The sequence below is a fragment of the Pseudomonas sp. GL-R-26 genome, assembly GCF_019947365.1.
Classification (GTDB): Bacteria; Pseudomonadota; Gammaproteobacteria; order Pseudomonadales; family Pseudomonadaceae; genus Aquipseudomonas.
The window spans coordinates 1-57671 of the sequence record NZ_JAGYGI010000031.1; the positions used below are offsets into that span (position 1 = coordinate 1).

Below are 57671 nucleotides of genomic sequence, written 5' to 3' on the forward strand. Positions count from 1 at the left end.
GTGGTTATCGGCACTATCTACCGGAGCAGGTCAAGCGGTTGCGCTTCATCAAGAGGGCGCAGGCGCTGGGGTTCACGCTGGATGAGGTGGGCATACTGCTGAAACTGGATGCGGCTTGCACTTGCCGCGAGACCCGGGCACTGGCCGTGCACAAGCTGGCCCTGATCGAGCTAAAGATGGCTGACCTTGCCGCACTGCGGCAGGTACTGGGCGGACTGGTTCAGGAGTGCGATGCAGGCGCCGGCGGGGCCGCTTGCCCTATCATCGATGTGCTGAACAGGGAGTAATGCCTGGTTGCAGGGCATCATGCACAAGTGTCAGGCCAGCAACCCGTGCAGTGCAATCGTAAGGCCGCTTGCCAGCGGTCAGGAATGACCGTTTCCGGCCTCTTTTTGCCTGTCGCGAGGGGCTGCTTGCGACCCTGAGCGGCCTGTCATGTCAGGCATCAATCGGTAAAAAAACAGTCACTCCCTTATAGTTACACACCTATTATGACCGGTGATTGAGCTACTCGGCCTTTTTACCGGAGGTCACGAGTTCAATCGGATCCGTTATGTAGAACAAACAGGTAGATATGCAGGGTGAGGTTCAATCTGCCTGGACCGATCAACTAAGATTTTTCGCTGGCGGATCACGTTGAGGGTAAACATGCGGAGCCTCGATTCTCTCCTTGAGCTTGGCAGCAAAGTCGTGAGCACTTTTTTCATGCCGAAACTGAACTCGTCTGATGCCAAAACATACAGACCAAAGAGCTTCGCTTTGACTGGATAGGTACTCGATTTTCACTGACATGATCATGTCTCCAGGGCGTGATCCAAGGGTTAAAAGTGGATTTCAGCGGTCTTGAGGCCCAAGTCTCGAAGCTCGGCGATCAGGTCATCCAGATGACCGAAAGACTCGACTTCCTCGTTGTCATCAACCAGGAAATAACTTCTCCCGGCGTCCTTCTTGAAGAACACGATCCACTCCTTGGGGTTGGTCGGGTTTGCGATCACATGGGTGTCAAAGGTCACGCCTTCGGCGTGTTTGCTTTTCACAGTTTTACGATTCATGTCAGTCACCACGCTACACGCGCTCTCAAGATTCTCTATTTGCAGTGCATGCCCGCCCAGCTCCATCTGAACTTTCTCTATAAACATTTCCAGCCGCCGGAAGCGGTGGATCAAGGGCATTTCAATTATCACTGTATGTTAATATTATGCACATGCATCCACTGAGGAGCTAGCCATGATTGCGATAGGTGAGGCATGGAAGGCAGGGTTGTTGGGGCGAGAGCATTGGCTCCGCAATTTGGTGTCTGGCGTGATCGTCGGGGTCGTGGCGCTCCCCCTTGCAATGGCGTTTGCCATTGCATCTGGCGTCAAGCCTGAGCAAGGCATCTACACCGCAATCATCGGTGGTCTGCTGGTTTCACTCTTTGGCGGAAGCCGCTTGCAGATTGCCGGGCCGACAGGTGCGTTCATCGTGATTCTGGCGGGGGTCACGGCCAAGCATGGTGTTGACGGTCTGCAAATCGCCACGATGATGGCGGGGGCCATGTTGTTATTGCTGGGGATGGCCCGGCTCGGTGCAATCATCAAGTTTATCCCCGATCCGGTGATCGTCGGATTCACCGCAGGCATCGGCGTGATCATCTGGGTCGGACAGTGGAAAGACTTTTTCGGTTTACCGAAGATCAGTGGAGAGCATTTCCATGAAAAGTTCTGGCATTTGCTCCAGGCGCTCCCGGATCTTCATATGGCCACGACCCTGCTGGCTGTACTTAGTCTTTTCCTGGTAATCACTGCTTCCAAAATTCCCGGACTCAAACGGGTACCTGGCCCATTAGTCGCAATGGCGGTAGCTACGGCGATTCAGTCAACCTTTCATTTCGAGGGGGTAGCCACGATTGGCAGCGCATTTGGTGGCATACCTCAAGGCCTTCCAGCGTTGAGCCTGCCTGAAATCACGCTGTCTCGCGTCATCGACTTGATCGGTCCGGCGTTCACTATCGCCATGCTTGGAGCGATCGAATCGCTGCTGTCCGCAATGGTGGCCGATGGCATGGCAGGCACTAAGCACGATTCCAATCAGGAGCTGATCGGTCAGGGAGTGGCTAATCTGGTCACGCCATTGTTTGGCGGTTTCGCAGCTACCGGAGCCATTGCCCGTACTGCAACCAATATCCGTAACGGCGGCACGAGCCCGTTGGCCGGCATTACGCACGCGGTCACGTTGGTGCTTATTATTCTGTTTCTGGCACCTCTGGCCTCAAACATCCCACTGTGCGCCCTGGCCGCCATTCTTTTCGTGGTCGCGTACAACATGAGCGAGTTGAAGCACTTCAAACGCATGGTCCAGCGGGCCCCTCGCGCAGACGTAGCTATTCTGCTCATCACTTTCAGTCTCACAGTGTTCAGTGACTTGGTGATCGCTGTGAATATCGGCGTCATCCTTGCGATGCTGCACTTCATGCGCCGCATGGCCTCATCTGTTGAGGTACAACAGGTAGTCGAGCACGAGCTTGAAGTAGAGTTGAGGGCCAATGGGCACACTCGCCTGCCGCCAGGGACATTGATTTATACGATTGAAGGGCCATTGTTCTTTGGCGCGGCTGAGACCTTCGAGCGAGTCTTGGCACAGACCCATACCGATCCACGTCTGCTGATTATTCGCTTGAAGCGTGTACCGTTTATGGATATCACTGGCTTGCAGGTGCTGGAGGAGGTCATTCAGCAACTGCACAAGCGCAATATCGTGGTGAAACTCTGCGAAGCGAACACGAAGGTGCTCAACAAGCTCGAAAGGGTGGGTATCTTGCAAGAAATCGGCACGGAGCATTACCACGCCGACTTCAACACCGCGCTGGCTAAAGCGGTCAGCCTCGCAGAGGGTCCGTCGACCCTTTAGAGGCTTGCTGCCCGTGTCAGGTTATGACTTGGTACTGGCGGCATGCTTGCTTTTGGTCGAATAGGTGGCACCGTGGGTGTCCAGGTAGTCACGAATCAGTTGACGGACCACCTGAGAAGGCGTCAGGTCTTGTGCTGCACAGAGTTCCTCGAAGGCTTTTTTCTTGACGGGATCAATGAGCACAGTGAGGCGCGCAGTCTTGCTTTCCATGGGGTATTCAATCGCTCAAGTCGCTAGATGTTAATCAAATTGTAATTGCCTTGTCCGGTGCTGTCACTGTACTGCGCGTTACTTCGACTTTACTCACAAGAAAATATTTGGCTCTCACGGTGGGTGATGAGTCGGATCTGCTTCGACTCCGCGTGGATAATCCCCATCCGCGAGGAAGGGAGCAAATTTATTCTAAGCTAGCCGACTGCCTGCAACGGGTAGACTGTGGGCAGTCACGAGCGACCGGATATGGCCGTTATCAGCCTGATGTAGATGCAGTAAGCCATAGAGAAAAGATGGGTTGAGAGAGCCTGGTGGTACAAAATTGGTACGAGCGGAATTGAAAACTGGCGTAACCCGTTGTCCTGATGCCCAAAGCCCCCCAGTTAATTATGTGGGGCGCACAACATCAAAGGTGAATCGCCGCCGCGGTCCGAAAAAGAAACCGCGGCGACCGATCGATCAGGCTGTGGGGAGCAGGCCTTTCTGTTTGGCGACATGAGTCGCCAGTGCGTCCATCAAGTCCGGGGACAGGCAGTCATAGGGCTCCAGGCCGATCGAGCGCAGGCGCTCGCGGATAGCCTTCATCTGCGTTGGCGGTGTGCCGGTTTCGATGATGGAGGACACGAACGCCGCGAATCCCGACGCAGCCCATCCGCTCTGGGGCGAAAGCTCGGTGCGACCGCTCGGGTACCCAGATCAAGAATGGTCTGCGATGACGCCTCGAGCGCGGCTAGGTCCGCGCACGGGCGAGTGTGCCGAATTCAAATGGAATCCACACACGCCCAAGGTTTTTCAGGAATGTGGAGATCGAGTAACGCCCAATACTGTGTTGCAAAGCCAGGTATCGGTGCTGACGCTTTCAGCGACTTCGAGACGATGGTCAGGGCAGAGGTTGGAGGCTGGTTTTGAAGGTAGTGACCACACGGTTACGGCCTTCGTGTTTAGCGTGATACAGGCGTTGATCGGCTGTACGCAGAATTGCCTCGATGGTGTCGCCATCGCGACCGGATTGCGATACGCCGATGCTCACTGTGACCACGGTTGACCGCTGCAGGCCATGAAAAGAACTGTTTGCAACGGTGCTTCGCAGACGCTCAGCGATTTCGTGCGCGCCTTCAAGTGAAGTCTGAGGTAGCAGTATCATGAATTCTTCTCCGCCCACTCGGGCTACACCGTCATACGGCCGGATCGAATCGAGGCATTTCTCCACGAAACTCTTCAGGATGTCATCGCCAACCTGATGCCCGAAGCGATCGTTGATGGACTTGAAATTATCCAGATCGAGTGCCAACACGGAGAACGGCGCACCGCCGCGTTTGGTCCGGCCAATTTCGGCTTCGACCCGCTCCATGAACCGACGCCGATTATCAGCGCCTGTCAGTGGATCGGTCGCCGCAAGGTGCCCGAGTTCTTGATTGGTGCGCTGGAGTTCCTGCAGGGCGCTCTCGGTATACGCCATCGCTTCGGCAAGACGCACCATCAACTCCTCCTGGCTGTAAATCTTCGAAAACGACCGCGTGGTGAGGAACGCTTGCACTACCCCATAGCTCAACATGAAAAATCCACCGGCGAAGATCGCGTGAGCGAGCCACCACATATGGTTCCACGGACGTGCAAGGATGAAGGCAAGAGAGGACAGCGCGAACGCGGTGACCGAGATGATGAAAATTGTCATCAGCGGCGATCGGATACGACGCAGCAGGAGTATTGTCACGGTCAATGTGGAAAGAACGAGGGCACCACCCTCCATCGAGAGGCGCACCGCGAGATCGCCGGCGATCGGCGAATTCGCGACGTACGCCACTGCCACGTCAACCACCAGGAACACTCCTATCCAGGTCAACCACGGGCGGGCCTTCATTCGTTGGTCCGCGGCATCAGGTGGGCGGTGGTACGACAGCAATCCGACTAACAGCAAAATCGACATGACCAGTCGAGAGGCTGGTCCATAAAGCAGGAAGAGCCAGATATTGTGGTGTGCTTGCCCGGTGAACGCACCATGCAACGCGTAGATCAGTACAAAACCGAGAAATCCAAGCGTCATCCATCGCAGCAGCGGATCTCCCGATGACTGATAGCAGCGCCACGTTACGTAAGTAACAAACGAGCCTGCCAAGGTGGCTGTCGTGATCGCAATTACATGGAACAGGTGATTCTCGAATAAAAGCGTGGGGTCCTGGAAAAAGTATAAGTAGCCAATCAGATAGGCCGGAACACACGCAAACCCTGCGAGCAGCAAGTAGGCGTAAACCTTGACCATGAGGCGAACGGCTTCAGGTGGCTCGTCGGTGGCGATGAGATTACTCATGGTTCCCTCCAGTCTTGAATCCATATAGCCAACACCGGTCCGGTGTTGGCGCCGCCTGCATGCCAGCGGTCCCTCGTATCACTACGCCAATATGGGATGAACCGTTCTATGGCATTTCAATTATGGATAAAAATTTAACTTTCTGATCAGAGTTTTTTCAGGAAGTCCAGTAGCAGCTCATTGACCTCTGTCGCGCGCTCTTGCTGTATCCAGTGGCCGGCACCTTCAAGGATATGACAGCCGCGCAGGCCCGGCAGTGTCTGCGCGAAGGCTTCGATCTGCCGCGGGGAGCCCGCAAACCTCAGCACGGCGTCGCGGCTCCCGGCAATGAACATCGACGGCTGCCGGATAATGCAATCGCGCCAAGGTGTCAGCAGTGCCCATGAGCGCGTCATGTTGCGGTACCAGTTCAAGCCACCGTGAAATCCGCTGCGGGTGAATTCACGGGTGTAGTAGGCAATATCCTCGAGGCTTAGCCAGGCTGGCAGGGTTTCGGGCTCGATCATCCCTCCCAGGAAGCCCTGGCCCGGCTGCAGTCGGCCGAACACCGGCCCATCGGGCCCGTCACCCGAGCCACTGAAGTAGATGCGTCGGATCGATGACTCGACGTCCCTTTCCAGCTCGGCCTCGGCCACACCCGGCGCCTGGAAATACTGGATGTAGAAGTCGCTGATACCCCGCGAGGCAAGCGCGCTCAGGAGCTCCACGCGCGCCGGTGGCGAGAAGGGAACACTCATGCCGACCACTGCGCGGAACAGATCGGGTCGCATCAATGCTGCGCTCCAGGCCACCTGCGCGCCCCAGTCATGGCCGACGATCACGGCTTGCTGTTCGCCAAGAGCGTTGACCAACTCGACCATGTCACCTACCAGGTGGAGCGTGGTGTAGGCGTCGGGTTCGGCCGGCGCATCTGTGCCGCCATAGCCGCGCATGTCGGGCGCTACCGCTCTGTAGCCGGCGGCCGCCAGCGCAGCAAGCTGGTTGCGCCACGAGTACCACAGCTCCGGAAAACCGTGGCATAGCAGGACCAGCGGGCCGCAACCTTGCGTTGCAATCTGCATGCGGATGCCATTGATGTCGAGCAGTTCGAGGTGTGGCTCGTTCATATGCGCTTCCTGCGATTCAAGGGATGGCCCCCAGCAACCGCGGCAGATTCGCCGCTGCCTGCTGCCTGCTGACAGAGAGGCGATGCAGCTGTACCAGTTTCTCTGTGTCGGTTTCTTGCAAGCCGCTGACCACCGCCGTCATAAAGTACAAACGCGACTGCCTGATCCAGCGGGCCAGGCCTTCATGTTCTCCCCAGCGTAGTTGGTTACCCAGGTAGACCGCCCACATTCTGATCCAGTCCGTGGGAACGTGAGGCGGGGGGACCATCGTGCAAAGCGCGTTCATTTGCGTTTGATCGGCCAGATGGCTTTCCACATAAGCGATCAAGGCCGCGCTGAACAAGGGTTGGCAGCTGCTTACCATCAACAGGTTGATCTTGCTTCCGTCGAACACCTTCATTTCAGGCAGTGACGGGATGGCACTGGCGCTGCAGTCAATGTGCAGGGCATCTGGGCTCGTGGCGATGCTGCCTTGCTCGAGCACGATGCGCGTTGACTCGAGCACTCGCACCCGCCCCAGGCGCACAATGTTGTCGATGCGTCGAAGCTCACGTAACTCCGCCTGTGTGACGGTGGCGCAGCGGTAAGCAGTGGGTTCGACGGACTTGTCCAGGCGCAGGAGCTGGCCCGCCGCCTCAAGCCTGGAGAACAGGTCCGGGATCGAGTCTGCGGCTGCGATGGCCTCAAATTGTGCCGTGAGGCCGCCGATTGTTCGTTCGAAGCCATCGAGACCGGGTTGCAAGTTGGCCCGGTCGATCAACCACGGATCGTTCGGCATGATCCAGCAGATAGCTGCGGGCGCAACACCGTTTTGCAGCAACCACAGGCAAGCGTCGATCCCGGTCTTGCCCGATCCCACCACTACGTAGCCAGAGTGTGGGTGCTGGATCTTCGGCAGGTCGTTCAGTGGCACGCACTGCACGCCGGGCTCCACCCTGTACCTGGGCAGGTGGGTCGAGGGAACTGCTGTCTGGGCATGGGTGGCGTCCACCACCTTTTTGTACACCCGAACCTGATGGTTTACGCCGCTGACGAGCGAGGTAAACCGGTGGTCGTCAATGCGGTCGCCGGTGTAGTTGCACATGGGGAAGTAACGGATCCGACCTGACGGCAGAAACTGCTGATTCATCACCTGGTCGAAGTAGCTCACCACCTCGGCGCCGGAGGCTAGTTCATACAAGCCCTCGTTCAGTGCCGTCGTGTCTTTCGTTCCGCTGCCCAGTTCCCGCGAATTGACGCCATAGAAGGCCGAGGGCTGGTGCAAACGGACAAAGGGGTAGGCATCATTCCAGTGCCCGCCAGGTCGACCGTGTCGATCCACCATCACGATGCGTGCATTCGTTTCCTTGAGTAGCGTATCGACGAAGGCCATGGCCATCGCGCCAGCACCGATGATCAGGTAGTCGGTTTCGATCGGATTTGCGTCCATATGGTTGCACCTTCCTGGAGGTTGCCCCTCCTTAACCTCCGAAGATTAGCCACCAATGCCGCGCGCAATAGAACGAATGCTCCTCACCCACATAACCAATGGAGTTAATGGCTGCAGCCTGAATGTCCATACTCAAGTCGGTATGCGCGAAGAAACATCCAACTACACGGCCTCCAATTGGATCAAAGCCAATACAGGAGAGCAATGGTATACAACCAGCCGATGCAGAGGGTGATAGTCAGGTAGACAATCACGAGCATCAGGGAGCGACTCCACATGATACTTACCTCCCATAACCACGGTTTGAGGCGCTTCAGGGGCGTCTGACAAACCGAATAAACACAGGTCAATCCGTACTACAGCATCCGCGCTGCTCCTGAATCGGCGGGCACTTCACCGTGCCGAATGAACAGAACACACAGCAGTCACCGGGGTTCGGGCGTAGCAGGGTTTTGCAACTGCCACATTCGTAGAAAAACTGACAGGCATCCGTGGGCATGGCTTCCTGCTTGGCGAAACCGCAATGCGGGCAGGTCAACACGGATTCGAGGATGACGGCGCTCATGGTTGCCTCATTTATGCACGGTGGAGGGATAACCCGCCTTCGTCGTCGCCTTGGTCAACGCCTCAGGCCCCGCCGATCTGTTGAGCCATCGTTTTCTCCATTGAATCGATCTAACCCAGGGTCACTTTACACTCCGTACCTGGGTACAGAATCAAGAGGCGTGTGATGGCGACCGGGCTGAGTATCGGCAAGTTGGCGGCAGCTGCCGGGGTGAACATCGAGACTATTCGCTATTACCAGCGACGCGGCTTGCTGGATGAACCGCCAAAGCCGCTCAGTGGTTATCGGCACTATCTACCGGAGCAGGTCAAGCGGTTGCGCTTCATCAAGAGGGCGCAGGCGCTGGGGTTCACGCTGGATGAGGTGGGCATACTGCTGAAACTGGATGCGGCTTGCACTTGCCGCGAGACTCGGGCACTGGCCGTGCACAAGCTGGCCCTGATCGAGCAAAAGATGGCTGACCTTGCCGCACTGCGGCAGGTACTGGGCGGACTGGTGCAGGAGTGCGATGCAGGCGACGGCGGGGCCGCTTGCCCTATCATCGATGTGCTGAACAGGGAGTAATGCCTGGTTGCAGGGCATCATGCACAGGTGTCAGGCCAGCAACCCGTGCAGTGCAATCGTAAGGCCGCTTGCTAGCGGTCAGGAATGACCGTTTCCGGCCTCTTTTTGCCTGTCGCGAGGGGCTGCTTGCGACCCATATCTGCCGGTCAACACGGGCAGAAATCGGCCATAAGCAACCATCGATGCTTTTAGAGAAGCAGGGCCAATTCAGCCTCTCCGAAAATCATCTTTTCTAAGGGCATGCGACCTGATGACTATCTGAACCACTAGGGCGAGTGTCATCTGCCTCCTCATCACTTGAAAATTTTTCATCAGCGTACTTCCAAAATTCTCGCCTGACATCCACAAAGGCAATGACGATCTTGACTCCGATGTGCAGGAAATACAACGCGTAAACGCTTCTGAACACTGTCAAACCCAACTGCTGGAGTGCCTTTGCCATGGTCCCTCCTTTATTTGAACTTACTTACACTGGGCGTTATTGTTCGGCATTCTGCGGAATGATCGGCTGGGTTCCGCTTGCGCGAACAAGAAGGAACCCGCGCGTTTGGCGAGAGTCAGGATCAACTGTATTCATTGCGTTCCAAAGCTCCTGCACAGGAATCCAGGTATAGGGATACTTGGTCGCAGCAACATCCATGACCAGCAAGCGATCTGTTTCAGCGCTATATGCACCTACAGGAGAAATATGCCCCATGCCTTCTTCCTCAAGGGTGGTACGATCGAAGTTCACAATGAGAAACTCTGAAGGTTCGCTAAGCGTGGCACGCGCCATGTTGCGAAACGACTCAACGTTGGACTGCACTGCGTGTATGGTTCGGACTTGTAATCCATGAACTTTAATAATTTCGGCGAGTTGCTCCAGAGTGAGACCAGCAAAGGAAACCGCGATTTCACTTCGAACGGCGGAGGCCGCAGGTGTGAATAGAGTTGACTGTGTAACGGGAGGTTGAGGATGGAGGATCGCGTTGATCACGATGGTGGCGCTCGCAACGCCGCAAAACGCCCTCCGAGACTGTTGTACAAAGTAAGGCGCCAGTTGGTCGAAATCAGCTCTTGCCGAAGCAGTGGCAAGCAAATGCTTGCCTTCAATTGATGTTGCATCGATCAGTGTGTGGGACAGAGATAAGCGATCAAGGGTAGGAGTAGAAAATCCGTACCACGCTATGCCTGATAGGCCCATTGTAAGTAGGCTTGCGACTGCAATCGCGACGCGTCTCAACCACTGTTTCAATTGATCCTCCTTTTCCAAATGTTCATCAAATGGGATGAAACGCGCAGAAGATTGAAACGCTCCAATTTAACACGGATGCTTGCCTCACGCGGAGCCTGATCGCCGTTGGTCTAATGTCGGCTATGGAGAAAATTTTTAACTGACTGCTTATGGCCGTTTTCTGCCTGTCATACCTGACGGGATTGGATCGTTCTTTACCTGTCAAAGTTAATGTCCGAGCCTTGGAAAGGCGCGTCGGTGGGCAAGTGAAGGAGGGGGGGCGTTCAATACTTCGCCATTCCTGGTTGGGGTTGGTGCTGATAAATGCATAACTCAGGTAGTCCGCAGCTTCTCCAAGGAATGTCATTGGCTGCGCGTCGATCCGAGTGCGGGTAATCGGCCAAGCTCTGTTGAAGGCTTTTAGGGTATGGAATGCAGCGTTTGGCTATCCATGGATATTCGGACTGCGTCATGACGCCAGAACTCGCGATCGCAATCAAGAATCTGTCCATGCTGATCATAGTTGACGCGAATTATCATTAACAGCGGACTGCCTTCTGGCAGATTGAGATAGTTCGCCACGCTGGCCTGCGCCGCGGTCGGGTAAATATCAAAAGTGGCGCGGCCGCAATGGATGTCATAGTGTTTTCGGTAAATCAATGTCAGCGACTGAGTCAGGTCCAGTTTCAATATGTCCGGGAAAAATTCTGGTTTCAGATAATGTTCTACAAACATCACGGGGCGCCCATCGACTGAGCGTAGACGGCGTATACAGTGCAGCATGCTTAACGGCAGCACCGCCAACTTCAGGCATAACTCCGGGCTCGCCAATTCCGTACTGGTGGAAATGACCTGTGTGAGTGCCTTGCGCCCCTGACTTTCGACCATCTGGTGGAACAGCGAATTTGTGAAGGGGTTGTACACCAGTCGGGGTGGGGTAACAAACCAGCCGCGCCTGCTTTCCCGATAGATCGATCCTTCCGCTTCCATTCTTTGCAGGGCTTCTCTGAGCGTGATGCGGGTTGTGGAAAACAGGTCGCTGAGCTCTCGTTCGGGAGGGAGCTTGCTACCGGACGCCAGAGTGCCATTGATGATTTGCGTTGCCAGGGCGTGATAGATGGTGGCAGCTTGGGTGGTTATTTTTTCTGTCACGGTGATGGTCTGGATGATTTTTGAGCGCTGATATTATCCCAGTTCATCATTTCATTACCTTTACGAGACTCAACTGTCTCTCTTCGGGCACACCTCGCCCACTGTCCCTTTGACGATTGATCACCCGGAGCGGGTGCTCAGACCTTCGTTGTTTCTGGTCGTGCCGGGCGCGTGAATGAGCGTGGCATCGACAGACATTCCTTGGCGCAACGACAGCCCTGTTCTATCCCGGCCAGGTGTTTAACGCCTATTCAATTGCATTAGGGGGCTGAGTCGGAGCGTCTCAAGTGTCACATTTCGGTCATTTCTTATGGGTAGCATCCAGTTTCCGCCCAAATCTGGTCTATACCACACGGCTATCCCATGAAAAAAATACTGATTACGAGTTTGCTTGCAGGTGCCTTGTCGATTGCAGTTTCCAGTGCGTACGCGCAGTCGGAGCTGGATGCTTTAGTCGCCGCAGCCAAAAAAGAAGGCGCGGTCAATAGTTTGGGCATGCCGGATAACTGGGCAAACTGGAAAGATACCTGGGCTCAGATCACGCAAACATATGGCCTGGTACATCAGGACACCGACATGAGTTCGGGGCAGGAAATCGCAAAATTCGAAGCTGAAAAATCGAACGCATCAGGCGATATCGGTGACGTTGGCCAATCTTTTGGCCCGATTGCCGTCAGGAAGGGCGTTACCCAGGCCTACAAGCCGACCACCTGGGACGAAATTCCGGCTTGGGCCAAGGACGCAGACGGTCATTGGATGGTGGCTTACAGCGGGACCATTTCCTTCATCAGCAACAACAAGCTGGTCAAAAATCCGCCTAAGAACTGGGGCGATTTGCTCAAAGGCAACTACAAGGTGACGGTTGGCGAAGTGGGCGTCTCGGCGCAAGCCAATAGCGCTCTGCTGGCAGCGGCGATTGCCAATGGCGGCAACGAAAAGAACTTGCAACCTGCGTATCAGTTATTTGCAGAGTTGGCTAAACAAGGGCGGCTCTCCATGACCGATGCGAATATCGCCAACATGGAAAAAGGTGAAGTGGAAGTTGCCCTGTTATGGGACTTCACGTCATTGAGCTATCGCGACAAGATCGATCCATCCCAGTTCACGGTATCCATTCCCACTGACGGTAGTGTGAGTGCCGGTTATTCAACCCTCATCAACAAATACGCACAGCATCCGAACGCCGCCAAGCTGTCGCGTGAATACATCTTCAGCGATGCAGGCCAGATTAACCTGGCGCGTGGTTATGCGCGTCCGATTCGCAACAACGTCGTCCTGCCACAGGATGTAAAGGACAAGATGCTGTCGGCTGAACAGTATCGCAACGCCAAACCGATCCAGGATTTCGCGGCTTGGGAGACGACCACCAAGGCCATACCGCGGCAGTGGCAAGAGCAAGTCATGATTTATAACAAGTAACTCCACCCGCGTTAGTTCGCTTCTAAAAACCTGCTGCACGACTTGGGTCGTTCGCTACGGTTTTTAGAAGTGTTCATTAGAGCAGAGAGCAGGGTAATGGTCGCACTAAGGTTTGCGCCGGCCATATTTCGCGCTCGCTTATCAAAAACCATGTAACACGGAATGGCTAGCTGTATGACTTCTGCATCGAATCCGCTGGCAATACCAGTGACTCTCGACACCCGGCATTACCCACGCTTTCGCCACTGGCGGGCGGCGCTGGTTCTATTGCCTTTGTTATGTGTGTTGGCGCTGTTTTCACTGGCACCGACAGCCTGGCTGCTGATCAACAGTGTGCAGGTTGATGGCGCATGGTCGCTGGCGAATTTCAGTGAAATCCTGCATTCCCCGTTTTACCGGCAGGCCTTTGGTAACAGCCTTTGGGTTTCCGTCTGCTCCAGCTTGATCGGATTAGCCATCGCGCTGGTGGTCGCCGCTTCATTGAAGCGGGTGGATTGCGCGCTGCGCGACATGACGGTGGCATTCACCAATATGGCCAGCAATCTAAGTGGGGTGTCCTTGGCATTCGCCTTCATTATCGTGATGGGAACTAATGGCGCTGTGACCTTGCTCTTGCGGCGATGGGGTTTGCTGGCTGATTTCAATCTATACACGCAGATCGGGCTGACCCTGATTTACAGCTATTTCCAAATACCGCTAGCGGTGTTGTTGCTCTATCCAGCCTTTGATGCGCTGCAAGATGATTGGCAAGAGGCAGCCTCTTTGCTGGGTGCCAGCCGTGCCAGTTACTGGCGCCTGGTTGCGTTGCCAGTGTTGCTGCCGGCGGTACTCGGCACTTTCATATTGTTGTTGGCTAATGCCATGGGGGCGTATGCCAGTGCGTATGCACTGATGACCTCCAACTACAACCTGGTCACCATCCGCATTTCCAGCCTGGTCGCCGGGGACATTTCTCTGGAACCGAATCTGGCGGCAGCACTGTCCGTGCTTCTGGTGGCGATGTTGGTGCTCGTGGCGATGGTCAACCAGCTCTTGATGAAGAGAAGCTACCATGCACACTAACCGTTATCACCAGTTCGTGCTGTATGGCGTGATGGCCCTGCTCAGTGTCCCTGTTCTGGCGACCCTGGTGTTTTCATTTTCCCAGCACTGGGGGGCAACCATATTGCCCGACGGGCTGACGTTCGACTGGTACCTCAAGTTGTGGCAAGAGCCGCGGTTCTTGAGTGCATTTAGCCACTCCCTGTTGATTGCACTGGGCACATTGGTCTTCAGCACAGTGGTCATCGTGCCTGCCGCATTTGTGGTGTTCCATTATTTCCCGAACCTGGATCGTTGGATGAACATCCTGATCCTGATCCAGTTCGCGGTGCCGCCTGTGGTCTCGTCAGTGGGCTTGTTACAGATTTATGCCGATGGACCGCTTCCACTGATCGGTACGCCGTGGGTATTGATCGGGTGCTATTTCACGATTGTCCTGCCGTTCATGTACCGGGCACTCGCCAACGGTCTGCAAGGGCTGAACGTGCGTGACCTGATGGATGCGGCGCACCTGTTAGGGGCAAGCACTCCCGCCGCTTTTTTGCGGGTGATCTTGCCGAATATCCGCAAGGGCCTGATGGCCGCTTTGTTTCTCTCGTTCTCCTTCCTGCTGGGCGAGTTCGTGTTCGCCAACATATTGGTGGGCAGCCGTTACGAAACCTTGAACGTCTATCTCTATTCCGTGCGCTCCACCAGCGGCCATTTCATGAGTGCCGTGGTGATGAGCTATTTCATATTTACGCTGGGCGTGACCTGGATTGCCACCCGCTTGAGTCGATAGGACTGTGCGATGAATTATCTTGAAGTATCCAACTTGTCAAAATACTACGGCAAGGGCTCGGGCAAGACCCGCGTGTTTGACGACATCCATTTCAATATCAAGGAAGGCGAACTGGTGACCCTGCTCGGCCCTAGTGGCTGCGGCAAGTCGACCTTATTGCGCTGCATCGCCGGTTTGACTGATGTCGATAGCGGTCAGATCCAGGTGGCGGGAAATAACATTACCCATGTTGCTCCGCAAAAACGTGGTATCGGCATGGTCTTCCAGAGCTATGCGTTGTTTCCGAATCTGACGGTGATGGGCAACATTGCCTTCGGCCTGAAAATGCAGGGCGTCTGTGTCGATGAAACCTTCCAGCGCGTGACCGAAGCGGTGCGCCTGGTTGAATTGCAGGGCCACGAGAACAAATTCGTGAGTCAACTCTCCGGCGGCCAGCGTCAGCGTGTCGCCCTGGCGAGGGCATTGGTGGTGCGGCCACGCATCCTGTTGCTGGATGAACCACTGTCGGCACTGGATGCGCGCATCCGCAAGAACCTGCAGGAGGAGATCAGGCGGATTCAGTCGCAGCTGAAACTGACGACTATTTTCGTGACCCACGATCAGGAAGAAGCGCTGATGTTGTCCGACCGCATCATTGTCATGGATGGCGGTCGCATCGTGCAGGAAGGGAGCGCCGAGACAATCTACACCCGTCCCGCCAATGGGTTTGTCGCGCGCTTCATGGGCAGCTACAACCTGCTGGATGCCCATCAGGCGGAACAACTGCTTGGGCTGCGCATACAAGGACAACTGGCAATCCGGCCAGAAGCGATCCATGTGGCGCAAGCCGGCCGCAGCTATGGCTCACATCTGGGTGCACCGTGCCGCGCCACGGTCCGTCACCATCAGCTGCTCGGCAACGTCATTCGTTACCACGTCGATGCGCAAGGCTGCTCGTTGATGGTCGATATGCTCAATCGCAGTTCAGGGTCTTTGCTGCCGGCAGGCGCGCCGCTCGATCTGCTGTTCAATCGTGAAGAACTGCAGGAGGTCGCATGACGGTTTTGGCTATTTTTGATATGGACGAGACCCTTATCGATTGCGATAGCTCCAGTCTCTGGCTGCGCTATCTGGTGCAGCGTGGTGTGGCCGCAGCCGACATGCTGGTCACCGAGCAGGCGATGATGCAAGCCTATCATCTGGGCGAACTCTCCATGGCGCAGTACATGGACTTTACGCTCCAACCGTTGTCTGGAGTGGCCGTCAGCGAAGTGGAGCGATGGGCAGATGACTTTGTTTTCAGCATCGTTGCTCCCCGCATATATCCAGCCGGACGTCGGCAAATCGAGTGGCATCGCCAACAGGGAAACCAGCTATTGATCATCTCCGCGACGGCTGACTTTATCGTGCGCCGTGTCGCGGCCATGCTGGACGTGGGCGAGGTGATCGCCATCGAACTTGAACAGGAAGGTGGCAGCTTTACCGGCGCGACTAAAGGGGTACTCAGTTTTCGGGAAGGCAAGGTGGAGCGCTTGCAGGCGTGGCTGAAGCACCATGGCAGCAGCCTGCAAGGCAGCTATGGCTACAGTGACTCGGTGAATGATTTGCCGCTTTTGCATGTGGTCCAGCATGCGTGTGTCGTCAACCCCGCGCCAGCGTTGAAACAGGTCTCGGACCAGCATCAATGGCGACAGTATGACTGGCAGTTGGCGCAAGATGAGCACAGCGTCGCGGGGCAGACCCAGGGGGCGGCATGCCGTTGATCCAGTCGCGTTTCGATGCATTACTGCGCCACAAGGCCGCGGGCCTGCCGGTACCTCGGCTAACCCCAGCGCTAGCAAGCAAGCTGCTTGAACGACTCGATAGCCTGCGCTTGTTCGCCCACGCCTACCCCCAGCTTATGAAGCTGACCTATGGAACATACCGGCCGATTGACCTGCTGGATTTCGCCTATCGTCATGCGCTCGATGGCATCAGTATTCATCTATTGGATGGCGAAGAGCGCAGTCTTCAGCGGATGAGCGACGATCAACTGCGTATTGTCAGCCAAAGGGCCGAGGCACTGGGGTTGGACATCCACCTGGAAATCAGTAGCACCCAAAAGGTGGACGTGGATCGGGTGGTTGAGGTGGCGCAGGTGATGGGGGTGCAGAACATACGCGTCTATTCACGTTATGGAGGACGACTTTCCGAGGTTTTAGACATCATCGAATCGGACTTGCGCTACATCGCCAGACAAGCCGATCGATATGACCTTTACATTGACTTCGAACAGCATGAAGAACTGAAAAGTCGCGAAATTGTCGCGCTGCTCGAGCGCATCAATCATCCGCGCCTGCACGCGCTGTTCGATTTCGGCAATATGATCAATGCCGCCGAACAGCCGTTAACGGCTCTGAAAACCTTGGCTGCGCATATCCGGCAAGTGCACATGAAAGGTGTGCGTGTCGTTCCCGAGGAAAATGGAGTCGGTCACTATGGCGTGCTGCAGGGCATTGCCGAGGATGACTTGCCCAGTGCCCGTATGCTGTTCGAGTTGTTGATGCTCGGAGAGCATGAATCCCAGGTCATCGCCTTTATCCTGGAGCAGGAAAACCACTATATCGCCCCCGCATTCCGTCAAGTGGACGAGGACGAAGACCCTTTTATTCCTTACCGAGAGATGAGTCAAACCTCACTGCCTGAAGGCTTTACGCTGGAGCAGATGATGGCCGAGGAGGAGCGTTGGGCCATCAACCAGATCGTTTATGTTCGAGGTCTGCTGCAAGAGTTCAGATTGCTGGCAGAACTTGTGCTTCAGCGGGAGGGAGAGTCAGCATCGCCCTGCCGGGATTTGCCATGAGCCGCCATGGGGATACACTTCCAGGCACAGGCCTTGTCTGGTGGCATAGCGTTAAGGTGGTTGGGGTCTTTCAAGGGCATTAGTGGCACATCCTTTCCAAACGGATTGATGTGCCACCAGTTTTGATAACTGTGCGAAGTTAAACCACACATACTAATATCGAAAAGTCCTAAAAAATAACTTCCTTTTGTCGGTCTGTAGCGGGCCATCCAGGCCTCACGCCGTTCGCCGAAGCTAGCCAATCTGACCCCGCTGTTCAGGCATGGCTGTCTGATGTTATCCGCACAGCATTGAGTAACCAGGTCGCGATTGCATAAAACGGTTTGTCGCCAGTTGAGCTTCGGAGCTCCCCAGACCGACCACCCACCGTTATTGTGATTGTCACAGCTGTGCTCGCCTGCCAAGGGCTCATGCTCTGCGTTTACGCCATCATAGGTATCCAGCTTTACCAAGGCTATCCAAGTGCTTCGGTTATTACGCACTATGTGTATCCGTCCGGCCATGATCGTCTAGGTTGTTTCCTTGGTTATCGTGATCGTCTGGGCGCGTTAGTAGTATGTGCAGCGCCTCCATTTTCACGATTGATCGGGGGAAGGTCCGCTTTTGGCCGTTTTCTGCCTCATGCGACGGGCTGCTTTTGGCCGTTTTCTGCCTGTCGCGAAGGACTGAAAACGACCGACTCTGGTGAAAAAGTGGCTCCCCTGTCGCGCCTGCGGTATTGGCGATCGGGTGAATTTCGAGTTCCGGTCTGAGGGTGCAAAAGCCACGGTTGTGTCCATTGAGAAGGTGAAATAATCACGAGACGCTTATCCCCTTCCCACAAGATGTAGGTTGGAAGGGGGGGTAGCTATCGAGCGAGCCCGTTTGCAGGCTGTTGATGGTTACGTTGCAACTGGCGATGTTGTCTTGCCGGGCGAGTCCCGCGATGAACCCCGTCAGTCCGCTGTGCGCACCGTCCGTCAGACCAGACCCTAGATGGGTGATTTGACGGCGCTCAATGTGATGTTGATGATTCGAATTCAGCGAAGTTTTCGGCAATAGCAGTAAACAAATTTCTGGAGGGTTCCGAACGGAGTGTGATGTTTTTCCTTTTCATGCCCGAGCAATTCGAAAGGTGCACCAAACTCAGAGTGCAATTCGTCCGCGCTATAACGCCTCACAGGTAAACCGCTGCATTGGGTAGGCCCATCTTCTGCAAACGTGGCAACAATTACGTATCCACCAGGCTTTACAGATGTTAGTACTTTTTCGATATACGCCTGTCGCTCATCTGCAGTTGCAAGAAAGTGGAACACGGCTCGGTCGTGCCAGACATCATAGGTCTGAGGCGCAAGCGATACCCGAGTGACATCCCCCTCAATCCAGATGACTTTTTCTGCCTACTGCCCAAGCGGTGTTTTGCTGTGGCAAGCGCTGAAGCAGAGAGGTCAAGAACACTCAGCTGGGTAAACCCGTTCTTTATCAGGTCATCAACTTGGCCTTTAAAGCCCCAATTCCAAGGCCAGCAAGTCCGACATCGGCTGCGGGCGTCTAATCAATCTGGCTTGCCTTTGCTCGATCAATACTTCCGGTAACAGGGGGCGGCTGTTGTAATTGGATGACATAGAGGCGCCGTACGCTCCCGCATCGTGGATGATCAGCAAGTCGCCAACCAGCGCCTCGGGCAGCAAACGCGGCGTCACCCCTGCTTCATCCTGCGTAAAAATATCGCCAGATTCACATAGGGGGCCGCCCACCACGTAGTCGTGCTCAGGGCGATTGATGGGAGCCCCCTCGGCATCCAGCAAGGTCATGTGGTGATAGGCGCCATAAAGGGCCGGGCGCATCAGGTCATTGAAGCCTGCGTTCACCAGGATGAAGTTTCGGCTGCCGACTTTTTTGACCGCGCGGACTTCGGTCACCAGACAACCGGATTCGGCAACCAGAAACCGGCCGGGTTCGATTTCCATCCGTACCGGATGACCAAGAAACGCTTCGATGTCCTGTCGGGCCTGACGCCATGCGTTGGCATAACGCTGGATGTCTACCGGCTCCTCGCCTTCGCGGTAGGGCGTGGAAAGCCCCCCGCCAATAGAAAACGCTTCGATATCGTGGTCGAGCATTTTCACGGCCGAGACCATTGCACAGCCCACCTGCTCCAGATGCGCGTAATCCACGCCCGAGCCGATGTGCATGTGCAATCCCACCAGCTTCAGCCCGAACTGCCGAATGACGTCGAGCGCTTCGTGAACCTGCTCATGCCAGATGCCATGCTTGCTGTTTTTACCACCGGTATTGGTCTTGCGGCTGTGACCATGGCCGAACCCTGGGTTGATCCGTAACCAGACGCAATGACCCCTAGAGCGTTCACCCAGTTGGCGGAGCATGTCGATCGACCCGGTATTTACCTCGATATTCAACTCGACCACGCGGCGCAGAGTCGCATCGTCGAACAGATCACAGGTAAAGACGATGCCTGCTGGTGTGCCGGCCGGGCTGAAACCTGCCAATAGTGCCCGCTCGATTTCACCCAGCGAGACGGCATCGACCCGAACGCCTTGCTCTCGTATCAAGCGCAGGATGTGCAGGTTGGAACAGGCTTTTTGTGCGAATCGAACGGTCTCGAAGCACGCCAGTTGATCGACGCGCGCCTTGATGGTCTGTGCGTCATAACACCAGAACGGGGTGCCATGTTCTGTGGCAATAGCGGCTAACTGCTGGAAGTCGGGCTGGTTGGGCATAGAGATAGTCGATCTGATCTAGGGAGTGGAGACCATCATGCCGATTGCAGAGCATTCAATAAAATATCTTCTTTTTAGTTATCAATTCAGTTCTGATATGGCCTTCAAGCGATCAATGAAGGTTGGGTATGAACGTCTCGTTGCGGCATATCGAAGTTTTCCGAGCAATCATGCAAGCAGGCAGCGTCACGGGAGCGGCGCGCTTATTGTTGACCTCCCAACCGACGCTCAGCCGGGAACTGGCCCGGTTTGAAAGCCTTTCGGGTTTGCGCCTGTTTGATCGGGAGGGCGGTAAGTTGGTACCGACGGCTCAGGCAGTAATGCTGCTCGAAGAGGTCGAACGCTCCTATATCGGGTTGGAACGAATCAATAGCGTTGCGCAATCGATCCGTCGTTTCGAACATGGGCAACTCAGCATCACCTGCCTGCCGCTGTTTTCTCAGACGCTATTGCCCAACGTTTGCAAGCAGTTTCATCAGCAGCATTCGGGCATAGGCTTGAGTATCACCGCGCAGGAATCGCCCTTGCTCGAGGAGTCTCTCAGCGCACAGCGTCACGACCTCGGCTTGACCGAAAGTGAACATGTGCCAAGAGGCACCCGAGGGGAATTGCTCTTTTGTGCCGACATGGTCTGCATACTGCCAGAGGGGCATCCTTTGCTGTCCAGGTCGCTTCTGGCAATGGAGGACTTTCGCGGTGTCAATTTCATCAACCTGTCGGGCCTGGACATTTATCGTCAAAAGCTCGATGAGCACTTTCGTCTCGCTGGTGTCGATCGGCACACCGTGATCGAAACCACCAATGCCGCGTCGGTCTGTGCCATGGTCAGGCAACAATTGGGCGTGGCGATCATCAACCCATTGAGCGCCGTGCAAGAGTCAGGCAGGGGATTGGCTATTCGGCCAATCAACGTGTCCATTCCCTACCGAGTCATGCTGATAAGGCCTGATTTTCGACCTTCCTCAGTTTTCGTTGACGCCTTTTGCAAGGCACTGAGAGTTGAGGCGTTGAGTCTTGCCAGTGCCCTGGACAAGAGAATGGCGGGGGCCAGTCAGGTCGATACTCAGTAGGTTTTCTACATCCAGGTTTTGAACATAAGGAAGCCGGCAACCACAATGCATACAGCAGAAAAGCCCAGCTGTATCGATTTGGCGGGAATCCTGAGGGAGAGGACTCTTCCCAGCAGCATCCCGCTGACACTCGCAGCGATAAAAACGCCGCCCGTGACCGTTATGTGGGCTCCTGCATGAATGGCGCCTGTCACCGCAACAGCCGAGATCAAGGCGATAGTCATAAGTGAGGTCGCGACGATACCATGCATGCGGATGTCTGAAAGCTGTTGAAACGCAGGCACGATCAAGAACCCGCCTCCCACACCCAGCATCCCGGTGAGCAGCCCTGAAAGTGAGCCGACTACGGCAAGGCTTGCTGAGCATTTCGGTGTCCAGCGCAGTCGGCCGGTCTGAGGGTTGATCATGCAATTCTTTTCTTGCCAGCACTGCTGATTGTCGGCGGCCTTAGCCGAGTTGCCGTTCGCCTGTCGAATCATGCGTATCGCCACAATGACCATGACCATGCTGAACAGGGACGTCAGTACGGTGTTGGGCAGCAGATGGGCAAAGTACACGCCCAAACGCGAGAACACCGCCCCCAATAATGCCATCAGCAGGGCAGCCCGATAACGTACCAGACCTTTCCTCAGACCATCCACAGCCCCTACAGCTGCCGCTGCGCTGACGGCAAACAGCGCAACGGGCGCAGACTCAGTCATTGACCATCCCAAGCCGATCACTAGCGCCGGTACGGCCAGAATTCCACCCCCCGCACCCGTCAGGCCGAGAATGATGCCTATAGCGATCCCGAATATTCCACTCAGCAGCATGCTGGCTCCTCATCCGACCTTGGAGAGTTTGGTCAACCACTCACGGCCTTTGAGCATGCCGTTCCAGTAGAACCAGGGCAGGAACCGGGCCTTGAGGAACCATGCACTTTTTCGGGCAACCGTAGCGTCCAGGGGAAATGTGGGCAGCAGTTTCCCGCCGTAGCCGAACTCTGCCAGCACGACTTTGCCTTTTTCGACGGTCAGCGGGCATGACCCATAGCCGTCGTAGCGCAGCGGCATGGGCTGGTTGTCGCGTGCTGCCATGAGGTTCTCGGCGACGACGACGATTTGCTTGCGTGCAGCGGCAGCGGTCTTGGCGTTACTGGTGGAGCACACATCACCGAGCGCAAATACGTCCGGATAACGGCTGTGTTGCAGCGTCCCCGGATCCACTTCACACCACCCGGCGGCGTCGGCCAAAAGGCTTGTGCGGATGAAATCGGGGGCGACCTGTGCGGGGACGACATGGAGCATGTCGAAGGTCTTGGCCTGGCGAATGACTGCGCCGTGTTCGTCCTTGCTTTCAAACCAGGCTGTCCGGCTGGGGCCGTCAACTTTGACCAGGTTCGAGCCGAATACCAGCTGTGCTTGATACTTCTCGATGTATTTCATCAGGGGAGGGACGAAGGCCGGTACGCCGAACAGCGCTGCGCCAGCGAGATTGAACTCGACCTGCATATTCTGCAGAACACCTGATTTTTGCCAATGATCGCAGGAAAGGTACAGGGCCTTTTGCGGAGCGCCGGCACATTTGATCGGCATGCCGGGTTGGGAGAAGAGGGCCTTGCCTTTGCGTAATCCCTGCACCAGTTGCCAGGTGTAAGCGCAAAGGTCATAGCGGTAGTTGGATGTCACCCCGTTCTTGCCCAGGGTTTGCTCCAACCCTTCGATTTTCTCCCAGGCAAGCCTAAGCCCGGGACAGACGATAAGGTTTCGATAAGCGACGCTTTTGCCGTTACTCAGCTTTAGACGTTTTCCGTTCGGCAGGACTTCAACCACCGCAGCCTTGATCCAGGTGGCCCCGCGCGGGATGACGTGCGACATGGGCCTGACGGTCTTGCGAGCGTCATAAGCCCCTCCACCGACCAGCGTCCAGGCCGGCTGATAATAGTGCTGGTCATTGGGTTCGATGAGCGTGATCTGCAGATCGGGAGCACGCTTGAGCAGGCTTGCCACGACACCAATGCCTGCCGACCCGCCACCAATGACGACGACGTCGGCAGTGATATCGGGGCGTCCACGGGCATCTTCTGTCCCAGAGGCTGTTGCGTTTTGATTGAGCGTAGTCATCTGCATTCCATTTGATTGATTAAATGGGATATTTCAGTCGTTCTGCCTAAGTTCCGATATTCATTCAGAACATGTTGAGCGGTATCTTCAAATAGCTGATGCCATTGGCGCTGGCCGCAGGTGTCTCACCGGCTCGCATGTTGATCTGCACCGACGGCAGCAGCAGCCTGGGTTGGTTCAGGGTCTTGTCGCGCGCCGTGCGCAGAGCGACGAAATCAGCCTCGGCGATGCCCTTGCCGATATGGATGTTGTGCGCGCGCTCTTCGTCCACTGTGGTCTGGTGGCAGTAGGCGTCGCGGCCAGGCGCTTTGTAGTCGTGGCACATGAACAGTCGCGTGCTGCCCGGTAGCTGGAACAGACGGCCAATCGAGCGGTACAACTGGTGTACGTCGCCGCCAGGAAAATCGCAGCGGGCGGTGCCACAATCGGGCATGAATAACGTGTCACCGACGAAAGCGGCATCTTCGATCAGGTACGTCACGCAGGCCGGGGTATGGCCAGGCGTGTGCAGCACACTGACAGCCAGGGCGCCGACATGGAACGTTTCGTTGTCGGCGAACAAACGGTCGAACTGGCTGCCGTCCGGGCTCCAGTCATCGTCGGCGTCGAACAGCGTGGCAAAGGCCTTCTGCACCTGAGGAATACGGTCGCCAATGCCGATCTGTCCACCCAGTTGACGCTTGAGGTAGCGGGCAGCCGAGAGGTGGTCGGCATGCACATGGGTTTCCAGAATCCACTCCAGTGTTAGCGCGTTGGCGCGCACATGCTCGATAAGGAGTTCGGCACTTGAATACGAGATACGCGCGGCGGCGGCATCGTAGTCGAGCACCGGATCGATGATCGCGCAGTGCCGAGTCACCGGGTCGATGACCAGGTAACTGTAGGTACAGCTCTCGGCGTCGAAGAATTTCTCAACATGAAATTGCATGGTCATTGCCTCCATTCTCAAGGGGGCGGCCATCGAGCCTGCCCCCTGTACTCCATTCAGCAGGCTTGCGGCATACCACTCTCGACCCAGGGCGAGCGGATATCGGACAGGAATCGCTGCGCGCGAGGGTGTTCAGGGCGCAGGAAGAAAGACTCGGGCGTTGCTCGTTCGAGCACCTTGCCTTGATCCATGAAGATCACTCGATCGGCCACTTCACGCGCGAAACCCATCTCATGGGTGACGCACACCATGGTCATGCCTTCCTTGGCCAGGCTTTTCATTGCTTGAAGCACTTCGCCGACCATCTCAGGGTCCAACGCGGAAGTGGGTTCATCGAACAGCATCACCGGCGGGTTCATTGCCAATGCCCTGGCGATGGCCACGCGCTGTTGCTGGCCACCCGATAACTCGGATGGGTAAGCGCATGCCTTGTGGGCCAGCCCTACACGGTCCAGCAAGCTCATGGCCAGATCGTCCGCTTCCTTGGCACCCAGCTTGCGCAGGCGACGCGGAGCCAGCGTGCAGTTCTCGAGAACGGTGAGGTGGGGAAACAGATTGAACTGCTGGAACACGAAGCCAATACCGCTGCGCAAGGCGTTCACGCTGACGGAGCGATCATAGATATCCACGCCATCGATAAAGATATTCCCGCTCTGGATGGCTTCCAGCCGATTGAGCGTGCGAATCATCGTCGACTTGCCGGAGCCGGACGGACCGCAGACCACGACCACCTCACCCTTGGCGACGGTTTCGTTGATATCAGCCAGAGCATGGTAGCTGCCGTACCACTTGTTAACGTTTTTCAGTTTGATCATGGGATTAAACCTTTGCAGTTCGGACAGCGAGACGTCTTTCCAGCCAGAAGGCGAAGCGCGACAAGCTGAAACACATAGCGAAGTAAGTGAGGCCAAGTACGGCATAGACCTGGACCGGCTTGGTGAGCAACTGAGCACTGATCTGGGAGGCGACGAACGACACTTCCGAGAGGCTGATGATGTAACCCAGCGAGGTCTCCTTGATGGTGGAGACAAACTGATTCACCAGCGAGGGCAGCATGTTGCGAAAGGCCTGGGGCATGATGACCAGGCGCATTGTCGCCAGGTACGAAAAGCCGAGTGAACGGGAGCTTTCCATTTGCCCTCGAGGCAATCCAAGAATGCCTGCGCGAATGATTTCTGCGAGGTATACCCCATCAAAAATCACCAAGGCAGCCAGCATGGTGCCAAATTGCTCGGTGCGTTGACCGGTCAGGGTTGGCAGAAGGAAATAGGCCCAGAAAATCACCATCAGCAAGGGTGTGCCACGCAGTATGTACACCACGCTTGTGACCGGCACACGCAACAGCCGGTACGGGCTGATGCGGCAGAGCGCGAGCAGTACCCCGACAGGAAAGGCCAGCACCAGGGCCAGCGCTGCCAGGATCAGCGTCATTGCCAAGCCGCCCAAGGGGCCGTTTGGGTACTGGCCAATCAGGTAGAAAAGCCCGTAGTTGTGGATGATATCGAGCATCGTCAGGCACTCCGGACGGGATAGCGTTGCTGGTACCAGCTGGACAGCAGTGTGATGATGATCGAGACGCCGACATAACCTACCGTGGTAACGGCGTACGATTCGAAACCCCTGAATGTGGAGCTTTCCACCTGCTGGGCCTGATACATCATTTCAGCGACGCCGATCACCATGGCGATGCTGGTGTTCTTCCACAGGTTAAGTGTCTGGCTAATTAGCGGTGGCACTGTTACCCGCAGTGACTGCGGGAGGATGACTAGGCGCATGGTGCCGAGGAAGCCAAAGCCCAGGGTCCGGCCAGCCTCCATTTGTTCCTTGGGAATGGAACGCAAGCCGCTGCGGATGTCCTCGGACATGTAGGCTGCGGTGTAGAGCACCAGAGCGATAACCGCACTGACCGCTTCGATATTGTGTTCGTAGATCCATGTCTTGATCGGGGTTGGCAGCAGCTCCGGTGCCCCGAAATACCAGAACAGCATGTGTGCCAGCAGCGGGACGTTGCGTATCGCTTCCACATAAGTGATCGCGATTGCCCGGAGTGCAGCGTAAGGGGCCATTCGCAATACAGCGATGACGATTGCCAGCGGTAGGGCAATGGCCAGCGAGATCAATGCGAGTTGGATGGACAGCAGGAAGCCATTGATGAGCCACTCGTGATACTGCCCGGATAGCACAACCGATAAATCAAACGTATTCATAACTAGGCCCGTGGCCCGACCCCAAGGTCGGGCCCTCAATGAAGTTAGTTGATTTGGTCGGTTTCGATCTTGAATGAGCGGCTGGCGAATTTCATGTTGGTCTCAGGGCCAAACCACTTGGTGAAGAGCATCTCAGCCTTGCCAGACGACTCCAGATCGCGCAGCGTCTTGTTCACCTGCTCCTGGAAGGCGGGTTCTTCTTTTCTCAGGCCCAGCGCAATGTGCTCGGTGGACAGGGGCGTTGGGAGAATCCGAAAATCTTTTGCCGCATCACCCAGCTTGGCGAAGTTGCCGGCCAATGAGGTCTCATCGTTGGCGTAACCCAGTCCTTTGCCCTGTTGCAAGGCGAGCAGGGCTTGAGGGTTGCTGTCGAACGATACGATCTGGGCGTCAGCGATCTTCGCGCGGATGCTCTGCTCCATGGTGGAGCCTTTGATCGTCAAGATTTTCTTGCCGTCCAGTTGGTCGAGTTGATTGACGCCACTGTCAGTCTTGACCATGACTTTCTGACCCGTGATGAATGTCGAAAGGGAGAAGTTGATCAATGCTTCCCGTTCTTTGTTATGGGTCAGGGAGGCAGCCAGAAGATCGACACGGCCTTGTTGTAATTCAGGAATCCGTGCGGCGACGGTCAACTGCTTGAGTACCGGTTTGACCCCGATGGTCGCGGCAATGGCGTTGCACATGTCGACGTCGTAACCGACGATCGCGCGAGACGCTGGGTCCTTGATGTAACTGAATGGCTCGTCGGTGCCGAGCACACCACAGACTAACTCACCCTTGGCCTTGATATCGCTGAGTTGATCAGCTGCAGCAGAGAAGCTGGTTGCCAGCGTCAGTGCCAGTACTGCGGTTTTCCAGTGTTTTTTGAGCATGCGGTTCGTTTGCATTTTATAGACCTTATTGTTTGATAAACGGAACGCCGGTTTTCATGAAACGTCAGTGCAGTGGACCTCAATAGCCTCTTGTGGGTGGAGTGGGAATTTCTGTTATTCGACGTTGGTCGTGGGTAGCCGCACAAAGCCCGCATTCAAATCGGCGATCAGATCGTCGACATGTTCCAGGCCGATGGAGAGTCGGATCAGGTTCTCGCTGATGCCCAGGCTGATTTTCTGTTCATGGCTCAACGAGTTGTGCGACATGCTGTAGGAGTGGTTGATCATGCTCTCCACCCCGCCCAGGGAATCGGCCAATACAAAGATCGACAGCTGTTCGATGAAGAGTGCTATGGCCTTGCGATTGGCCTTCAATTTCAACGAGACCACTGCGCCGCCAGAACGCATCTGGCGTTTGCACAGCTCGTGCTGCGGATGGCTTTCCAGTCCGGGGTAGTACACCGCCTCTACCTGCGGGTGCTGGTTGAGGTAGCGAGCGATCTGTAGCGCATTGCTGCACTGGCGCTCCATGCGCACGTCGAGGGTCTTGAGCCCACGCAGGGCGAGGTAGCAGTCGAACGGTCCCTGGACTGCTCCAATGGCCATGCTGATGCCGCGCAGGCGGGTGAACAGTTGCTCATTGGCTGCCACCACGACTCCACCGATCAGGTCGGAGTGCCCACCAATGTATTTACTCGCTGAGTGCATCACCAGGTCGACGCCGTGCTCGATCGGACGCTGGTTCCAGGGTGAGCAGAAGGTGTTGTCGACGCAAGTCAGGATGCCGTGGGCACGGGCAAACTCTGTCACGCACTGGATGTCCACCAGCTGCAGCAGAGGGTTGGTCGGTGTCTCGATCCAGATCAGCCGGGTGTTGTCGCGGCGACTGGCGGCCAGTGCCTCAAGGTCATTGAGGTCGACGTAAGTGGTGGTGAGCCCGGACGTCTTGCTGCGGTAATCTTCCATCAGGCGGAAGGTGCCCCCGTAGACGCCCGCCATCACGATTACATGGGAGTCTTTGGGCAATAGCTCAAGCACGGTGGCGGTCGCAGCCAGACCAGAAGCGCAGGCCACGGCTCCAAAGCCATGCTCCAACTGCGCAATGCAGCTCTCATAGGCATGTCGGGTTGGGTTACCCACTCGTCCATAGGCGTAGTCTGGGTTGTCGTCAAGGCTGCGCTTGATGAACGAACTGGAGGTGACGATTGCCGGGAAAATGGTGTTGTCGGCATAGGTCGACTGTTCGCCAGCGTGGATCACTTGGGTCGAAAAGTTGCTCTTGTTCTGGCTCATAGTCAGTCGTGACTCACGTGTATTAAAGGTAGCAATCGAGTTGTTTCGCATAGGGTGTGATGTCGCCGATGTGGCGAGCGACCCAGTCGCGGTCGTAATAGGTGTCCAGATAGCGTTCACCGCTATCGCACATCAGGGTCACGATAGAACCCTGCAGGCCTTGCTCCTGCATCCTCGATGCGACTTTGAGCGCGCCCCACATGTTGGTACCGGTGGACCCCCCTGGCTTCCTCCCGAGTATTTTCTCCAGCCAATAAAGGGTGGCGATGCTGGCCGCGTCGGGGATCTTGAGCATGTCGTCGATCACATCTGGCAGGAACGACGGCTCGACCTGGGGACGACCGATGCCTTCTATGCGACTGCCTTTGCTGCCGGTAAGACTTGAGTCGCCTGTTCGATAGCTGTCATAGAAAACCGAGTACTCGGGGTCCACCACGATCAGTTGAGTGTCATGACCCTTGTAGCGGATGTAGCGGCCGATGGTGGCGGTAGTGCCGCCAGTCCCTGCACTCATGACCACCGCGTGGGGAATGGGGTGCGCCTCGCCGGTCATTTGCTGGAAGATACTGTCGGCAATATTGTTGTTGCCACGCCAATCCGTTGCCCGCTCGGCATAGGTAAACTGATCCATGTAGTGCCCTTCGCTTTCGCGTGCCAGGCGCTGCGCCTGGGCATAGACCTCTGACGAATGATCAACGAAGTAACAGTGCCCGCCGAGCAGCTCGAGCTGCTCTATCTTTTTGCTCGCGGTGTTGCGCGGCATGACGGCGGTGAAGCGCAGGCCAAGCATTTTGGCGAAGTAGGCTTCGGACACAGCAGTGCTGCCCGAGGATGCCTCGACCACATGGGTACCCTCTCGGATCTTGCCACTGCAAATGGCATGTAGAAAAAGCGAGCGCGCCAGCCGATGTTTGAGACTGCCAGTTGGATGTGTGCTCTCGTCCTTGAGGTAAATGTCGATGCCCTTCAACCCTGGAATTTCCAGCTTGTGGATGTGGGTGTCGGCGGAGCGCAGCAGATCGCAGGAGATACGGCTGACTGCTGTACGGATCCAATCGTTCACAGAGTTTCCCTCGCCCCGACAGGCGTCAACGGCATAAGGACCATCGCCTGAGGCGTGGCGAGTGTGGCGATGATCTTCTTCATTTTTGAGTGGCTCCAAGCACGGTTTTTATGGTGTAAATCCTACTGCCACCCACTCGAAATTTAATTTCCATTTCTTCAGTTCTTAGGCTATTTTTTAGAAAAAATTTCTACGAACTCACAAATAAGAAGAAAAAATGGATAGCTTTGATCGCCACATCCTCTCCCTCCTGCAACGCGATGCCGACATGCCTATCAAAGATCTGGCTGAAGCCGTCAACCTTTCAACGACCCCCTGCTGGAAGCGGATCAAGAAACTCGAGAAAGAGGGCTATATCAGGGCCAAAGTAGCCCTGCTGGACCCAGTGCTACTGGGTCTTGGGTTATCGGTGCTGGTGCAGGTCAAGACGCAGCGTCATGACAAGGTCTGGCTGGATACATTCGCCAAGACCGTGTCGCAGTTCGAGGAAGTGATGGCGTTCTATCGGATGTCGGGAGACTGGGACTATATGTTGCGCGTTGTGGTCAGCGACATTGCAGCCTATGACACTTTCTACAAGAAGCTGATCACGAGCGTCGACGGACTTTCCAACATCACATCAAGCTTTGCCATGGAGCAGATCAAGTACACGACGGCGCTGCCTTTGCCTCGATAATCTGCTGTTTTTGGCAGGTGCATCTGCCACAAAGCAATTTCTGACAGGACAGCGGTGTACCTGTTACAAGCCCGCGTCCTGCCCACCCATTCTGCTGCTACCGCTCTGGGAGTGGGACGATTACCGAAAGCGATACACGTTCCGACAACTTTCTATTGTTGGACGTCCATCGCCCCGAGGAATTTTGAGTACCTTCAGAGCGCCATTCCATCCAAATACGCTTTCTCATTATCGGGTTTTAACGAAATCGACCGTTTTGGAGAATGATATTTCTCATTCCACGAAAAACCTGACAAAAATTGAAAAAATCATACTCCCCCTTCTGATTACACTCTTTCCATCACAAACAGGCTCAAAAACGATGCCTACGAGGGCGGTGCGTTTATGAGCGATGAGTCTTGATCGCAAACTCAGAAAGGTGCGGCTTATGTCTTATTCCAGCTATCACAAAAAAACTATCGGAAGCCATGCGTTGCACCCTGAGACATTGATGATGTCTTATGGTTACGACCCGTTCCTCTCGGAAGGCGCAGTCAAACCACCGGTTTTCCTGACCTCCACCTTTGCGTTTCGCACGGCTGAGGAAGGTGCAGAATTCTTCGATGTCGTGTCGGGTCGTAAACCGATTCCGCAGGACTCATCAGCTGGCCTGGTCTACAGCCGCTTCAATCATCCCAACCTAGAAATCGTCGAGGACCGCCTGGCGCTGCTGGATGGCTCAGAAGCCGCCGCAATTACATCCAGTGGAATGTCCGCCATCAGTGCTGTTTTGTTTGCGTTTCTGCGCCCAGGCGATCAACTGGTGCAATCGGCACCGCTGTACGGTGGTACTGAGACCCTGATTAGCAAAATTCTCTCGGATTGGGGCATCGGCTCGCATGGTTTTGACGACGGCCTGTCCATGCAATCCATTGCAGATGCACTCGAAACTGCTGCCTGCAAGGGGCGAGTTAGAATTTGCTATATCGAGACTCCGGCTAACCCGACCAATGCACTGATCGATCTGGAAGGGTTGCGCAAGGAAATAGACGCTTTCGAAACGCGCCATAGCTACCGGCCATTCATTGTCTGCGATAACACCCTGCTCGGGCCTATCTTCCAGAAGCCGGTGAAACACGGTGTTGACCTGTGCGTGTATTCGCTAACCAAGTATGTGGGTGGACACAGTGACCTTGTTGCCGGAGGCATCACGGGCACCAAAGAGCTGATCAGTAAAATACGTAGCGTTCGCAGCTCGTTCGGCTCGCAACTCGATCCACATTCCTCATGGATGATCTCCCGCTCGATGGAAACGCTCGTCCTGCGCATGAAAGAGGCCGCAAGAACCGGCACTGTGATCGCTCGCTGGCTGGCCAGCAACCCCCACCAGAAAGTCGTCGTTCTGCATCCAGAGCTTATTGAGGATGGCAGCTATCAGGAGGTCTACCGCCGGCAATGCACGGGCCCTGGCTCAACCTTCTCGTTCGTACTGGACGGCGGTCGCGAACGGGCCTTCCGCTTTATCAACGCCCTGCATCTTTTCAAGTCGGCTGTCAGTCTCGGAGGCACTGAGTCCCTGGTTTGTCATCCAGCTTCGACCACACAATCGGGTGTGCCGCAGGCTCTGCGCAGTAAAGCAGGGGTGTCCGAGGGGTTGATCCGGATCTCGATTGGCCTCGAGCACGAGGAAGATCTGATCGCTGATCTGGATAATGCTCTGCGTCATTGCTGAGCACCTGAGGAAAACAATGAGAAACTGAAAAAATAGGCTGACGGGGGACTGAGTCTGAACAGCAAATGGTAGATATCAATCCCCCGAAATACTGGGTTCGCTGGAGGTGTTTGATACGTCGACCTGTCCACCAGCACGAGACATTGTACTGCTGACTGTGGTCGGCTTGCTGGTGACAGTGGTCATACCTTCGGAATATGCCGCTGATCATCCTTGCCCAAGAGGCCTTGGCGGATGCAGCTCCGCCGCAAGCAATAGCTCCAGCTCCAGCTCCAGCTCCGCAGATTGCGCAAATCCAACCCGCTGTACAACCTGCAACTCAGCCAGTCCGAAAGTCGACTCAGCACTAAAAACAGATCAAATACCCGCTCCAACAGAACCTCAACTATCTACGCGGCTGTGCCGGACTACTTCCATAGTTCTTTCCTGCGAACCTGAATGTAGAACACTAGTCAATTCATCCCCCCCCGCAGCACGCTGCATTTCCATCGCGCGTAGTAAGTTGATGGAGTGAACGACTGCTACTGGCCGATTGCTGCCTGTCGTTAAGGGCTGATTTCGACTGTGGATTCAACCGAAAGCAATCGGTTGCGGTCAGCTGATTTCGGCCTGGGCTGACTCATCGTAAAGATCGTCAGATCAACAGTAAGGTGGGGTCGCCCACCTCTTGATACTGCAGTTTCCAGTACGATTTAGTGATGTTTTACGGCTCTAATCCGCATCAGTATGTGTAAAAGTATGAGTGCTGCGACGGGCGCAATTACAATCACGGCGGACCTTGGTGACAAGTCGACTCCCAGCAGATGGACGCCCGAATACAGCAATTTCAACAAGCTCAGCACGTAGTACGTGATGGCAATAATGGAAAGGCCTTCAACCGCCCGCTGAATCTTGATCTGAGCATCGGCCCGGGCGTTCAGGCTTTTCAGGATTTCGGCGTTCTGTTCTTCCATCTCTACCTGTACGCGCGCCTGCAAAAGGTCACCTAGATTGGCCACGCTCTTGGCCAGCACATCGAGCCGTTGTTCCGTCACGGCGCAGTACCTTACCGTCGGTTTGAAGCGTCGCTCAATGAGGATTCCCAGGCGCTGGTAGTCACCTGCGCGATTCTCCCGCAATTCTGCCAGTCGTTCGAATACGAGCTGCGCGTAAGCTTGTGTGGCACTGAAGCGATGCCGGTGCCTGGCTGAGAGACTGACGACTTTGGCCGACAACGCTGCAATTTCTGAAAGCAGTTTTTTTGCATTGCTGGAGTCGGGCGCAGCGTTTCGCTCCGACAGGTCGACCAGGGTTCTATCGAAGGCATCGAGTTGCGAGCTCAATTGCTTCGCTGTTGGAAGCGCAAGCGAGGCCATCATGCGATAGGTTTCAATCTCGAGTAGCCGGCGAATCATTCGACCTTGGCGGTAGGCGTTGAGGTGAGTGTTGATGAACAAAAATCTGTTTTCACCGCATTCGCTCAGCCGGAAGTCGCTCCACACCGCCGCATCGCCACCCCCGATGGACGAGCCGCACGGGTCCTTGAATCCGTACGCCGCATGATCCCCCTCCCATGAGTCATGGTTGCGCACCACAATTTGCACGCTGTTGATCAGCAGCTGGGTGTAAGGGCTGATCTTTGCTGCCAGGGCCTCAGGCAAGGAAGTCCAGTGCGGGCGAACCGTGTTCGCGGTGACGACGTAAGTAAGGGTAAAGAACTCCGCATGTCGCTCCCATTTCAGCCAATGCTCGTCAAGCCTGGTGATGCCTTGGGGGATTTCACCACTGACCGGTTCGTCGTAGAGGCTGTTGAGCAGTGCCTGTCGCTCATTGTCGCTGCCCATGACGGCCAGGTGAAAAACATAAGCCGGCTCGCTGAAGTACAGGGAAGGGCGGGCGTGCAGTTCGTCATGAAGCGTATGTCGTAACGGGTGCATAGTGCTTATGCCTTGAGCGCTGAGTCTCTGCTGCAGGCAATGATGCCCAGGGCAAAGTGAGTCAGGGCATCCGTGAGTTTTTGTTCCGGGACGTCAATGCTTTGCCAGAGGGACTGTCCGTAAAGCATGCCGATGACGGCCTCTGTGATCAGGCCTGTGCGGTCACTGATGCAGCCAGTTTCGCCACACTCGGCGGAAACGATGGCCTTCAGCAGGGTGGCGTAGCTGCTCTTCAGCTGATTGATCTCCTGTTGTTGCTCATCGCTGAGGTTGACGAACTCTCGTGTCACCAGCATTAGCCGATGTTTCTCGGTCAGGTTGAACACCACAAATGCGTGCACAAAGCGCTGGAGACGGTCGCGGTGCGTCCGGGCTCCCCGCATGCGGCGCTTGGTACCGGCCAACAGGTCGGAGACCGCGCCTTCGATCAGTTCGAACAACAGGCTTTGTTTGTTCTCGATATGGTTGTACAGCGAGCCGGCATGCAGCCCCAACTGGCCAGCCAGGTCACGCAGGCCGATGGCCTGGTAGCCGCGCGTTGCAAAGAGTTCCAGTGCTACATCGAGCAGGCGGTCGCGGGCACTCGGGACGGGGTGCTTTGGTGTGTTTGCGGCAAGCATAGGAGGTCAGGCGCTCTGCGTTGAGAGAGGTGCAGTGGCGGTCCTGCTGGACCGCCCTGCCGTGAGTGTGTAATCAGGCTGGATTGGCTTCTTCCGGAAGAATCAGCTGCGCGGGAATCCGTTGCGTCGAGTTACGCGCCACCCAGTAGTAAATGAGGGCTGGTACGGTTAGGCCGATCAACCACGAAATGTCCGTCCCACCCAAGGTTTCAACCAAGGGGCCGGTGTAGAAACTGGTGGCAATGAAGGGCATCTGAATCACTACGCCGAGGGCGTAGACTGCTATGCCGGTGACATTCCAGCGTCCGTATCGACCATCCGGATTGGAGAGGGCGGGGATGTCATAGCGCTCCTTGGTCACCAGATAAAAGTCAACCAGGTTGATGGCGCTCCAGGGCGTGAAAAAGGCCAGCAGGAACAGGATGAACGCTGAGAAGTCATGAAGGAACGAATGCCTCCCTAACAGCGCCAGCGCCGTGGCGAATCCGACCATGACCAGGATGTAGATCAACCGCACGGGTTTGGAAATTTCCTGGTTGCCTCTGAAACCGCTGATGATGGTAGCCAGAGACATGAAACTACCGTAGGCGTTGAGCGTGGTAATGGTCACCTTCCCGAACACGATACTGAAAAACAGCAGTGACGCGACGACGCCGCTGGCCCCCATGCCGACGATGTAGGACACCTCGTGGCCGGCAAACTGATCACCCGCCAAGGCGGCGACGAATACACCGAAGACCATGGAAATTTGAGTGCCGATCACTGAGCCCAGGCCCACAGCCAAAAAGGTTTTCCAGGCTGAAGTCTTTCTCGGCAGGTAGCGCGAATAGTCAGCGACATAGGGGCCGAATGCGATCTGCCAGGAAGCAGAGAGTGATATTGCCAAGAGAAAACTGGCCAGTGAAAAGTGTCGATTTCCAAGCAGCTCGCTGATGTCATGAGCTGACAGCAAGCGGTAGAACAAGTAGAAGAAAGACACCACGCCAATTAGGCTCGACAGGCGTCCGATCAAGTGGATAGTCCGATAGCCCAGCACTGTGAGCACAACGATCATCACCGCGAAAATCAGGATGCCAGCGGCGTCACTGACATTGACCAGTTGACTGATGGCCTGGCCCGCAAGCACCGAGCCGCTGGCAGAAAAGCCCACGTACATCAGGCAGACCAGGACGATAGGGATAACGGCGCCGTAGACGCCGAATTGCACGCGACTGGAGATCATCTGCGGCAGGCCCAACTGGGGGCCCTGAGCGGCATGCAGCGCCATGATTGCGCCGCCCAACAGTTGCCCGATCAACAAGCCAATCAGCGACCAGAACACATCGCCGCCCAATACGACAGCCAGTGCACCAGTGACGATCGCAGTGACTTGAAGGTTGGCGCCGAACCACAGGGTGAACTGACTGAGCAGCCGGCCATGGCGCTCGGACTCAGGTATGTAATCGATGGATCGCCGTTCTATATACGTCTTGCGCTGCGCACTTTCTTTGGTGGCGGACATGGCAGTTCCTCTCGGGCGTCGTACCGTACGACAGCCTTCTCGTGGGGGGAGTGACTCAGGGGAGGGCCTGTTAAACAGGCCCTGTTTTTCGCTCGATCAGCGCTGGGCGTCGAGCAAGCTTCGCGAAATGATGATTTTCTGCACTTCGGACGTGCCTTCGAAAATGCGCAGGATCCGTGCGTCGCGTACGTAGCGTTCCAGTGGAAGGTCGCGGATGTAGCCATAACCGCCATGGAGCTGGAGCGCTGCATCGGTGATGAAACCGGCGCATTCGGCGGCGACCAGTTTGGCGGTGGCCGAGTCCAGGCTGAAGCGTTCACCGCTGTCGCGGCGGGCGGCGGCTTTCCAGGTCAGCATGCGGGCACCTTCCAGCTGTGCGTACATATCGGCGAGACGCCACTGTGTGCCTTGATAGGCAGCAAGCGGCTTGGGGCCGATCTGCCGTTCGCGGGCCCAGTTCAAGCTCGCTTGCAAGGCGGCATTGGCGATCCCCAAGGACATGGCCGCCACTTCAACGCGACCCCGGTCCAGCACCGCCATTGCCGTGTTGAAGCCGGCACCTTCGATGCCCAGCAATGCCGATTCGGGCAACCAGCAGTCCAGGGCCAGCTCATAGATCGTGCTGCCACGCAGTCCCATGGTTTTTTCCGGACTGGAGAAGCTGATCCCTACCGTTCCCTGGGGAATCATGAAGGCGCTGATGCCCTTGTGGCCGGCTTCAGCGGCGGTCTTGGCATAGAGCACAATGAAGCCTGCTTCGCGGGCATTGGTGATGTAGTGCTTACTGCCGCGCACCCGCCAACCACCATCTTCACGCTGCGCACGGCAGCGCATGTCGGCCGGGTTGGAGCCTGCTGCCGGTTCCGTCAGTGCGAAGGCGCCGAGTAATTCTCCGCTCGCCGCGCGAGGTAGCCACTCCTGTTTCTGTTCTTCGGTGCCGCCGATCAGGATCGAATCGGTTGCCAGGAAATGCGCAGTCAACGCCGATGCAGTGGAGGCGCAGGCGCCAGCCACGGCTTCAACGACGCGGCTCATGGCCAGGCTGCCAATGCCCAGTCCGCCGTACTCTTCGGGCAAATTGATACCCATGCCACCCAGCTCGGCCAACGCCTGCAGGCTTTCGGCACAGAATGTCTCGGTTTCGTCGTAATGCTGGGCGCGCGGCTGGATCACCTCGCGAGCCAGTTTTTCAGCGGTTTCGACAACGGCCAATTCGACCTGATCTAATTCAAAGTTCATGGGAAAGCTCCTGTTTGTTCAGTCCGAAAGCATGGTTGTCGGCGCCGAGGCGTGGGGCGTGAGTGACTGCGTGGGGTTTGCGGCCATTGAAGAAAACAGGTTGCGGTACCAGCGGTTGCGCGGAGCCTTCGGGGTGAATCAGCAACTGTCGTACTTGGGCCTGTTCGCTGCTGGCGGCCTGGGCGAGGTTCCACACCGGGGAGGACGGCACGCCCGCCTCGAGCAGGATGTCGCAGACCTGCTCAACGCTCATTTGCTGCGTCCAGACTTCGATTTCGGCGCGTAGCGCCGGCTCGTTGAGTGTGCGTTGCGGGTCATCGGCAAAGCGTGGGTCTTTGCCAAGTGCTGGCTTGCCCAGGCATTCGCATAACCGTTGGAAGAGCTTGTTGCTCGCCACGGCGATGACTACCTGGCCGTCCGCGGCGCGGTAAGTGTCAAAGGGGGTCGAAACCGGGTGGCGGTTGCCCACCAACCCAGGCGCAACGCCATTGGCGAAGAGATTGGACAGGCCGGTCATTTGCAGGCTGAACAACACATCGAACATGGCGACGTCGATGTACTGGGCGCCGGGTGCATGCCGTTCGCGAGCGAATAGCGCGGAGCTGATGGCCCACGCCGCATAAACGCCGGCGCAAAGATCACCGATGGCTTCGCCACTGCGTGTAGGGCCTGTCTCTGCAAAACCTGTGACGCTCATTAGCCCCGACATTGCCTGGGCGACGATGTCATAGGCCGGGTTAGCCGACAGCGGACCATGCTGGCCGAAACCGGAAATGCTCGCGTAGATCAGCTTGGGGTTGTATTGCTTGAGGGTGTCGAAGTCGATACCCAGGCGACGCGTCACGCCGGGACGAAAGTTTTCCACGACGACGTCTGCGTCACGGACCAGCTCATATAGCCGGGCACGATCAGCAGTGGACTTGAAGTCCATTTCGACACTGCGCTTGCCGCGATTGATCAGGCCGAAATAGACACTCTCGCCATCCTTGAAGGGGCCCAGGTGACGGCTGTCATCGCCGTGGTCAGGGACTTCGAATTTAATGACGTCGGCGCCCAGGTCGGCGAGCATGGCCGTGCAATGCGGACCGGCCAAAACGCGGCTCAGATCAAGCACGCGAATGCCTTGGAGTTGTTGGGTAAACGGACTGCTGCTCATGGTGCAGGCTCCTCGATTCCGGGGCTTAGACGTTGCCGATCATCGGTAGGTTGAGGCCTTGTTCCTTGGCGCAGTCGATGGCGATCTGATAACCGGCATCGGCGTGACGCATAACGCCAGTGGCCGGGTCGTTGTGCAGCACACGAGCGATACGCTCGGCCGCTTCGTCAGTACCGTCGCAGACAATCACCATGCCCGAGTGCTGGGAGAAGCCCATGCCGACGCCGCCGCCGTGGTGCAGGGACACCCAGGTCGCGCCGCTCGCGGTGTTCAGCAGAGCGTTGAGCAGTGGCCAGTCGGACACGGCGTCGGAGCCGTCCTGCATCGATTCGGTTTCACGGTTCGGGCTCGATACCGAACCGGAGTCCAGGTGGTCGCGGCCGATCACGATTGGTGCGGACAACTCGCCGCTGCGGACCATTTCGTTGAACGCCAGACCCAGCTTGGCGCGCAGGCCCAGGCCAACCCAGCAGATACGTGCCGGCAGACCCTGGAAGCTGATGCGCTCGCGGGCCATGTCCAGCCAGTTGTGCAGGTGGGCGTCGTCCGGGATCAGCTCTTTGACCTTGGCGTCGGTCTTGTAGATGTCTTCGGCGTTGCCCGACAGTGCAGCCCAACGGAACGGGCCGATACCGCGGCAGAACAGCGGACGGATGTAAGCCGGTACGAAGCCTGGGAAGTCGAATGCGTTTTCCACGCCTTCTTCCTGGGCCATCTGACGGATGTTGTTGCCGTAGTCGAAAGTCGGCACGCCCATTTTCTGGAAGTCCAACATCGCTTTGACGTGCACGGCCATCGATTGCTTGGCGGCTTTGACCACCATTGCCGGATCGGTGACGGCGCGGTCGCGGTACTGCTCCCAGGTCCAGCCGGCTGGCAGGTAGCCGTTGAGCGGGTCGTGGGCGCTGGTCTGGTCGGTGACCATGTCCGGGCGCACGCCGCGACGGACCAGCTCCGGGAGGATTTCAGCGGCGTTACCCAGCAGGGCAATGGAAATCGCCTTGCCTTCTTTGGTGTATTTGTCGATGCGGGCCAGCGCGTCGTCGAGGTCGGTGGCTTGTTCATCGACGTAGCGGCTGTTCAGACGGAAGTCGATGCGGCTCTGCTGGCATTCGATGTTCAGCGAGCACGCGCCGGCCAGGGTTGCAGCCAGTGGCTGAGCGCCGCCCATGCCGCCCAGGCCTGCGGTCAGTACCCACTTGCCTTTCAGGTCATCGTTGTAGTGCTGGCGACCGGCTTCGACGAAGGTTTCGTAGGTACCCTGAACGATGCCCTGGCTGCCGATGTAGATCCAGCTGCCGGCGGTCATCTGGCCGTACATGGCCAGGCCTTTGGCGTCGAGTTCGTTGAAGTGCTCCCAGCTCGCCCAGTGCGGTACCAGGTTGGAGTTGGCGATCAGTACGCGCGGGGCGTTGCTGTGGGTCTTGAACACGCCGACCGGCTTGCCGGATTGCACCAGCAGGGTCTCGTCGTCGTTCAGGTTGGTCAGGCTTTCGACGATCTTGTCGTAGCACTCCCAGTTACGTGCCGCACGACCGATGCCACCGTAAACCACCAGTTCCTTAGGGTTCTCGGCGACTTCCGGGTCGAGGTTGTTCATCAGCATGCGCAGCGGCGCTTCGGTCAGCCAGCTCTTGGCGGTCAGCTTGTTACCGCGGGCAGAGCGGATTTCGACATCACGCAGGCGAGTGGTCTTGGTGGTCATGGTTATCTCCTCATTCAGTGGTGAACGGGGTGGTAGTCACGCTTACGATGTCTGTATGCGCTTATACCAGCCTGTATGTACAAGTGAATGCAAGTGAAGGGCCAAATGCGCCTGATGAAAGCCGAATGAAAATTAGAAAGTAAATAAAATAGTTTTAAATCAAATAGTTAATATTTATACGAAATTTCTGAGCGGGGCGGGATGGACGAAAATGTTGTTGCAGCTTTTCGATAGGTAGTCACGGCAGCTGCGCGTTATGTAACACTTTTACGCGCTCGGCTTGAGGAGTGTCACCATTCTGCCAATTGGGTCGGCACGGGTAACAGCTTCAGAGGGATGGCTAGGGGGAGATGTCTATCGAGCGGCAGGCGGGGGCCGCTCGACCTGTGAGTCAGTTGCCGAACTTGCCTTCGAGGCGATAGCGCGAACCTGGGTAAACCAGGCGTGCGCAACCCACTTGACCCATTGCCGCCCATGTACGACGGCGAATCAGCAGGCACGGTTCATAGCGATTGATTTGCAGAAGCTTGCACTCGGCAGATTTGGCGTGAATCGACTCGACCACGTGCTCGCCTTCGGTCAGCGGGGCCAGTTGAATCAGATAGGCGTAAGGCGTGACCTTGGTAAAGTCCTGCTGCAGATAGGCGGGTGCGACCTCGGCATTGACGAAGCGCTCTTCGATCTGCACCGGCACATCATTTTCGTGATGCACGACAACCGAATGGAACAAGCGCTTGACCCCCTCGAGGGGAAAGGGCATCGAAGCTCGCGCCCGTTCAGGCATCTCTTCAAGCACGACCACTTCACAGCGATGCTCATGACCTCGGGCCGCAATCTCTTCCGCAATGTTGTGGATCTCGAAGAGCGCCGCATGGCCTTTTGGTTCGGCTACAAAAGTGCCTACACCCTGCATGCGCACCAGCGAACCCTCAATGGTCAGTTCTCGCAGCGCCCGGTTGATGGTCATGCGACTCACACCGAGCAAATTCAGCAGTTCACTTTCAGAGGGCAGTTTGGAATTGGGCAGCCACGCACCGGAGCGAATCTTCTGCATGATGATTTGCTTGACCCGTGCATAAAGCGGGGAGGGGCTTTCGAGCGAAAAGGGCTCGAGGGATGCATTATCCTCAATAGGTTTGGACACAATAATTCCCAATATAAAAATGAATTGCTCCGATAGGCCTGGAGCGAAGTTTACTCTGCAGCCAAGGATACGCCTATGCATGCAATGCATCGACGGGGTAAGGGGGCGCTGTTCTGAACAACCACTTGAGAGCGGCCTGCCGCCAATACTGGAAACCCGGAAGTCCAACCAGATTGAGGCGGGGTGATGGGCAATTAACTCAAGATGTACGCGGCTCCTGAGCAAGCGCTGTTAGCCCGGTCGTAACATGGGTTCAGTTGAACGTGAGGGGCCGCTTCTGGCCGAGAGCTGCCTGTCGCGAAGGGCAGCTACCCAAAGCAGTCATTCGTCGTCGACTGCCATCCCCAAGCTGACAATGGAAATCGAGGTCTCATAGGGTTATCGCCCGGACCAGCAGGGCCGAACTATGCGGGATACCAGCGGTCAGTCCGTGGCGCGCTCGCGTAGCCGTCCCCCCGCCCGGCAGGCGATTTTTTTCAAGACATAACGTCCAGCTTCTGGACATATTGATAATTTGACAGTCGCTCTATCAGTCCTCCCGCGGGGCACTATGCTCACCTCTGCATCGTCGGCGGGTTTGTGATGAATTCGGGACAGTTGCCTGTCAATGCCCAAGGGCAGGCGTTGGCAGACAAGAGTTTCGAGGAACAGAACCGCCAGGTCCTGGCCAATCTTGAGCATTGTCTGACTCGGGCGGGTGTGGGCAAAGACAGCCTGGTGCAAATACGCGTCTATGTCACCGACATTGATCAATGGCCAGCTTTCAATCGTCTCTACGAGCAATGGTTAGGTGATCACCGGCCCGCCCGAGCCGTTGCAGGAGTGTCTCAATTGCATTTTGGCTCAGCCGTCGAGGTGGAAGCCATGGCACTTGCGGCGACTGCCTGAGCGTATTAATTGCGCACACTTCTGAAAATTTTCATATCAAAAGCGAGGGCCCTATGACCACGACGCAACTGACGCTCCCTACCTATCAAGACGTCCTTGACGCCGCCGAACGTATCCAGGGCCACGCTCATCGCACCCCGGTGCTGACCTCACGTACGTTGAACGGACAACTGGGTGCCGAGGTGTTCTTCAAGTGCGAGAACTATCAGCGCATGGGCGCTTTCAAGTTCCGCGGTGCTTTTAATGCATTGGCCCGTTTCGACGAGCGCCAGCGTAAAGCCGGCGTGGTGGCGTTTTCTTCCGGCAATCACGCCCAGGGCATCGCCTTGTCTGCACGTATCCTGGGTATTCCCGCGACCATCGTGATGCCCCATGACGCTCCGGCCTCGAAAATGGCAGCGACACGCGAATACGGAGCCAGTGTGGTGCTCTATGATCGTTACAGCGAGGACCGCGAAGCCATTGGTCGAAAACTGGCTGAGGAGCATGGTTACACCTTGATTCCATCCTATGACCACCCGGATGTCATCGCGGGACAAGGGACGGCGACCATGGAGTTATTGCAAGAGACCGGCCCGCTGGACGCACTGTTCGTTTGCCTCGGTGGCGGCGGACTGTTGGCGGGCGGTGCCTTGGCAACCCGTGCACTGTCGCCCGGCTGCAAACTTTACGGTGTAGAGCCGCAGGCGGGGAATGACGGTCAACAGTCGTTTCGCAGGGGAGAAATTGTACATATCGACACACCAGATACCTTGGCCGACGGCGCCCAGACCCAGCATCTGGGGCACTATACATTTCCAATCATTTGCCGCGACGTTGATGACATCCTGACTGTCACAGACGTACAGCTGGTCGAGGGTATGCGTTTTTTTGCCGAGCGTATGAAGATGGTCGTGGAGCCTACCGGATGCCTGGGGTTGGCCGCAGTACGTGAGATGGGCAAGGTGCTGGAGGGTAAACGCGTCGGTGTGATCGTGAGCGGAGGTAATATTGACTTGGATCGGTATGCCCGGTTGCTGGCGTAATTTTTAGCGCTGACGCTAGTCGATCTCTTCGGGGCGGAGCCGAAGAGATCCTGTGCGATCTGTGGCTTCTTTTAGCGACCGCTGCGATTGCTGCCTTTCACGAAGGGCTGAAACCGACCCGTATCTGCCGGTGGTTTCCCACCGGCATTTTCTATTTCGCCTTATGACAGCTGAGTCAGACTGAAACCCTACGAGCGTCGAGACTAAACGCGCCGGGTCCCGCGACTGCCAACAGCACAAATCCACCAGCCATTGCGACGTTCTTGAGGAACATCACCATCTGGATTTGATCGCTGAACTGGCTGTGGAAAATCGCGCCCGTCGCCAGACTGAAGATAGCCAGCGACGCAGCGGTAACGCGGGTTCTGAAGCCGCCAACGATTAACAGCCCGGCACTAATCTCGAACAGGATCGTGGGCCACAACAATGCGCCGGGCACATGCATGATCTCCATGTAGCCGCGTATGGCATTAGCTTCGCCGATCTTGGACAGGCCGGACAAGATGAAAATCAGCGCCATCAACGTTCTGGCCGCGGCCATCACATAAGACTCGATCTTGGTATTCATGTTGGACTCTCACGGCAACCTGGGTGGATTGGTGGTCGAGAAGATGTAGCGCGCAAAGCGCCATTGACCATCGGTTTCTCGATGCATCAGGAAGATTTCCTGGTTGCCTTCGGCGCTGGCCTGCCGGTCGCCGGACAGCAGCTTGGCCGTTCCGTTAGAGCGCGTACGCGCAAACGCCCAGTCGCGTGACAGCGGTCGGATCTCATCGATGGTAAAACGTATGTCGAGCTTGATCGTGTTGAAGACCTGGCGATACGCCGCACGCACTGCGTCACGGCCTACGGCCGGCGGGCTGTGCTGTGGCATGAACACGGCATCGTCTCCATACAAGGTCATGACACTGTCGACGTCGGATGCGTTCAGTGCGGCTTCATAATGGTTGATTTGCTGGGTGACGGCAGTCTTCACCGCATTCTCGGAGGCGGGCTTGGCGGCCTGAACCGTCATGGGTAGTAGAAACGCGCCGAGAACCAGTGCGATCAATGCGGTACGCATGGCAGTACTCCTTAATGTCAGAGCAAGACGACGAGCTTGCCAAGTGCGCGATCGCTTTCCATCAAGCGGTGCGCGTGGCGGACCTCGTCGAAGGCGAAGGTTCGGGTATGGATGGAAGGCATCCGCTTGGCTGCGAGTTCCTTTGCGAGCCACGGCAACGGCGTGTCCTGCAATGGCAAGGCCGGTGTTCCCAATAAGCCGCTCGGGAAGAAGTTCAGTCGCGTTCCGCCAGGCAGGTCCTGCATCAGGTGGAATTGCTCCACTACCGGCGGGCCGCCGAGCAGGCCGATGACGCTCACCACACCGAACGGTCGCAACGTCTTGATCGTGTCGCGCAGTGTTGTGGCACCGACGACTTCAAGTGCGGCATCCACGCCTTGAGGAGCGACTTCGCGAATACGCTGCGCGATGTCACCGCTGTCGATGACGACCTCGTCGGCCCCTATTTCGTACAAGCGTTGGGTGTTCGCAGAGCTGCGCGTTGTGGCGATCACTATTAATCCGCGGGCCTTGGCATAGGTGATGGCGGCCTGGCCTACTGATGAAGTGCCTCCCCGTACCAGCAGAGTCTGGCCATGTTGAATGGCTAAACTCTTGTCAAGCGCCCCCCAAGCGGTGAGATACGCCTCCGGCAGAGTGGCAAGTTCTTCCCACGAGAGAGACGTGTCGTCCAGTGAGATCACGTTGTTGCGCAGTACCGTAACCTGCTCGGCATAGCTGCCATTGCGGCTGAACTGCATGCCGCCCATGGCCGTGGCCACGCGCTGGCCGGTGCGCAAGACACCGGCGGGGTCATGGATGACTTCGCCCACGGCCTCGATGCCGGGCACGCGTGGTGTGGTGATGTCACCCATTTTGCCTGCGCGCAGGTAAGTTTCTGCGCGGTTGAGGCCAAACGCACGGACGCGGATCTGCACTTCGTCCGGAGCTGGCTCGGGTGACGGGATATCTCGCAGTTGCAGGACTTCAGGGCCGCCCGGTTGTTCAATCACATAAGCTTTCATGGTCGTTTTCTCAGGTACGTGGCTGGTTGGTTGAAACGTTGCTTTCAAGCAAGTGAGTGCACTATCAACTACTCGTATATGGAGGATAATCCACGCTATAGATAAGCTTTATCTCAAAAATGAGAGGAATGCTGTAATGGACTTCAACGCCGTCCGGATGTTTGTCAGCGTGGCGCAGACCGGTAGCCTCTCGGCCGCAGCCGAGCGCCTGGACATTCCGCTACCTACCTTGAGTCGACGCATTCGCGAGCTTGAACAGCAGTTGAAGGTGCAACTGCTCGAACGTTCTGTACGTGGCACCAAACTCACTGATTCGGGGACGCGATTGTACGAACATGCGAGCCGTGGCATTGAGGCTTTGATTGAAGGCGAACAGGCCGTGATCAGTGATCAGGCGCATTTAAAAGGGCGCTTGCGGCTGTCATTGCCGCCGTCGTTTGAACCGTGGTGGGAGGTACTGTCGGCTTTCCAGCGCCGCTATTCGCAGATCCAGATCAGCGTCTACACCACCGAGCGCCGCATCGATCTCATCGAAGATGGTGTCGATGTGGCGCTGCGCGTAGGCATGATCGCGCACGAGACTATGGTCGCCCGCCGCATGCTGACCTATCGTCACATTCTCGTGGCCAGTCCGGCATTGATTGAGCGACTAGGTGCACTTAGCAGCGTCGAGGCTTTATACGGTTATCCATGTGCGGTCTGGAGCCAGGGTGCCAATGCGACATGGCAGTTGGGGGGAGTGGTATTCAAACCTGAGGCGATGCTGTCCACCAACGACTATGCGCACCTGCGCAGCCGGGCGTTGATCGGTGATGTGGTAACGGAGCTTCCGCCATTTTTGGCGGCGAGTGCCATCCGGGAAGGGAAGTTACTTGCGCTACTTCCCGAACATCCACTACCGGAACAGCAAATCAACTTGCTCTACCCATCACATCGTCACCCGTCTGCCATTGTGCGGGCGTACCTGGACTTCTCGCAGGAGTACATGGGATATCTCGCAGAGGTGTCGTCTACTTCCGAGTAAAGGGCCGCTTTTGGCTGTGGATTCAACCGGTCGATGCAACAGATTGGCTAAATCGTTCAGCGGGCGTTTCGTAGTTTAGTGTTTTCCGAGGGCGGCTATTTAGCTGCCTTGCCACTTCATTGAGCGTGGCTTGCGAGTGAACAGAGTGGCTATCACTTGCGCAGTGGGGTAGATGTTCGGGTTGTCGTTCACCTCAGCCGAGACGAGCGCGGTCGCGTCGTTGTTACTCGAAAGGGGTAGTGATTGGAGGGTGATACGCCAGCGTGGCTCAGGCCGTTGCGAACCACTTGCCACTCACGCGGGGAATTGGGCTATCCAGTGCCTGGCAATCTCTTCGCGCCGGCAGATCCACACCGCATCGTGGCCTTGCACGTAATCAAGAAAGCGCGCCAGCGCCATCGCACGACCGGGATGGCCACTGATCCGCCCATGCAGGCCGACGCTCATCATCTTCGGGTGTTGCGCGCCCTCCTGCCACAGCAGGTCGAAAGCATCCTTGAGCAGCCCGAAGAAGTCTTCACCGCTGGCGAAACCATTGGGCAGCAGATAGCGGGCGTCATTGTTGACCAGTGTGTAAGGGATCACCAGGTGGGCGGGCGAGCCTGGGAGCCAATAGGGCAGATCATCGTTGTAGGCGTCCGAGCTATAGAGAAACCCGCCTTCCTCACGCAACAGGCGGCGGGTGTTCTGGCTGACCCTTCCTGTGTACCAACCTACGGGGCGTTTACCGCAGATCTGCTCGATCACGTCGAGGGTGAGGCGGATATGGCGCCGCTCCTGGTCTTCAGGCATGTCGCGATAATCCAGCCAACGGTAGCCATGCCCGGCAATCTCATGCCCGGCAGCGCAGAGCGCATGGCCAATCGCCGGGGTGAGTTCCAGTGCCCGGCCGACGGCGAAGGCGGTCAGCGGCAGGCCGCGGGCGCTGAACAGCTCCAGAATGCGCCACACACCTGCGCGCGATCCATATTCGTACATGCCCTCGACGCTCAAGTCCGGTTCCCCCACACGCGGCGGACGGCCCGGCAGCTCGTGAAGCCAGGCTTCCGACTGGGCATCGCCATTGAGGATGCATGACTCCGCGCCTTCTTCGATGTTGAGTACGAACTGCACCGCGACGCGCGCCTCACCGGGCCATCGTGGGTGGGGTGGGCAGCCGCCATAACCGATGAGGTCGCGAGCGGCCATCAGCCCAGCTCGAAGGTCGTGACGCCGAACACACGTTCGTGCGCGATTGCCGGAGGAGGGCCGAGGTACATGCGTGCGCAGCCGAAAACCTCGACCATGCCCTGTTGGTGCACGAGCGCCATTGCGGCGGGGTTATTCTGCGGGGCATCGAGAAACAGCGGACCACCCTCGGCAAATTCCGCCAGGCGCGCGTAGAGGGCATTGGCTGCCAGGGCGTCATCGGCGAACAAGGGGCCGATCTTGTAGCCTTCCCGGCAGCGCCTTACAACACCATAGCCGCTTAGCCTGCCCTCGCGCTGGCAACCCACGGCGAGTGCATCGGCCTGGGCAATCCACCCGCTCAGGAAGCTTGCGCGCGTGGCGGGGAAGCAGGTGCGGTCGTAATCGACAACCTGATCGAACGGGAAGGAGGCCAACGGGACTATGTCCTGGCCGTCTACCTGCGAGGTCGTCGGGCGGGCGGTGGGATTGGCACGAAAACGCATGTTGCGATGGGAGAAGACGAAACCACCCTTGGCGTAGTAGTCCTGCATCGCGAAGACGCCGTCCATGCCGATGCTCGCGCCTGGGCGCAGGCGGGCGAGGAGTCGCTCGCGGCGTGCGTGCCAGAGGGTATTGCCCAGACCTTGACCGCGATATTCAGGCCGGACGATGAAAAAACCCATGAAACCGAATTCGCCATTGTAGGAGGTGATGGCACCGCCACCGATCATTTCGCCGTCCTGGTACGCCGCGATGAAGGCGGCAGGGTCCGTAGCCCAGAACAGCTCGGCATCGTGAAGGCCGGGATTCCAACCTTCACGGGCAGCCCAGTCGACGAGCTCGTCCAGCTCGGGACGGGTCATGTTGCGTATGACCAGCTGATTCGACACCGCGAAGTTCTCCTCAGTCGCTAATCGAGCGTGTGGTCCATCCCACTCAGAACCCTTTCGGTATAGCTTCAACCTGAGTATTGATCCAGGTCGTCACGCCATTGTCGCGCATTGCGAGCTGAGTGGTCCCGCGGATCGACTGCCTGTCATCCGAGAGCAGAAGATCGCACGTGCCCAGAACAAGACGATGGGCACGTTGATGGTCAGGCTGCACGTCAGTGATATCGGCTGGGTGCAGGACCGCTGGGGATGGACCTACGAGTGGCAAAGTCAGGACAAAAAGACAGCCGCCGAAGCCTGAGCAAGCGAGGCGACCCCGAGGCTCGCCGACTTCTGCACAATGCCGCCATGTCGGCCAGTCGTACGTCTGTTTGGAAAGGGTTTTACGAAGAACAAAGGGCTCGGGGCTTCAGCACCACACAGGCCCTGGTCATCCTGGCTAGGAAGCTGGCTCGGATTGTATTCGCCCTGCTGAAAGGGCAGAGCGAATACCAACCAAAAGCCGGTTGAGGACTTTTCCTCAACCATAGAATCTCCTACAAGGGCCGGCATGTGATTTGGGAGTGGGAGTGAAAGCAAAGGACCCGCCAGGGCGGCGGGTCCGAAGGGGGATCACAGTTTCGGCAACTGCCCGATGCGGCCCATCATTTCGGTCACGATCTGCAAGTCCAGCAGGAACTGCTCGGTGGTCTTGAACTCGTTGTCGTTGTGGCCGGTGTATTTGACGTCCGGCATGGCCAGGCCGAATTGCACGCCGTTGGGCAGTTCATGCACGGAGGTGGCGCCGGCGGAGGTGCCGAACTTGTGTTCCATGCCGAGGTTTTCGCTGGCCACCGCGAGCAGGGCCTTGACCCATTCACCCTCGGGGTTGCGGTACATCGGTTCGGCAATCGACAGGTCGAAGGCTGGTGCGATGCGGGTCTTCTTGCTCCAGGCGTCCAGTTTTACGGCGATTTCGGATTTGAGCACCTCTGGCGACTTGCCCTTCGGCACGCGCAGGTTGACCGCAAGCTTGAAGGCTTTGTCGTCCATCCCGACATAGGTCAGGGAGGTGGTCAGCGGACCCATGAATTCATCGGCAAAACCGACCCCCAACTTGCCACCCAGGTAGTCCAGCCCCCAGTTGTCGGCGGCGTAGCGGGCGGCGTCCGTGATCTGGTTGTGCTTGAGCGCGACCTTGCCGTCGAGGCCATTGAGGAAGTCGAGCATCCTGGCCACCGGGTTGACGCCGGACTCGGGCTCGGAGGAGTGGGCGGACACACCGGTGACCGTCAGTTTGACGTCCTTGCCGTCGACCTTGGCGGCGACCTCGAAGTTGCCGCCGTTACGCTTGGCATATTCGGTGCCGGCCTTTTGCAGGCTGGCGGCCAGTTCGGCGGGCTTGTCGGTCACCAGGGTCGCGACCGATGTCGACGGAATCTGGTTGGTGGCCAGGCCGCCGGTCATCGAGGTGATTTCCGCGCCCTTGCCCTGCGCTGCGCGCTTGGCGAAGCTGGCCATGACCGTGCCGTAGCCTTTCTCGGCGATCACCACCGGGTAGCCGCCATCCAGTGCCAGGTTGTAGTTGGGGGTGGGGTTGCGTTCGAAGTAGTAGGGGATGGCGTCGCCCGTGGTCTCTTCGGTGGTGTCCACCAGCAGCTTGAAGTTGCGGGCCAGCGGCAGTTTCTCTTCCTTGATGATCTTCATGGCGTAGAGCGCCACCACGATGCCGTTCTTGTCATCCTCGGTGCCGCGGCCATACATGCGATCGCCGATCAGGGTGACCTTGAACGGGTCGAGGCGGGTGCCGTCCTGCAGCACCCAGTTCTCCGGCGTCACCGGCACCACATCGGCATGGGCGTGAATGCCTACGACTTCATCGCCGCTGCCTTCCAGGGAGATCTCGTAGACGCGGTTGTCGATGTTGCGAAAGTTCAGGTTGAACGCCTGGGCCAGGCCCTTGATCTTCTCGGCAATCTTGATGAATTCGGGATTGTCGTGCTGGGCTACCCCGTCCACGTTCACGGTGGGAATGGCCACCAGCTCCTTCAAGGTTTCGGTGGCCGCGCTGCCGTATTTCACCCGGGCATAGAGGCCAAGCAAACGATGGATTTCGTTTTGCTGTTCAGCGCTAAGCGTCTTGTTGTCGAGGAACGCGCTGATGGCCGAGCCGAGGTCGTCGGTCTTGGCGATATCGCTCTTGGCCAGGCTTCCCAGGAACTGCCTGAAATCCTTGACCGACGCATCGCTGAAGGTCTTGAGGATGATCGCGTTCTGTTGCGGGGTGATGTTGGCGTGGGCAGCGGTGGTGAACGACGAAAGGCTGGCGAGCATGAGGGTGGTCGCAGCCAGATGCTTGAGGGAAAAATCCATTGCTGGGGGCATTCCTTTGCAGGCGGTTTGTAAGAAATATCTGATCGGTCGATCAGAAACATTTCAAAACTAACACCGCGAGCGTGTGAAACGGGAGCCCCTGAAGTGGGATCTGTCGCACAAAAATGCAAAAGCGGCGCAGAAATGAAAAACCGCTCTATCAATGCTTACATTCCGCCATCACCACGTGGCAGGTATTCGGCGTGCCGCCGGAACGGCCCGCATAACGGATGCAATTATCCATGGATTTCTGGCGAGCCATGTCCAAGGTGTCCGCCCAGGCGAGGCCACCTTCGCCGACAGTGGGGAGGGCTTTTGCGTAGCAGGTTGAACCAGTGTTTGGGGCTGAATATCGAGCCGTGGTAGCTTTGCCTGAACATCCCGCTGTCAGTGCCAGGTCGATGGCGAGCAGGGATAGCAGGATCCATGACGAGCATTGGCGCACAGTGTGTCCCGTCATCCCGGTTCCCCTGTAGCAAGAGGCGCATTTGAGATCGTACCTGGCCGGATCAGGGCCGGGGTACACTCTTACTCTGAGCCTATCCTTGCGGCATCGATCCTGCTGCTCCTTTCGTCCGCTTTCCCAAGTTCGGTGTGTCTGGCCGTCCAAGAGTCCAGTTGAGGTCGCTACAGACCACTGAACATGCTGATGATCACGGCATTGACCAGGTCAATGAAAAAGCCGCACACCAGCGGCACGATCAGGAAGGCCTGGTGCGCCGCACCGTACTTTTGCGTCACGGTCGACATGTTGACGATGGCCGTTGCCGTGGAACCGAGGGCAATCCCGCCGAACCCGGAAGCAATCACGCTGGCTTCGTAATTGCGCCCCATAAAGCGGAAGACCACAAAATACGTATAGGCGACCGTCAGCAGGATTTGCAGGGTCATTGCGCACAGAATGAACATCAACGCGCCGTTGAGTTGCCATAGCTGAAGCCCCATCAGGGCCATGGTCAAGAACATGCCCAGGCAGATGTCGGAGATCAGCGACAGGCCCAGGCTGGCACCGCTCCAGGTTTTCAGTCGCTGATCACCTACAAAGGCCAGAACGAGGTGGTGAATGACGATGCCCGCGAACAGGCAGCTGACAAACTTGGGCAGGGTGACGCCGGCATCGACCAGCACCAGATTGAGTCCGTAACCGGCCATCAGGGTCAGGTTGAGCCACATCCAGGCCCAGAGCACGTCGTAGTAGTCCAGCGCCTTGCTCGGTAGTTGCTCGAGAATGCCGACTTCCAGCTCCGCATCCCTGGACGGCGTCAGTTGATAACGGCGTATCAACTGGTTGGCGATAGGGCCGCCGATGACGCAAGCGGCAATCAGGCCGACGGTGTTGCTGGCGATGCCCAGTTCGTGGGCGTTGCTGATGCCCAGTTTTTCGACGAAGAGTGGTGCCCAGGCCAGGGTGGTGCCCACGCCACCCGTGAGGGAAATGGAACCGACCATCAAGCCCGCCTTGGGATCAAGCCCAAACGCCTGGGCCACACCCATGCCCAGCGAGTTCTGCAACAGGATGAACACGGCGGCGAGCAACAGCAGGATCAGCAGCGGGCGCCCCCCCTTGAGCAGTTGGCGCATGTCCGATTTCAAGCCAATGCCGGCAAAGAAATAGAGCAGCAGGGTGTCGCGAACTTGCAGGTCGAATTCGATCTGGATCTTCAGGCCGAAGTACAGCAAGGACGTCACCGCCGCACAGACGAAGCCGCCGACCACCGATTCCGGGATACAGTATTGACGCAGAAAGGTGTTGTGCTGGACGAGGGTCTTGCCGAGGAAAAGCAGGAGGATGGCGAGTGTAAAACTCACGAGGCCGTGAACCTGGAAGATCTGTGAAGTCATTTAAGGCCTACCTAAAAACTGGAAAATCATTATCAGGATTCGCTCGTTCAATGTTTAGACCTGTATCAATGAACGGTCGAAACAGCCTTGCTCGTCCAGATGGCTTCCCAATCATCAGGTGCGTCTGTGCGCCAGGAGTGAGGACAGCCTAGCCTAAACGGGTAAACTCATCCGGGTTGGCATAGGCCGCCATCACGCTCCCGATGGCCAGTCAAACGCAGACTTCAGCGCTTGATCAGCGAAATCTTCGTACCCTCGATACTGATCCCCGCCATTAATCCTTGCTGGTCGAAGATGAACGCGTAGGCGTCGTCTTTCAGTGTCGAGCTGGACAGGTTCTTCGCAACCCCTTCATCCACCACGACAACCGTTGGTCCCACACCGATTTCCCAGCCCTTGGTTTCAGCGACATATTTCACGGCTTTATCGGTCATCAGAAAAACCGCATAGCCGTACGACTGGGCGCCGGCCTGCAGCCCCCATGAACCGCTGACGGAGTTGTAGTAGTTCTCGACTTTCGAGCCTTTCATCAGTACGCCTTCGCCGTAGCTACCGCCGAACACGAGACCGGCCTTGATGATGTTCGGGAATACCAGCACCGCCTTGGCTTGGTGCGAGATGGTTTCGGAAAAAGGATGGGTCTTGTAGAGCATCTGCAACGCTTGTCGTGCGTCGGCATTCAGATCCTCGGCGGTGGCTGCTCCGGCATTGTTCAGGAAACCGGCCGATGCCAATGTTGCAATCGCGAAGAAGAACGAGAGGAAGAACCGCATTGATTGAGTCATTTGCGTACTCCGCTGAGGGAGCAGGGGGATGAGAGCAGCGGCAAGTACCTGCGTCATGCAGGAACCGAACCCACTGAGGTTATCCGGCGCGCCCTGAAATGTGTGAATTGCAGGCAGCGCTCCTGAATGAAGTCGGCTCTGGGCCACTGATCGTTTACGCTGCCATCAGCTGTTATGACCACTGCGTAATGGCCAGGTTCGCTGTCAGTTCTGCTTCTGGCCGCCAGTTTCACCTTGCGAAGGGTTGAAATCGCTTCGTCACGCGCTCAATGCAGGCAGCAAAAGGCCCGCGCAATGGCGGGCCTTCTGTTTGGGGTCAAATCCTTTTGTGCTTTCAATCTGCGCTCCATCTTGTGAGCGTTTCGTGAAAAACATGTCGTAGCAATGAAAAAGTCCGGCGTCGGCCAGGCTCTTTGTAGATGGGCCAAATCCTTTTGGCTGATCCCATTGTGCGTGGTGGATGTGACGACGACATGACAGGGCTGACAGGAAAAGCTGATCACAGCCAGAAACAGGGTTTCGTTGCAGCGAGCTGTGGAATCGAGCTGTACATGCACTTTTATAAAGCGCCATGCGCAACAACGTGCACCACTCGGAAGCGCCGCAAAGCGCTTTCGCCTGCGATAGCTCCAGCGTTGTGACAATCCCCCCTGGCCCAAGAGTCAGTGTTTCCAGATAGTTGAAGTCTCTCTGTGGCTGACTGGCACAAAGGCTGCAAGGCTGACATCAGGTCCACCTGGAGAGCATTCGTGTGGACAGCCCCCTCGGTCAACGACGATCGATTGGCCGAACAGGTCGTGGGCAGCATCGGTGGATCAGGCATAGATGCCTGGTTTCAACACCGCAAAAGAACAGGCAAAGACGCCTGGAACCGAAAGGTTTCAGGCGTTTTTTTTGCTTTTAAAACCGTGATGGGCTCGGGCTGGGTGCTTTCTATGAATTCCAATGTTGCCACGTTGAACAAGATGCAAACGCTGATCGTGATCGGTAATGGCATGGTCGGACATCATTGTGTCGAACAGCTGATCGAGCGGGGAGCGCTTGACCAATACCGGCTGCACGTCTTCAGTGAAGAGCCGATGCGTGCCTATGACCGTGTGCATCTTTCCGAGTACTTCGCTGGTCGTGATGCCGAGTCGCTGGCGCTGTCCGATGCGTCGCTCTACCGGACGCCCGGCGTTACGCTGCATTTGGGTGTACCGGTATTGGAAATCGACCGCGTCCGTCGCCAGGTGGTCACCTCGCAAGGTTGCGTCCAGTATGACAAATTGGTCCTGGCCACCGGGTCTTATCCGTTTGTTCCGCCAATCGAAGGCGCCGAAGGTGAGTCGCGTCTGGTCTATCGCACCCTGGAAGACCTCGATGCCATTCGGGCTGCTGCGGCCAATGCCCGGCGTGGTGTGGTGGTCGGCGGTGGCTTGCTGGGTCTGGAAGCTGCGAACGCGTTGAAGAGCCTGGGCCTTGAAGCCCACGTGGTGGAATTCGCGCCGCGCTTGATGCCGGTACAGCTCGATGACCTCGGTGGCCAGGCGCTCAAGGCGCAGATCGAACGATTGGGCGTCGGTGTACATCTGTCCCGCGCCACGCAATCGATCAGCGCGGGTGAGCAGTACCGCTATCGCATGAATTTCGCCAATGACGAATTCCTCGAAACCGACCTGATCGTGTTTTCCGCCGGTATCCGCGCTCAAGACGCGCTGGCCCGTCAATGCGCGCTGGAGATCGGTCCGCGCGGTGGCGTGGTGATCGACGACACGTGCCTCAGTTGCGACCCGAACATCTACGCCATCGGTGAATGCGCTTCATGGAACGGCAGCCTGTTCGGCCTGGTCGCGCCGGGCTACCAGATGGCACGCAGCGTTGCGGCTCGTCTGTGCAACGAAGTCGCCGAGCCGTTCACCGGTGCCGACATGTCGACCAAGCTCAAGCTGCTGGGGGTGGATGTCGGCTCCATCGGCGACGCCCACGGCAACACCCCGGGCGCACGCAGCTATCAATTCATCGACGAAACCAGCGCCAGCTATCGCCGCCTGGTAGTGGATGCCAGTGGCAAACACGTCCTCGGTGCGGTGCTGGTCGGTGACAACAGCTATTACGACACCCTGCTGCAATACATGCAGAACGGCATCGCCTTGCCAGCAGAACCCGCCAGCCTGATTCTGCCGTCCAGCGAAGGCGCGCCGACCCTGGGCCCGGGTGCGCTGCCCGAGTCGGCCACGGTGTGCTCCTGTCATAACGTCACCAAGGGCTCCATCTGTTCGGCCATCGACGGCGGCTGCACCGACCTGGGCCAACTCAAGTCGCAGACCAAGGCCTGCACCGGCTGCGGCGGTTGCGCCGGCCTGCTCAAGCAAGTCTTCGAGCATGAGTTGATTGCCCGTGGCGTCAGTGTCGACAAAAGCCTGTGCGAACACTTCGCCTACACCCGCCAGGAGCTTTATGCGCTGGTACGGGTAGAGGGCGTGATCACCTTCGACGAACTGTTGGCCAAACATGGCCGTGGCCACACCGGTTGCGACGTCTGCAAACCGGCGGTGGGTTCGATCCTCGCCTCGTGCTGGAACCAGCCGATCATGGACGCGTCGCTGGTGCCGTTGCAGGACACCAACGACACCTTCATGGCCAACATGCAGAAAAACGGTACCTATTCGGTGGTGCCACGCATCGCCGGGGGGGAGATCACGGCGGACAAGCTGATCGCGATTGGCGTGGTGGCGAAGAAATACGACCTCTACAGCAAAATCACCGGCGGGCAGCGCATCGACCTGTTCGGCGCTCAGTTGCATCAGTTGCCGGACATCTGGGCCGAGCTGATTGCAGCGGGTTTCGAAACCGGGCACGCCTACGGCAAATCGACCCGCACGGTGAAGTCCTGCGTCGGCAGCACCTGGTGCCGTTACGGCGTACAGGACAGCGTGAAAATGGCCCTGACCCTCGAGGATCGCTACAAGGGCCTGCGCTCGCCACACAAGCTCAAGTTCGCGGTTTCCGGTTGCACCCGTGAGTGCGCCGAGGCGCAGAGCAAGGACGTGGGCGTGATCGCCACCGAGAAAGGCTGGAACCTCTACGTGGCCGGTAACGGCGGCATGCGCCCGCGCCACGCCGAGTTGTTCGCCACCGACCTCGATGACGCCACCCTGATTCGCTACATCGACCGGTTCCTGATGTTCTACATCCGCACCGCCGACAAATTGCAGCGCACTTCGGTCTGGCGCGAGAGCCTGGAGGGCGGCCTGGATTACCTCAAGGACGTGATCATCAACGACAGCCTGGGGCTTGGCCTTGAGCTCGAATCGCAGATGCAATTGGTGGTCAACCGCTACGAATGCGAATGGGCCAACACCCTGAAAGACCCGGAAAAACTCAAGCGCTTCCGCACCTTCGTCAACGATCAACGCCCGGACCCGGACATCCATTTTGTCCAGGAACGCGGTCAGCGCCGGCCGATCATGGCCTCTGAACTCCACCTTATCCCTGTCATCGAGGAGATTGCCTGATGAGCCAGTCCGATACCCAGCGCGCCTATTGCAGTTCCTCCCTGGTCAATCCCGATGCCTGGCAAGCGGTGTGCAGCCAGGAGGATCTGGTGAGTAACTCCGGCGTCGTCGCCTGGCTCGACGGTGCACAAGTGGCGCTGTTCTACCTGCCGGATGCCGAAGGCAAGACCCTCTATGCCGTCGATAATCATGACCCGCAATCCGGGGCGAATGTCATCGGTCGGGGGCTGATCGGCAGCATCAAGGGCGATCTGGTGATTGCCTCGCCACTCTACAAACAGCATTTCCGCCTTGAGGACGGCAGTTGCCTGGAGTATCCGCAGCAGCGCCTGCGGGTCTGGCCGGTGCGCCTGAACGCAGGCCGGGTGGAGGTCGCGGTGGCCTGACCCCATGGATTTCGCCGGGGGCTGAGCGCTTATTCAATCAATGAATCATGCCAGGCTCCGGCGGAGTCGATGATCAATGAAAAACAGTATCGGAGGCTCGTATGAAAACAGCCGCACAACTGCTGAAACTCAAGGCCGTGCAGAACCGGCGGGTGCATAGCATCGCGCCAGACCAGATGGTGCTTGAAGCGTTGAAGATGATGGCCGAAAAAAACGTCGGTGCCCTACCGGTCATAGAGGAGGGGCAGGTGGTCGGCGTTATCAGCGAACGCGACTATGCGCGCAAGATCGTTCTACAGGGGCGCTCTTCGGTCGGTA

General features: G+C 57.1%; 55 protein-coding genes and 4 pseudogenes (1 of these 59 running past the window's edge). 19 read left to right on the top strand and 40 right to left on the bottom strand.

Annotated elements, in window-relative coordinates; all coding sequences use genetic code 11:
• Positions 1-287 (top strand): MerR family DNA-binding protein (locus KGA96_RS24640; protein WP_223515196.1); only part of this gene is annotated, 287 nt, incomplete at its 5' end.
• 534 nt (positions 288-821) lie between these two features.
• Here KGA96_RS24640 and KGA96_RS24645 read toward each other — a convergent pair.
• Positions 822-1052: a hypothetical protein gene (locus KGA96_RS24645; RefSeq protein WP_046043128.1), complete on the bottom strand. Its 231-nt coding sequence runs from the start codon at positions 1050-1052 to the stop codon at positions 822-824.
• A gap of 175 nt (positions 1053-1227) precedes the next feature.
• On the opposite strand from KGA96_RS24645, the gene KGA96_RS24650 reads away from it, so the two are divergent.
• Positions 1228-2889, top strand: a complete 1662-nt coding sequence (locus KGA96_RS24650; RefSeq protein WP_046043118.1) for a SulP family inorganic anion transporter — start codon at positions 1228-1230, stop codon at positions 2887-2889.
• A gap of 21 nt (positions 2890-2910) precedes the next feature.
• On the opposite strand, the gene KGA96_RS24655 is transcribed toward KGA96_RS24650, so the two are convergent.
• The 6 genes and pseudogenes from KGA96_RS24655 to KGA96_RS24680 form a co-directional block, all read right to left on the bottom strand.
• Positions 2911-3099 (bottom strand): ribbon-helix-helix protein, CopG family, encoded by a 189-nt coding sequence (locus KGA96_RS24655; RefSeq protein ID WP_046043116.1) that lies wholly within the window; start codon positions 3097-3099, stop codon positions 2911-2913.
• 462 nt (positions 3100-3561) lie between these two features.
• A pseudogene (locus tag KGA96_RS24660) lies at positions 3562-3777 on the bottom strand (glutathione-dependent formaldehyde-activating protein); the annotation flags it as partial.
• Positions 3778-3982: 205 nt separating this feature from the next.
• Positions 3983-5410: a GGDEF domain-containing protein gene (locus KGA96_RS24665; protein ID WP_046043115.1), complete on the bottom strand. Its 1428-nt coding sequence runs from the start codon at positions 5408-5410 to the stop codon at positions 3983-3985.
• A gap of 146 nt (positions 5411-5556) precedes the next feature.
• The gene (locus KGA96_RS24670) at positions 5557-6516 is read right to left on the bottom strand and encodes an alpha/beta fold hydrolase (RefSeq protein WP_223466427.1); all 960 of its coding nucleotides are present in this window, start codon (positions 6514-6516) and stop codon (positions 5557-5559) included.
• A gap of 16 nt (positions 6517-6532) precedes the next feature.
• Positions 6533-7945, bottom strand: coding sequence for an NAD(P)/FAD-dependent oxidoreductase (locus KGA96_RS24675; RefSeq protein ID WP_223466426.1), 1413 nt, complete (start codon positions 7943-7945; stop codon positions 6533-6535).
• A gap of 346 nt (positions 7946-8291) precedes the next feature.
• Positions 8292-8510: a GDCCVxC domain-containing (seleno)protein gene (locus tag KGA96_RS24680; protein ID WP_046043110.1), complete on the bottom strand. Its 219-nt coding sequence runs from the start codon at positions 8508-8510 to the stop codon at positions 8292-8294.
• Positions 8511-8675: 165 nt separating this feature from the next.
• Here KGA96_RS24680 and merR point away from each other — a divergent pair, with 165 nt between their 5' ends.
• A complete protein-coding gene (gene merR / locus KGA96_RS24685) occupies positions 8676-9074 on the top strand; it encodes an Hg(II)-responsive transcriptional regulator (protein WP_223515199.1) in 399 nt (132 codons plus the stop codon).
• Between the two features lie 232 nt (positions 9075-9306).
• Here merR and KGA96_RS24690 read toward each other — a convergent pair whose 3' ends face one another.
• From KGA96_RS24690 to KGA96_RS24700, 3 genes are all read right to left on the bottom strand, one after another.
• On the bottom strand, positions 9307-9516 hold the full coding sequence (locus KGA96_RS24690; RefSeq protein ID WP_223515202.1) for a hypothetical protein: 210 nt from the start codon (positions 9514-9516) through the stop codon (positions 9307-9309).
• A gap of 36 nt (positions 9517-9552) precedes the next feature.
• On the bottom strand, positions 9553-10308 hold the full coding sequence (locus KGA96_RS24695; protein ID WP_223515204.1) for a phytochelatin synthase family protein: 756 nt from the start codon (positions 10306-10308) through the stop codon (positions 9553-9555).
• A gap of 399 nt (positions 10309-10707) precedes the next feature.
• Positions 10708-11439, bottom strand: a complete 732-nt coding sequence (locus KGA96_RS24700) for a UTRA domain-containing protein (protein WP_223515207.1) — start codon at positions 11437-11439, stop codon at positions 10708-10710.
• A 363-nt stretch (positions 11440-11802) separates the two neighbouring features.
• Here KGA96_RS24700 and KGA96_RS24705 point away from each other — a divergent pair, with 363 nt between their 5' ends.
• The 6 genes from KGA96_RS24705 (at position 11803) to KGA96_RS24730 (ending at position 17501) form a co-directional block, all read left to right on the top strand.
• Positions 11803-12858, top strand: coding sequence for an ABC transporter substrate-binding protein (locus KGA96_RS24705; protein WP_223515209.1), 1056 nt, complete (start codon positions 11803-11805; stop codon positions 12856-12858).
• A 174-nt stretch (positions 12859-13032) separates the two neighbouring features.
• On the top strand, positions 13033-13920 hold the full coding sequence (locus tag KGA96_RS24710; protein WP_223515211.1) for an ABC transporter permease: 888 nt from the start codon (positions 13033-13035) through the stop codon (positions 13918-13920).
• Positions 13910-14680 (top strand): ABC transporter permease, encoded by a 771-nt coding sequence (locus KGA96_RS24715; RefSeq protein ID WP_223515213.1) that lies wholly within the window; start codon positions 13910-13912, stop codon positions 14678-14680. The genes KGA96_RS24710 and KGA96_RS24715 overlap by 11 nt, the downstream gene beginning before the upstream one ends.
• A 9-nt stretch (positions 14681-14689) precedes the next feature.
• Complete coding sequence (locus KGA96_RS24720; protein ID WP_223515215.1) at positions 14690-15718, top strand: ABC transporter ATP-binding protein; 1029 nt, start codon at positions 14690-14692, stop codon at positions 15716-15718.
• On the top strand, positions 15715-16422 hold the full coding sequence (locus tag KGA96_RS24725; protein WP_223515217.1) for an HAD family hydrolase: 708 nt from the start codon (positions 15715-15717) through the stop codon (positions 16420-16422). Before KGA96_RS24720 ends, KGA96_RS24725 begins: the two co-directional genes overlap by 4 nt.
• Complete coding sequence (locus tag KGA96_RS24730) at positions 16413-17501, top strand: sugar phosphate isomerase/epimerase family protein (RefSeq protein WP_223515220.1); 1089 nt, start codon at positions 16413-16415, stop codon at positions 17499-17501. The genes KGA96_RS24725 and KGA96_RS24730 overlap by 10 nt, the downstream gene beginning before the upstream one ends.
• Positions 17502-18347: 846 nt before the next feature.
• Here the strand turns inward: KGA96_RS24730 and KGA96_RS29775 are convergent.
• From KGA96_RS29775 to lysA, 3 genes and pseudogenes are all read right to left on the bottom strand, one after another.
• A pseudogene (locus tag KGA96_RS29775) lies at positions 18348-18517 on the bottom strand (3-oxoacyl-ACP reductase); the annotation flags it as partial.
• 3 nt (positions 18518-18520) lie between these two features.
• The gene (locus KGA96_RS24735) at positions 18521-18868 is read right to left on the bottom strand and encodes a class I SAM-dependent methyltransferase (RefSeq protein ID WP_223515268.1); all 348 of its coding nucleotides are present in this window, start codon (positions 18866-18868) and stop codon (positions 18521-18523) included.
• Between the two features lie 114 nt (positions 18869-18982).
• Entirely contained in the window at positions 18983-20221 is a 1239-nt protein-coding gene (lysA, locus tag KGA96_RS24740) for a diaminopimelate decarboxylase (RefSeq protein ID WP_263287104.1), read from the bottom strand.
• A gap of 128 nt (positions 20222-20349) precedes the next feature.
• Between lysA and KGA96_RS24745 the strand changes: the two genes are divergently transcribed.
• Positions 20350-21291 carry a LysR family transcriptional regulator gene (locus KGA96_RS24745; protein ID WP_046043106.1) on the top strand — a complete coding sequence of 314 codons (942 nt, stop codon included), beginning with the start codon at positions 20350-20352 and terminating at the stop codon, positions 21289-21291.
• 5 nt (positions 21292-21296) lie between these two features.
• Here the strand turns inward: KGA96_RS24745 and KGA96_RS24750 are convergent, their stop codons facing one another.
• From KGA96_RS24750 to KGA96_RS24790, 9 genes are all read right to left on the bottom strand, one after another.
• Positions 21297-22103 (bottom strand): sulfite exporter TauE/SafE family protein, encoded by an 807-nt coding sequence (locus KGA96_RS24750; protein WP_046043104.1) that lies wholly within the window; start codon positions 22101-22103, stop codon positions 21297-21299.
• 9 nt (positions 22104-22112) lie between these two features.
• Complete coding sequence (locus KGA96_RS24755; protein ID WP_223515221.1) at positions 22113-23393, bottom strand: FAD/NAD(P)-binding oxidoreductase; 1281 nt, start codon at positions 23391-23393, stop codon at positions 22113-22115.
• Positions 23394-23457: 64 nt separating this feature from the next.
• On the bottom strand, positions 23458-24321 hold the full coding sequence (locus KGA96_RS24760) for an MBL fold metallo-hydrolase (RefSeq protein WP_223466425.1): 864 nt from the start codon (positions 24319-24321) through the stop codon (positions 23458-23460).
• A gap of 56 nt (positions 24322-24377) precedes the next feature.
• The gene (locus KGA96_RS24765; RefSeq protein WP_046043102.1) at positions 24378-25136 is read right to left on the bottom strand and encodes an amino acid ABC transporter ATP-binding protein; all 759 of its coding nucleotides are present in this window, start codon (positions 25134-25136) and stop codon (positions 24378-24380) included.
• Between the two features lie 4 nt (positions 25137-25140).
• Positions 25141-25830 carry an amino acid ABC transporter permease gene (locus KGA96_RS24770; RefSeq protein ID WP_046043100.1) on the bottom strand — a complete coding sequence of 230 codons (690 nt, stop codon included), beginning with the start codon at positions 25828-25830 and terminating at the stop codon, positions 25141-25143.
• 2 nt (positions 25831-25832) lie between these two features.
• Positions 25833-26528, bottom strand: a complete 696-nt coding sequence (locus tag KGA96_RS24775; protein WP_046043099.1) for an amino acid ABC transporter permease — start codon at positions 26526-26528, stop codon at positions 25833-25835.
• 44 nt (positions 26529-26572) lie between these two features.
• The gene (locus KGA96_RS24780; RefSeq protein WP_046043098.1) at positions 26573-27418 is read right to left on the bottom strand and encodes an ABC transporter substrate-binding protein; all 846 of its coding nucleotides are present in this window, start codon (positions 27416-27418) and stop codon (positions 26573-26575) included.
• 99 nt (positions 27419-27517) lie between these two features.
• On the bottom strand, positions 27518-28696 hold the full coding sequence (locus KGA96_RS24785) for a trans-sulfuration enzyme family protein (RefSeq protein ID WP_223515224.1): 1179 nt from the start codon (positions 28694-28696) through the stop codon (positions 27518-27520).
• Between the two features lie 22 nt (positions 28697-28718).
• Positions 28719-29759: a PLP-dependent cysteine synthase family protein gene (locus tag KGA96_RS24790; protein WP_046043096.1), complete on the bottom strand. Its 1041-nt coding sequence runs from the start codon at positions 29757-29759 to the stop codon at positions 28719-28721.
• 217 nt (positions 29760-29976) lie between these two features.
• Between KGA96_RS24790 and KGA96_RS24795 the strand changes: the two genes are divergently transcribed.
• A complete protein-coding gene (locus KGA96_RS24795) occupies positions 29977-30435 on the top strand; it encodes an Lrp/AsnC family transcriptional regulator (protein ID WP_046043095.1) in 459 nt (152 codons plus the stop codon).
• A 427-nt stretch (positions 30436-30862) separates the two neighbouring features.
• A complete protein-coding gene (locus tag KGA96_RS24800) occupies positions 30863-32146 on the top strand; it encodes a cystathionine gamma-synthase family protein (RefSeq protein WP_046043094.1) in 1284 nt (427 codons plus the stop codon).
• A 692-nt stretch (positions 32147-32838) separates the two neighbouring features.
• On the opposite strand, the gene KGA96_RS24805 is transcribed toward KGA96_RS24800, so the two are convergent.
• From KGA96_RS24805 to hutC, 7 genes are all read right to left on the bottom strand, one after another.
• Complete coding sequence (locus KGA96_RS24805; RefSeq protein WP_223515228.1) at positions 32839-34062, bottom strand: DUF3422 domain-containing protein; 1224 nt, start codon at positions 34060-34062, stop codon at positions 32839-32841.
• Positions 34063-34067: 5 nt separating this feature from the next.
• Positions 34068-34682, bottom strand: coding sequence for a TetR/AcrR family transcriptional regulator (locus tag KGA96_RS24810; RefSeq protein WP_223515231.1), 615 nt, complete (start codon positions 34680-34682; stop codon positions 34068-34070).
• A 73-nt stretch (positions 34683-34755) separates the two neighbouring features.
• Positions 34756-36183 carry a purine-cytosine permease family protein gene (locus KGA96_RS24815; protein ID WP_223466420.1) on the bottom strand — a complete coding sequence of 476 codons (1428 nt, stop codon included), beginning with the start codon at positions 36181-36183 and terminating at the stop codon, positions 34756-34758.
• Positions 36184-36279: 96 nt separating this feature from the next.
• On the bottom strand, positions 36280-37422 hold the full coding sequence (locus KGA96_RS24820; RefSeq protein ID WP_223515234.1) for an acyl-CoA dehydrogenase family protein: 1143 nt from the start codon (positions 37420-37422) through the stop codon (positions 36280-36282).
• Complete coding sequence (locus KGA96_RS24825) at positions 37412-38491, bottom strand: CaiB/BaiF CoA transferase family protein (protein ID WP_404942374.1); 1080 nt, start codon at positions 38489-38491, stop codon at positions 37412-37414. Before KGA96_RS24825 ends, KGA96_RS24820 begins: the two co-directional genes overlap by 11 nt.
• A gap of 112 nt (positions 38492-38603) precedes the next feature.
• Positions 38604-40283: a urocanate hydratase gene (gene hutU, locus KGA96_RS24830; RefSeq protein ID WP_223515237.1), complete on the bottom strand. Its 1680-nt coding sequence runs from the start codon at positions 40281-40283 to the stop codon at positions 38604-38606.
• Between the two features lie 391 nt (positions 40284-40674).
• Positions 40675-41427: a histidine utilization repressor gene (gene hutC, locus KGA96_RS24835; protein WP_046038586.1), complete on the bottom strand. Its 753-nt coding sequence runs from the start codon at positions 41425-41427 to the stop codon at positions 40675-40677.
• A gap of 528 nt (positions 41428-41955) precedes the next feature.
• On the opposite strand from hutC, the gene KGA96_RS24840 reads away from it, so the two are divergent.
• Positions 41956-42315 carry a RidA family protein gene (locus KGA96_RS24840; RefSeq protein WP_046038584.1) on the top strand — a complete coding sequence of 120 codons (360 nt, stop codon included), beginning with the start codon at positions 41956-41958 and terminating at the stop codon, positions 42313-42315.
• A gap of 53 nt (positions 42316-42368) precedes the next feature.
• On the top strand, positions 42369-43340 hold the full coding sequence (locus KGA96_RS24845; RefSeq protein WP_223515241.1) for a threo-3-hydroxy-L-aspartate ammonia-lyase: 972 nt from the start codon (positions 42369-42371) through the stop codon (positions 43338-43340).
• Between the two features lie 175 nt (positions 43341-43515).
• Here the strand turns inward: KGA96_RS24845 and KGA96_RS24850 are convergent, their stop codons facing one another.
• From KGA96_RS24850 to KGA96_RS24860, 3 genes are read right to left on the bottom strand one after another with little or no spacing between them, the layout of a single operon-like run.
• Entirely contained in the window at positions 43516-43908 is a 393-nt protein-coding gene (locus KGA96_RS24850) for a DoxX family protein (protein WP_046038580.1), read from the bottom strand.
• A gap of 9 nt (positions 43909-43917) precedes the next feature.
• Positions 43918-44403, bottom strand: a complete 486-nt coding sequence (locus KGA96_RS24855; protein ID WP_046038578.1) for a YybH family protein — start codon at positions 44401-44403, stop codon at positions 43918-43920.
• Between the two features lie 17 nt (positions 44404-44420).
• Positions 44421-45407 (bottom strand): zinc-binding alcohol dehydrogenase family protein, encoded by a 987-nt coding sequence (locus tag KGA96_RS24860; RefSeq protein ID WP_223515243.1) that lies wholly within the window; start codon positions 45405-45407, stop codon positions 44421-44423.
• Between the two features lie 136 nt (positions 45408-45543).
• On the opposite strand from KGA96_RS24860, the gene KGA96_RS24865 reads away from it, so the two are divergent.
• The gene (locus KGA96_RS24865; RefSeq protein WP_223464282.1) at positions 45544-46431 is read left to right on the top strand and encodes a LysR family transcriptional regulator; all 888 of its coding nucleotides are present in this window, start codon (positions 45544-45546) and stop codon (positions 46429-46431) included.
• Between the two features lie 22 nt (positions 46432-46453).
• Here the strand turns inward: KGA96_RS24865 and KGA96_RS24870 are convergent.
• The 3 genes and pseudogenes from KGA96_RS24870 to KGA96_RS24880 all read right to left on the bottom strand — a co-directional run.
• A pseudogene (locus KGA96_RS24870) lies at positions 46454-46576 on the bottom strand (IS30 family transposase); the annotation flags it as partial.
• Between the two features lie 149 nt (positions 46577-46725).
• Complete coding sequence (gene puuE, locus KGA96_RS24875) at positions 46726-47619, bottom strand: allantoinase PuuE (RefSeq protein ID WP_223515247.1); 894 nt, start codon at positions 47617-47619, stop codon at positions 46726-46728.
• Complete coding sequence (locus KGA96_RS24880) at positions 47619-48491, bottom strand: GNAT family N-acetyltransferase (protein ID WP_223515250.1); 873 nt, start codon at positions 48489-48491, stop codon at positions 47619-47621. The genes puuE and KGA96_RS24880 overlap by 1 nt, the downstream gene beginning before the upstream one ends.
• A 243-nt stretch (positions 48492-48734) precedes the next feature.
• Between KGA96_RS24880 and KGA96_RS24885 the strand changes: the two are divergent.
• Positions 48735-49001, top strand: a pseudogene (locus KGA96_RS24885) (transposase); the annotation flags it as partial.
• 102 nt (positions 49002-49103) lie between these two features.
• Here the strand turns inward: KGA96_RS24885 and KGA96_RS24890 are convergent.
• The 5 genes from KGA96_RS24890 to KGA96_RS24910 form a co-directional block, all read right to left on the bottom strand.
• A complete protein-coding gene (locus KGA96_RS24890) occupies positions 49104-50843 on the bottom strand; it encodes a dipeptidase (RefSeq protein WP_223515253.1) in 1740 nt (579 codons plus the stop codon).
• Positions 50844-51003: 160 nt separating this feature from the next.
• Positions 51004-51303: a hypothetical protein gene (locus tag KGA96_RS24895; protein ID WP_080925276.1), complete on the bottom strand. Its 300-nt coding sequence runs from the start codon at positions 51301-51303 to the stop codon at positions 51004-51006.
• A 167-nt stretch (positions 51304-51470) separates the two neighbouring features.
• Positions 51471-52685, bottom strand: a complete 1215-nt coding sequence (gene gltS / locus KGA96_RS24900) for a sodium/glutamate symporter (protein ID WP_223515256.1) — start codon at positions 52683-52685, stop codon at positions 51471-51473.
• Between the two features lie 224 nt (positions 52686-52909).
• Positions 52910-53470 carry a YSC84-related protein gene (locus tag KGA96_RS24905; protein WP_046038566.1) on the bottom strand — a complete coding sequence of 187 codons (561 nt, stop codon included), beginning with the start codon at positions 53468-53470 and terminating at the stop codon, positions 52910-52912.
• 258 nt (positions 53471-53728) lie between these two features.
• Complete coding sequence (locus KGA96_RS24910) at positions 53729-54043, bottom strand: hypothetical protein (protein WP_223515259.1); 315 nt, start codon at positions 54041-54043, stop codon at positions 53729-53731.
• 362 nt (positions 54044-54405) lie between these two features.
• On the opposite strand from KGA96_RS24910, the gene nirB reads away from it, so the two are divergent.
• The 3 genes from nirB to KGA96_RS24925 all read left to right on the top strand — a co-directional run.
• Entirely contained in the window at positions 54406-56967 is a 2562-nt protein-coding gene (nirB, locus tag KGA96_RS24915; protein WP_223515262.1) for a nitrite reductase large subunit NirB, read from the top strand.
• Positions 56967-57353, top strand: coding sequence for a nitrite reductase small subunit NirD (gene nirD, locus KGA96_RS24920; RefSeq protein ID WP_046038565.1), 387 nt, complete (start codon positions 56967-56969; stop codon positions 57351-57353). Before nirB ends, nirD begins: the two co-directional genes overlap by 1 nt.
• Before the next feature lie 101 nt (positions 57354-57454).
• Positions 57455-57671, top strand: partial view of a CBS domain-containing protein gene (locus KGA96_RS24925; protein WP_046038564.1) — the beginning only. Its footprint extends 224 nt past the window's final position; only the first 217 of its 441 coding nucleotides appear in the window; the start codon lies at positions 57455-57457; its stop codon lies off the right edge, out of view.

Coding starts and splice junctions, on each gene's coding strand:
- KGA96_RS24645 (WP_046043128.1), bottom strand. CDS start 1,052: ATGAATCGTAAAACTGTGAAAAGCAAACACGCCGAAGGCGTGACCTTT.
- KGA96_RS24650 (WP_046043118.1), top strand. CDS start 1,228: ATGATTGCGATAGGTGAGGCATGGAAGGCAGGGTTGTTGGGGCGAGAG.
- KGA96_RS24655 (WP_046043116.1), bottom strand. CDS start 3,099: ATGGAAAGCAAGACTGCGCGCCTCACTGTGCTCATTGATCCCGTCAAG.
- KGA96_RS24665 (WP_046043115.1), bottom strand. CDS start 5,410: ATGAGTAATCTCATCGCCACCGACGAGCCACCTGAAGCCGTTCGCCTC.
- KGA96_RS24670 (WP_223466427.1), bottom strand. CDS start 6,516: ATGAACGAGCCACACCTCGAACTGCTCGACATCAATGGCATCCGCATG.
- KGA96_RS24675 (WP_223466426.1), bottom strand. CDS start 7,945: ATGGACGCAAATCCGATCGAAACCGACTACCTGATCATCGGTGCTGGC.
- KGA96_RS24680 (WP_046043110.1), bottom strand. CDS start 8,510: ATGAGCGCCGTCATCCTCGAATCCGTGTTGACCTGCCCGCATTGCGGT.
- merR (WP_223515199.1), top strand. CDS start 8,676: ATGGCGACCGGGCTGAGTATCGGCAAGTTGGCGGCAGCTGCCGGGGTG.
- KGA96_RS24690 (WP_223515202.1), bottom strand. CDS start 9,516: ATGGCAAAGGCACTCCAGCAGTTGGGTTTGACAGTGTTCAGAAGCGTT.
- KGA96_RS24705 (WP_223515209.1), top strand. CDS start 11,803: ATGAAAAAAATACTGATTACGAGTTTGCTTGCAGGTGCCTTGTCGATT.
- KGA96_RS24710 (WP_223515211.1), top strand. CDS start 13,033: ATGACTTCTGCATCGAATCCGCTGGCAATACCAGTGACTCTCGACACC.
- KGA96_RS24715 (WP_223515213.1), top strand. CDS start 13,910: ATGCACACTAACCGTTATCACCAGTTCGTGCTGTATGGCGTGATGGCC.
- KGA96_RS24720 (WP_223515215.1), top strand. CDS start 14,690: ATGAATTATCTTGAAGTATCCAACTTGTCAAAATACTACGGCAAGGGC.
- KGA96_RS24725 (WP_223515217.1), top strand. CDS start 15,715: ATGACGGTTTTGGCTATTTTTGATATGGACGAGACCCTTATCGATTGC.
- KGA96_RS24730 (WP_223515220.1), top strand. CDS start 16,413: ATGCCGTTGATCCAGTCGCGTTTCGATGCATTACTGCGCCACAAGGCC.
- lysA (WP_263287104.1), bottom strand. CDS start 20,221: ATGCCCAACCAGCCCGACTTCCAGCAGTTAGCCGCTATTGCCACAGAA.
- KGA96_RS24745 (WP_046043106.1), top strand. CDS start 20,350: ATGAACGTCTCGTTGCGGCATATCGAAGTTTTCCGAGCAATCATGCAA.
- KGA96_RS24750 (WP_046043104.1), bottom strand. CDS start 22,103: ATGCTGCTGAGTGGAATATTCGGGATCGCTATAGGCATCATTCTCGGC.
- KGA96_RS24755 (WP_223515221.1), bottom strand. CDS start 23,393: ATGACTACGCTCAATCAAAACGCAACAGCCTCTGGGACAGAAGATGCC.
- KGA96_RS24760 (WP_223466425.1), bottom strand. CDS start 24,321: ATGCAATTTCATGTTGAGAAATTCTTCGACGCCGAGAGCTGTACCTAC.
- KGA96_RS24765 (WP_046043102.1), bottom strand. CDS start 25,136: ATGATCAAACTGAAAAACGTTAACAAGTGGTACGGCAGCTACCATGCT.
- KGA96_RS24770 (WP_046043100.1), bottom strand. CDS start 25,830: ATGCTCGATATCATCCACAACTACGGGCTTTTCTACCTGATTGGCCAG.
- KGA96_RS24775 (WP_046043099.1), bottom strand. CDS start 26,528: ATGAATACGTTTGATTTATCGGTTGTGCTATCCGGGCAGTATCACGAG.
- KGA96_RS24780 (WP_046043098.1), bottom strand. CDS start 27,418: ATGCAAACGAACCGCATGCTCAAAAAACACTGGAAAACCGCAGTACTG.
- KGA96_RS24785 (WP_223515224.1), bottom strand. CDS start 28,696: ATGAGCCAGAACAAGAGCAACTTTTCGACCCAAGTGATCCACGCTGGC.
- KGA96_RS24795 (WP_046043095.1), top strand. CDS start 29,977: ATGGATAGCTTTGATCGCCACATCCTCTCCCTCCTGCAACGCGATGCC.
- KGA96_RS24800 (WP_046043094.1), top strand. CDS start 30,863: ATGTCTTATTCCAGCTATCACAAAAAAACTATCGGAAGCCATGCGTTG.
- KGA96_RS24805 (WP_223515228.1), bottom strand. CDS start 34,062: ATGCACCCGTTACGACATACGCTTCATGACGAACTGCACGCCCGCCCT.
- KGA96_RS24810 (WP_223515231.1), bottom strand. CDS start 34,682: ATGCTTGCCGCAAACACACCAAAGCACCCCGTCCCGAGTGCCCGCGAC.
- KGA96_RS24815 (WP_223466420.1), bottom strand. CDS start 36,183: ATGTCCGCCACCAAAGAAAGTGCGCAGCGCAAGACGTATATAGAACGG.
- KGA96_RS24820 (WP_223515234.1), bottom strand. CDS start 37,422: ATGAACTTTGAATTAGATCAGGTCGAATTGGCCGTTGTCGAAACCGCT.
- KGA96_RS24825 (WP_404942374.1), bottom strand. CDS start 38,491: ATGCTCGCCGACCTGGGCGCCGACGTCATTAAATTCGAAGTCCCTGAC.
- hutU (WP_223515237.1), bottom strand. CDS start 40,283: ATGACCACCAAGACCACTCGCCTGCGTGATGTCGAAATCCGCTCTGCC.
- KGA96_RS24845 (WP_223515241.1), top strand. CDS start 42,369: ATGACCACGACGCAACTGACGCTCCCTACCTATCAAGACGTCCTTGAC.
- KGA96_RS24850 (WP_046038580.1), bottom strand. CDS start 43,908: ATGAATACCAAGATCGAGTCTTATGTGATGGCCGCGGCCAGAACGTTG.
- KGA96_RS24855 (WP_046038578.1), bottom strand. CDS start 44,403: ATGCGTACCGCATTGATCGCACTGGTTCTCGGCGCGTTTCTACTACCC.
- KGA96_RS24860 (WP_223515243.1), bottom strand. CDS start 45,407: ATGAAAGCTTATGTGATTGAACAACCGGGCGGCCCTGAAGTCCTGCAA.
- KGA96_RS24865 (WP_223464282.1), top strand. CDS start 45,544: ATGGACTTCAACGCCGTCCGGATGTTTGTCAGCGTGGCGCAGACCGGT.
- puuE (WP_223515247.1), bottom strand. CDS start 47,619: ATGGCCGCTCGCGACCTCATCGGTTATGGCGGCTGCCCACCCCACCCA.
- KGA96_RS24890 (WP_223515253.1), bottom strand. CDS start 50,843: ATGGATTTTTCCCTCAAGCATCTGGCTGCGACCACCCTCATGCTCGCC.
- KGA96_RS24895 (WP_080925276.1), bottom strand. CDS start 51,303: ATGACGGGACACACTGTGCGCCAATGCTCGTCATGGATCCTGCTATCC.
- gltS (WP_223515256.1), bottom strand. CDS start 52,685: ATGACTTCACAGATCTTCCAGGTTCACGGCCTCGTGAGTTTTACACTC.
- KGA96_RS24905 (WP_046038566.1), bottom strand. CDS start 53,470: ATGACTCAATCAATGCGGTTCTTCCTCTCGTTCTTCTTCGCGATTGCA.
- KGA96_RS24910 (WP_223515259.1), bottom strand. CDS start 54,043: ATGGCGCTTTATAAAAGTGCATGTACAGCTCGATTCCACAGCTCGCTG.
- nirB (WP_223515262.1), top strand. CDS start 54,406: ATGAATTCCAATGTTGCCACGTTGAACAAGATGCAAACGCTGATCGTG.
- nirD (WP_046038565.1), top strand. CDS start 56,967: ATGAGCCAGTCCGATACCCAGCGCGCCTATTGCAGTTCCTCCCTGGTC.